This is a genomic window from Pseudomonas sp. C2B4, from assembly GCF_013359695.1.
Classification (GTDB): Bacteria; Pseudomonadota; Gammaproteobacteria; order Pseudomonadales; family Pseudomonadaceae; genus Aquipseudomonas.
The window spans coordinates 11,090-68,760 of sequence record NZ_JABFMU010000027.1 but is presented as its reverse complement, the minus strand read 5'-3'; the positions used below and the strand labels follow the sequence as shown (position 1 = coordinate 68,760).

General features: G+C 58.1%; 53 protein-coding genes and 2 pseudogenes (1 of these 55 cut by a window edge). 28 read left to right on the top strand and 27 right to left on the bottom strand.

From position 1 onward, the window contains the following. From HNQ83_RS17845 to HNQ83_RS17810, 8 genes are all read right to left on the bottom strand, one after another. Positions 1–776, bottom strand: the 5' portion of a protein-coding gene (locus HNQ83_RS17845; RefSeq protein WP_096512036.1) for a transketolase family protein. Its footprint begins 205 nt before the window's first position; the window shows 776 of its 981 coding nt (coding positions 1–776); the start codon lies at positions 774–776; the stop codon falls past the left edge of the window. A gap of 3 nt (positions 777–779) precedes the next feature. Beyond that, positions 780–1,664, bottom strand: coding sequence for a transketolase (locus HNQ83_RS17840; protein WP_175390150.1), 885 nt, complete (start codon positions 1,662–1,664; stop codon positions 780–782). Positions 1,665–1,743: 79 nt separating this feature from the next. Further along, complete coding sequence (locus HNQ83_RS17835; protein ID WP_175390149.1) at positions 1,744–2,847, bottom strand: LLM class flavin-dependent oxidoreductase; 1,104 nt, start codon at positions 2,845–2,847, stop codon at positions 1,744–1,746. A 202-nt stretch (positions 2,848–3,049) separates the two neighbouring features. Beyond that, positions 3,050–3,847 (bottom strand): SDR family NAD(P)-dependent oxidoreductase, encoded by a 798-nt coding sequence (locus tag HNQ83_RS17830; RefSeq protein ID WP_175390148.1) that lies wholly within the window; start codon positions 3,845–3,847, stop codon positions 3,050–3,052. 29 nt (positions 3,848–3,876) lie between these two features. Further along, positions 3,877–5,376: a sugar ABC transporter ATP-binding protein gene (locus HNQ83_RS17825; protein WP_175390147.1), complete on the bottom strand. Its 1,500-nt coding sequence runs from the start codon at positions 5,374–5,376 to the stop codon at positions 3,877–3,879. Between the two features lie 23 nt (positions 5,377–5,399). Next, on the bottom strand, positions 5,400–6,350 hold the full coding sequence (locus tag HNQ83_RS17820) for a sugar ABC transporter substrate-binding protein (RefSeq protein ID WP_175390146.1): 951 nt from the start codon (positions 6,348–6,350) through the stop codon (positions 5,400–5,402). Between the two features lie 59 nt (positions 6,351–6,409). Further along, on the bottom strand, positions 6,410–7,396 hold the full coding sequence (locus HNQ83_RS17815; protein ID WP_175390145.1) for an ABC transporter permease: 987 nt from the start codon (positions 7,394–7,396) through the stop codon (positions 6,410–6,412). 59 nt (positions 7,397–7,455) lie between these two features. Then, on the bottom strand, positions 7,456–7,971 hold the full coding sequence (locus HNQ83_RS17810; RefSeq protein ID WP_175390144.1) for a flavin reductase family protein: 516 nt from the start codon (positions 7,969–7,971) through the stop codon (positions 7,456–7,458). Between the two features lie 289 nt (positions 7,972–8,260). Between HNQ83_RS17810 and HNQ83_RS17805 the strand changes: the two genes are divergently transcribed. Then, a complete protein-coding gene (locus HNQ83_RS17805; RefSeq protein ID WP_175390143.1) occupies positions 8,261–9,196 on the top strand; it encodes a LysR family transcriptional regulator in 936 nt (311 codons plus the stop codon). 37 nt (positions 9,197–9,233) lie between these two features. Here HNQ83_RS17805 and HNQ83_RS17800 read toward each other — a convergent pair whose 3' ends face one another. Further along, a complete protein-coding gene (locus tag HNQ83_RS17800; RefSeq protein ID WP_175390142.1) occupies positions 9,234–9,698 on the bottom strand; it encodes a hypothetical protein in 465 nt (154 codons plus the stop codon). Between the two features lie 74 nt (positions 9,699–9,772). Next, the gene (locus HNQ83_RS17795; protein WP_175390141.1) at positions 9,773–10,663 is read right to left on the bottom strand and encodes a universal stress protein; all 891 of its coding nucleotides are present in this window, start codon (positions 10,661–10,663) and stop codon (positions 9,773–9,775) included. 146 nt (positions 10,664–10,809) lie between these two features. On the opposite strand from HNQ83_RS17795, the pseudogene HNQ83_RS31245 reads away from it, so the two are divergent. Both HNQ83_RS31245 and HNQ83_RS17790 read left to right on the top strand, forming a co-directional pair. Next, positions 10,810–10,916, top strand: a pseudogene (locus tag HNQ83_RS31245) (phosphoribosyltransferase); the annotation flags it as partial. Between the two features lie 37 nt (positions 10,917–10,953). Next, entirely contained in the window at positions 10,954–11,919 is a 966-nt protein-coding gene (locus HNQ83_RS17790) for a ribose-phosphate pyrophosphokinase (protein ID WP_175390140.1), read from the top strand. Between the two features lie 133 nt (positions 11,920–12,052). Here the strand turns inward: HNQ83_RS17790 and HNQ83_RS17785 are convergent, their stop codons facing one another. Further along, positions 12,053–12,973 carry a universal stress protein gene (locus HNQ83_RS17785; protein ID WP_175390163.1) on the bottom strand — a complete coding sequence of 307 codons (921 nt, stop codon included), beginning with the start codon at positions 12,971–12,973 and terminating at the stop codon, positions 12,053–12,055. 306 nt (positions 12,974–13,279) lie between these two features. Between HNQ83_RS17785 and fnr the strand changes: the two genes are divergently transcribed. After that, positions 13,280–14,023, top strand: coding sequence for a fumarate/nitrate reduction transcriptional regulator Fnr (gene fnr / locus HNQ83_RS17780; RefSeq protein WP_175390139.1), 744 nt, complete (start codon positions 13,280–13,282; stop codon positions 14,021–14,023). Positions 14,024–14,104: 81 nt separating this feature from the next. Here fnr and HNQ83_RS17775 read toward each other — a convergent pair whose 3' ends face one another. After that, positions 14,105–15,004 (bottom strand): universal stress protein, encoded by a 900-nt coding sequence (locus tag HNQ83_RS17775; protein ID WP_175390138.1) that lies wholly within the window; start codon positions 15,002–15,004, stop codon positions 14,105–14,107. 223 nt (positions 15,005–15,227) lie between these two features. Here HNQ83_RS17775 and HNQ83_RS17770 point away from each other — a divergent pair, with 223 nt between their 5' ends. Continuing rightward, entirely contained in the window at positions 15,228–15,791 is a 564-nt protein-coding gene (locus tag HNQ83_RS17770; RefSeq protein WP_175390137.1) for a GNAT family N-acetyltransferase, read from the top strand. A gap of 53 nt (positions 15,792–15,844) precedes the next feature. Here the strand turns inward: HNQ83_RS17770 and HNQ83_RS17765 are convergent, their stop codons facing one another. Together HNQ83_RS17765 and HNQ83_RS17760 are read right to left on the bottom strand one after the other, a co-directional pair. Continuing rightward, complete coding sequence (locus HNQ83_RS17765; RefSeq protein WP_175390136.1) at positions 15,845–16,768, bottom strand: universal stress protein; 924 nt, start codon at positions 16,766–16,768, stop codon at positions 15,845–15,847. A gap of 193 nt (positions 16,769–16,961) precedes the next feature. Next, positions 16,962–17,447, bottom strand: a pseudogene (locus HNQ83_RS17760) (zinc-binding dehydrogenase); the annotation flags it as partial. Between the two features lie 130 nt (positions 17,448–17,577). Here HNQ83_RS17760 and HNQ83_RS17755 point away from each other — a divergent pair. The 3 genes from HNQ83_RS17755 (at position 17,578) to HNQ83_RS17745 (ending at position 20,202) form a co-directional block, all read left to right on the top strand. Continuing rightward, complete coding sequence (locus tag HNQ83_RS17755; RefSeq protein ID WP_175390162.1) at positions 17,578–18,498, top strand: universal stress protein; 921 nt, start codon at positions 17,578–17,580, stop codon at positions 18,496–18,498. 208 nt (positions 18,499–18,706) lie between these two features. After that, the gene (locus tag HNQ83_RS17750) at positions 18,707–19,228 is read left to right on the top strand and encodes a cupin (RefSeq protein WP_175390135.1); all 522 of its coding nucleotides are present in this window, start codon (positions 18,707–18,709) and stop codon (positions 19,226–19,228) included. Between the two features lie 107 nt (positions 19,229–19,335). Further along, positions 19,336–20,202, top strand: coding sequence for a patatin-like phospholipase family protein (locus HNQ83_RS17745; RefSeq protein ID WP_175390134.1), 867 nt, complete (start codon positions 19,336–19,338; stop codon positions 20,200–20,202). Positions 20,203–20,324: 122 nt separating this feature from the next. On the opposite strand, the gene HNQ83_RS17740 is transcribed toward HNQ83_RS17745, so the two are convergent. Then, positions 20,325–24,704, bottom strand: a complete 4,380-nt coding sequence (locus tag HNQ83_RS17740; RefSeq protein WP_175390133.1) for a hypothetical protein — start codon at positions 24,702–24,704, stop codon at positions 20,325–20,327. A gap of 519 nt (positions 24,705–25,223) precedes the next feature. Between HNQ83_RS17740 and HNQ83_RS17735 the strand changes: the two genes are divergently transcribed. Continuing rightward, entirely contained in the window at positions 25,224–25,844 is a 621-nt protein-coding gene (locus tag HNQ83_RS17735; RefSeq protein ID WP_175390132.1) for a LysE family translocator, read from the top strand. Between the two features lie 183 nt (positions 25,845–26,027). Here HNQ83_RS17735 and HNQ83_RS17730 read toward each other — a convergent pair whose 3' ends face one another. Next, positions 26,028–26,774 carry a tetratricopeptide repeat protein gene (locus HNQ83_RS17730; RefSeq protein ID WP_175390131.1) on the bottom strand — a complete coding sequence of 249 codons (747 nt, stop codon included), beginning with the start codon at positions 26,772–26,774 and terminating at the stop codon, positions 26,028–26,030. Next, a complete protein-coding gene (locus tag HNQ83_RS17725; RefSeq protein WP_175390130.1) occupies positions 26,774–27,031 on the bottom strand; it encodes a hypothetical protein in 258 nt (85 codons plus the stop codon). The genes HNQ83_RS17730 and HNQ83_RS17725 overlap by 1 nt, the downstream gene beginning before the upstream one ends. Before the next feature lie 74 nt (positions 27,032–27,105). On the opposite strand from HNQ83_RS17725, the gene gfa reads away from it, so the two are divergent. The 10 genes from gfa (at position 27,106) to HNQ83_RS17675 (ending at position 34,988) form a co-directional block, all read left to right on the top strand. Continuing rightward, positions 27,106–27,684 (top strand): S-(hydroxymethyl)glutathione synthase, encoded by a 579-nt coding sequence (gene gfa / locus HNQ83_RS17720; protein ID WP_175390129.1) that lies wholly within the window; start codon positions 27,106–27,108, stop codon positions 27,682–27,684. A 235-nt stretch (positions 27,685–27,919) separates the two neighbouring features. Next, on the top strand, positions 27,920–28,600 hold the full coding sequence (locus tag HNQ83_RS17715; protein ID WP_175390161.1) for a DUF3313 domain-containing protein: 681 nt from the start codon (positions 27,920–27,922) through the stop codon (positions 28,598–28,600). A gap of 195 nt (positions 28,601–28,795) precedes the next feature. Beyond that, positions 28,796–29,137: a hypothetical protein gene (locus HNQ83_RS17710; RefSeq protein WP_175390128.1), complete on the top strand. Its 342-nt coding sequence runs from the start codon at positions 28,796–28,798 to the stop codon at positions 29,135–29,137. A 339-nt stretch (positions 29,138–29,476) separates the two neighbouring features. After that, a complete protein-coding gene (locus HNQ83_RS17705; RefSeq protein WP_175390127.1) occupies positions 29,477–30,298 on the top strand; it encodes a winged helix-turn-helix domain-containing protein in 822 nt (273 codons plus the stop codon). After that, on the top strand, positions 30,295–30,777 hold the full coding sequence (locus tag HNQ83_RS17700; RefSeq protein ID WP_175390126.1) for a hypothetical protein: 483 nt from the start codon (positions 30,295–30,297) through the stop codon (positions 30,775–30,777). Before HNQ83_RS17705 ends, HNQ83_RS17700 begins: the two co-directional genes overlap by 4 nt. 378 nt (positions 30,778–31,155) lie before the next feature. Next, the gene (locus HNQ83_RS17695) at positions 31,156–31,488 is read left to right on the top strand and encodes a hypothetical protein (protein WP_175390125.1); all 333 of its coding nucleotides are present in this window, start codon (positions 31,156–31,158) and stop codon (positions 31,486–31,488) included. Positions 31,489–31,539: 51 nt separating this feature from the next. Further along, positions 31,540–32,541 carry a helix-turn-helix domain-containing protein gene (locus HNQ83_RS17690; protein WP_175390124.1) on the top strand — a complete coding sequence of 334 codons (1,002 nt, stop codon included), beginning with the start codon at positions 31,540–31,542 and terminating at the stop codon, positions 32,539–32,541. A gap of 202 nt (positions 32,542–32,743) precedes the next feature. Further along, on the top strand, positions 32,744–33,385 hold the full coding sequence (locus tag HNQ83_RS17685) for an EAL domain-containing protein (protein WP_256669045.1): 642 nt from the start codon (positions 32,744–32,746) through the stop codon (positions 33,383–33,385). A gap of 106 nt (positions 33,386–33,491) precedes the next feature. Then, positions 33,492–33,992, top strand: a complete 501-nt coding sequence (locus HNQ83_RS17680) for an outer membrane beta-barrel protein (protein WP_175390122.1) — start codon at positions 33,492–33,494, stop codon at positions 33,990–33,992. 174 nt (positions 33,993–34,166) lie between these two features. Continuing rightward, positions 34,167–34,988: a DeoR/GlpR family DNA-binding transcription regulator gene (locus HNQ83_RS17675; protein WP_175390121.1), complete on the top strand. Its 822-nt coding sequence runs from the start codon at positions 34,167–34,169 to the stop codon at positions 34,986–34,988. 45 nt (positions 34,989–35,033) lie between these two features. On the opposite strand, the gene otnI is transcribed toward HNQ83_RS17675, so the two are convergent. The 6 genes from otnI to HNQ83_RS17645 form a co-directional block, all read right to left on the bottom strand. Next, complete coding sequence (gene otnI / locus HNQ83_RS17670; protein ID WP_175390120.1) at positions 35,034–35,822, bottom strand: 2-oxo-tetronate isomerase; 789 nt, start codon at positions 35,820–35,822, stop codon at positions 35,034–35,036. Between the two features lie 21 nt (positions 35,823–35,843). Then, positions 35,844–37,304, bottom strand: a complete 1,461-nt coding sequence (locus HNQ83_RS17665; protein WP_175390119.1) for an SLC13 family permease — start codon at positions 37,302–37,304, stop codon at positions 35,844–35,846. A gap of 190 nt (positions 37,305–37,494) precedes the next feature. After that, entirely contained in the window at positions 37,495–38,133 is a 639-nt protein-coding gene (locus tag HNQ83_RS17660) for an aldolase (protein WP_175390118.1), read from the bottom strand. After that, positions 38,130–39,422, bottom strand: a complete 1,293-nt coding sequence (otnK, locus tag HNQ83_RS17655; protein ID WP_175390117.1) for a 3-oxo-tetronate kinase — start codon at positions 39,420–39,422, stop codon at positions 38,130–38,132. The genes HNQ83_RS17660 and otnK overlap by 4 nt, the downstream gene beginning before the upstream one ends. 10 nt (positions 39,423–39,432) lie before the next feature. Further along, positions 39,433–40,338 carry an L-threonate dehydrogenase gene (ltnD, locus tag HNQ83_RS17650; protein ID WP_175390116.1) on the bottom strand — a complete coding sequence of 302 codons (906 nt, stop codon included), beginning with the start codon at positions 40,336–40,338 and terminating at the stop codon, positions 39,433–39,435. Beyond that, a complete protein-coding gene (locus tag HNQ83_RS17645) occupies positions 40,331–40,498 on the bottom strand; it encodes a hypothetical protein (protein WP_175390115.1) in 168 nt (55 codons plus the stop codon). Before HNQ83_RS17645 ends, ltnD begins: the two co-directional genes overlap by 8 nt. A 439-nt stretch (positions 40,499–40,937) precedes the next feature. On the opposite strand from HNQ83_RS17645, the gene HNQ83_RS17640 reads away from it, so the two are divergent. The 3 genes from HNQ83_RS17640 to HNQ83_RS17630 are packed head-to-tail and all read left to right on the top strand — an operon-like array spanning position 40,938 to position 44,898. Continuing rightward, positions 40,938–42,236: an exo-alpha-sialidase gene (locus HNQ83_RS17640; RefSeq protein WP_175390114.1), complete on the top strand. Its 1,299-nt coding sequence runs from the start codon at positions 40,938–40,940 to the stop codon at positions 42,234–42,236. Further along, complete coding sequence (locus tag HNQ83_RS17635; protein WP_175390113.1) at positions 42,233–42,829, top strand: hypothetical protein; 597 nt, start codon at positions 42,233–42,235, stop codon at positions 42,827–42,829. The genes HNQ83_RS17640 and HNQ83_RS17635 overlap by 4 nt, the downstream gene beginning before the upstream one ends. Positions 42,830–42,861: 32 nt before the next feature. After that, complete coding sequence (locus HNQ83_RS17630; protein WP_175390112.1) at positions 42,862–44,898, top strand: LTA synthase family protein; 2,037 nt, start codon at positions 42,862–42,864, stop codon at positions 44,896–44,898. Positions 44,899–44,902: 4 nt separating this feature from the next. Here the strand turns inward: HNQ83_RS17630 and HNQ83_RS17625 are convergent, their stop codons facing one another. Together HNQ83_RS17625 and HNQ83_RS17620 are read right to left on the bottom strand one after the other, a co-directional pair. Continuing rightward, a complete protein-coding gene (locus HNQ83_RS17625) occupies positions 44,903–45,841 on the bottom strand; it encodes a LysR family transcriptional regulator (protein ID WP_175390111.1) in 939 nt (312 codons plus the stop codon). 187 nt (positions 45,842–46,028) lie between these two features. Next, entirely contained in the window at positions 46,029–47,552 is a 1,524-nt protein-coding gene (locus HNQ83_RS17620) for a CoA-acylating methylmalonate-semialdehyde dehydrogenase (protein ID WP_175390110.1), read from the bottom strand. Positions 47,553–47,931: 379 nt separating this feature from the next. Between HNQ83_RS17620 and pcaQ the strand changes: the two genes are divergently transcribed. The 6 genes from pcaQ (at position 47,932) to HNQ83_RS17590 (ending at position 54,273) form a co-directional block, all read left to right on the top strand. Next, positions 47,932–48,861, top strand: coding sequence for a pca operon transcription factor PcaQ (pcaQ, locus tag HNQ83_RS17615; protein WP_175390109.1), 930 nt, complete (start codon positions 47,932–47,934; stop codon positions 48,859–48,861). Positions 48,862–48,988: 127 nt separating this feature from the next. Beyond that, a complete protein-coding gene (pcaH, locus tag HNQ83_RS17610; protein ID WP_175390108.1) occupies positions 48,989–49,708 on the top strand; it encodes a protocatechuate 3,4-dioxygenase subunit beta in 720 nt (239 codons plus the stop codon). Between the two features lie 12 nt (positions 49,709–49,720). Continuing rightward, positions 49,721–50,323, top strand: a complete 603-nt coding sequence (gene pcaG, locus HNQ83_RS17605) for a protocatechuate 3,4-dioxygenase subunit alpha (protein WP_175390107.1) — start codon at positions 49,721–49,723, stop codon at positions 50,321–50,323. A 402-nt stretch (positions 50,324–50,725) separates the two neighbouring features. Beyond that, a complete protein-coding gene (locus HNQ83_RS17600) occupies positions 50,726–51,508 on the top strand; it encodes a creatininase (RefSeq protein WP_175390106.1) in 783 nt (260 codons plus the stop codon). A gap of 80 nt (positions 51,509–51,588) precedes the next feature. Continuing rightward, positions 51,589–52,983: a GABA permease gene (gabP, locus tag HNQ83_RS17595; protein ID WP_175390105.1), complete on the top strand. Its 1,395-nt coding sequence runs from the start codon at positions 51,589–51,591 to the stop codon at positions 52,981–52,983. Positions 52,984–53,256: 273 nt separating this feature from the next. Beyond that, positions 53,257–54,273 (top strand): GlxA family transcriptional regulator, encoded by a 1,017-nt coding sequence (locus tag HNQ83_RS17590; RefSeq protein ID WP_175390104.1) that lies wholly within the window; start codon positions 53,257–53,259, stop codon positions 54,271–54,273. A gap of 123 nt (positions 54,274–54,396) precedes the next feature. On the opposite strand, the gene HNQ83_RS17585 is transcribed toward HNQ83_RS17590, so the two are convergent. Together HNQ83_RS17585 and HNQ83_RS17580 are read right to left on the bottom strand one after the other, a co-directional pair. Further along, entirely contained in the window at positions 54,397–55,737 is a 1,341-nt protein-coding gene (locus tag HNQ83_RS17585; protein ID WP_175390103.1) for an MFS transporter, read from the bottom strand. A 226-nt stretch (positions 55,738–55,963) separates the two neighbouring features. After that, entirely contained in the window at positions 55,964–57,175 is a 1,212-nt protein-coding gene (locus HNQ83_RS17580; RefSeq protein WP_175390102.1) for a M24 family metallopeptidase, read from the bottom strand. Between the last annotated feature and the right edge of the window lie 496 nt (positions 57,176–57,671).

Below are 57,671 nucleotides of genomic sequence, written 5' to 3'. Positions count from 1 at the left end.
ATCGACCGACTGTTGCGCGCCGCGGTCAGTACCGCCTCACGGTCCAGCGGTTTGATGGTGGTCATATCGATCACGCCCACCGAACGCCCGGCGGCATTCAAGGCTCGCGCCGCTTCAAGGGCGGGATGAACCGTGGAGCCGGTCGCGATGATGGTCAGTTCATCGCCGGTCAGGTGTACGGTTGCCTTGCCGAAGACAAAATCGGGAACGGTTTCATACACCACCGGATCACGGCCGCGCTGAATGCGGAAGTAGATCGGTTGCGGGTAGTTGGCTGATGCGAGTATCGCCGCCTTGAGTTGATTCCCGTCGGCGGGAGCAACCACCGTGATATCGGCAATCGAACGCATGATCGCCAGGTCTTCGGTGGCGTGGTGCGAGGTGCCATAGAAGCCCAGGGAAATCCCGGCATGGTGGCCGATCAGGCGCACCGGCAAGGCTGAGTACGCCACGTCCATACGGATCTGCTCGCAGCACAGCAATGGCAGGAAGGACGCAAAGGTTGCCACGAACGGCTTCATCCCCACTGCCGCCATGCCGGCGGCGGCAGACACCATGTTCTGTTCGGAAATGCCGAACTGCACGAATTTTTCCGGATGCAGTTCGGCGAATTTTGACAGGCCGTTGGAGTATTGAAGGTCAGCAGTACCGGCAACGATCGGCTCGCCTCTTTCAACCAGTTCGATCAAGGCGTCCGACAGGGCATTCAAGCTTGGTGTCTGGCTATTCAGTTCCCGGTACTGCCAGGAGTTGTTCGACAGCGGTGCGGTATTCATGAGTTAGATCACCTTGCTTTTGATTTCGTCGATAGCACGTTGCGCATCCTCGGGATCGAGATACCCCAGGTGCCAACCCGGCTCGGTTTCCATGTAGGAAACCCCTTTGCCCTTGACCGTATTGGCGATGATGCACACCGGCTGCGTGCGCGTCGTGTCGGCCTTGAGGCGTCGCAACAGGCGGGTGACTGCCGCGAGATCATGGCCATCGACCACATGGGTTTCCCAACCGAATGCAATCCACTTGTCCGCCAACGGCTCGATACCGATGACGTCGTCGACATTACCGTCGAGCTGATAACCATTGCGGTCGATGATCGCCACCAGGTTTGCGGTTTTATGGTGGGACGCCGACAGCGCCGCTTCCCACACTTGCCCTTCCTGCATTTCCCCGTCACCGAGCATCACGTAAGTGGTGAACGACTTGCCCTGCATCCGCCCGGCCAGGGCCATGCCCAGGCCGCCGGACAGCGCGTGACCGATGGAACCTGAGGAGAAATCCACGCCAGGGACTTTGCGCATATCAGGGTGGTCGCCCAGCGGATTGCCGAGACGCGTGTAGTTGTCGAGGATTTCCTTGGCGAAGAAGCCCCATTCCACCAACACCGGAAACAAACCGACGGCCGCATGCCCCTTACCCATCATGAAACGATCGCGGTCGGGCCATTTGGGCTCGGCGAATCGCAAGTCCATCACGTCGTAATACAGCGCGGCGAACAACTCGGCGGCGGAGAACACCGACGTGTAGTGGCCGACCTTGGCGATCTCGATCAGCCGGATGGTTTCCAGGCGAATGAACTGGGCTTTTTCCCGCAGGCGAGCCAACTCTTTCGCTGTCAGTTCAAAGGCGTGATCCGCGTTGTCGCGGAAATCTGTCAAATCAGTCATTTGTCGTGTCCAGGCGCATTACTAAAGTTTCGGCCGCATCCGCGATGCGGCCGCACACAAGCCCAGCGCAATCGGGTGATTACTGCGCTTTCAAGCGGGGTGTCATGTAGTCGTTGAGGCGCGGCATGACCTGCTGCGCGGTCAGTTGCATCGAGCGCCGCCACAGCGCTTCGTCGTCCCACTCGTGGAACGTGGTCATCAATGTGCCGAACGGCCCGGTCTGCTCACTGAACGCGACCAGTTGCTCGGTGACGGAATTGACGTCGCCGTAAATCACCATTTCCTTGATGCAGTGGTCGACCGTCACTTCCTCGTCGGTCATGTCGGGGCGGGTCTTGAAGATCTTGGTGTAATGGTTGGTGGCCAGGTTATCGATCATGTAGTCGAAGTAGCGCCGCAGCGTGCAACTCTCTTGCGCCAGGTAGTCCTCCGCCTGGGCCTGGGAGTCGGCAACGAACACCGAACGGGCCACGCGCCAATTGTTGGCATCGGCCTTGATCCCCGCACTTTCCGCGCCCTGACAGTAAGCCTGCCAATGGGACGCCACCGTTGCCGTCGGGTTGAAGTTGGCGGACATCAGGTCCCAATCCTTGGCGCCCGCCAGTTTGGCGGTGCCGGAAAACGGACTCATGGCCGTGGTTGCCACCCGTGGAAACGGCTTCTGGAATGGCGTCGGCATGTAGCCGATCTCCAGTTCGTGGTGCACCGAGTCCTTGAGGCTGACCTGGTAATGCTCCGAGGAAAAATCATAGGGTGCGCCCGAGTTCCAGATCGCACGGATCATCTCGTAGCACTCCACCATCATCTGCCCACGGTCCTTGCCGTTGCTGCCGTACACCTCGAAGTCGGAAGCCAGCCCACCCGGGCCGATGCCCATGATGAAACGCCCCTTGGACATGTGGTCGAACATCGCGGCATCGGCGGCGATTCGCGCCGGCAAATGGTGCGGCAGATTCAGCACGCCGGTGCACAGTTTCATGCGTTGGGTGAGCGGAATCAGGGTGGACAGAAATTGCAGCGCATTGGTAATCGGCTCGGTGCGTTGTGACGTGTGCTCACCGACCCAAAGCTCATCAAAGCCGACGCTGTCGGCATGGACGGCACAAGCGATGTCCTGATCGTACATCTCGTGATAGTCCCAGCCCTTGTGATGAAGTGGCTGCATGAACATGGCGAGTTTCATGTCGTTCTCCTGCTGTTTTCAGTGACCGGTGCGCAGCGAAACTGTTTTCGCTGCACACCGTTTTCATGACGTGCGCTCGTTTCGCAGGCGTGCCAGTGCCGGCGCTGCAAGTCGCAACGTTCAAGGAATGGGTTAAATATCCGGGGCAAGTGACGCGTGACATCAGCGCGTGTAACTCACCCTCAAATGCTTTGTTTGCGCTTCAACTTCCGTGCAGCAACCAGCCGCCGTCCACCAGCAAATCGATGCCTGTCACATAGGACGACAGCGGTGAAACCAGGTACAGCACCGCATCGGCGATCTCCCAGGGCTCTGCCGCCCGGCCCAGGGCGATGTTGCCCAGCACGTTGTTCTGCCGGTGCTGCTCGAGCAGTTCCGGCTCCAGGTTGCCCGGTGTCGCGGTCAAGCCTGGCGAGATCGAATTGACCCGGATGTTGAAGGTACTCAAGTCCTTCGCCAGGCTTCGGGTCATGGCCAGTACCGCCCCCTTGGAAGCGTCATAGGCGCAGTGATTGGCCATGGGCCGGTGACCGCAAATCGACGACAGATTGACGATTGCCCCGGCGCGTTTCTGCCGGCGCATCTGCCGTTGCGCGGCCTGAGCCCCCAGGAACACCGCACGCGTATTGATCGCGTGAAGTCCGTCCCAGAACCCCGCATCGACATCATCAATCGCCTTGAGCGGGTAGACACCAGCGTTATTGATCCAGATATCCAGGCCACCGAAACGCTCGATTGCCGTGTCCGCCAGCCCTTGGATGTCACTCGGACGACGGACATCGGTGGCGTGAAAGGCCACAGGAAATCCAGCCTCGATCAACTCACCGCTGCGCTCCGGCGCCAGACTCCCAATCAGCACATTGGCCCCTGCTTCGGCCAGGCGCCGACTGATGGCGAAACCGATGCCGCTACTGCCGCCGGTGACGACGGCGGTTTTACCGGACAAATCCAGCAATTGGGCAAAGGGGCGATACGGCAGCGCCTGGTACGGATCCGACATGTTTGATCCTCCTCGGTTAATGTCCGTCATCACGCGGTGGCCAGGGTCATGATGCTGTCGGGAGCAATCTGCGGCCGATGCAGAATGCCTTGGGAACAACCGCGCGCCATGACCATGACCCGATGGGACAGACCGATGACTTCCTCCAGGTCGGAACTCACGACAATCACTGACACCCCCGTTTTTGCGAGATTGATGATCAGCTCGTAAATCGCCGCACGAGCGCCCATGTCGATGCCTCGGGTCGGCTCATCGAGAATGATGACCTTGGGGTTACGCGCAATCCATTTGGCGATCACCACTTTCTGCTGGTTGCCGCCGGACAACTTGTCGAGCATCTGCCCCGCCACGCCCTTGATCCCCAGCGCCGCAATGCGTTCACGAGCGAATGCCGCTACCCGGTGATTGGCCATGACGCCGCAGGAGCTGAGGCTATCCAGGTTGCAGTAGGCCAGGTTCTCGGCAATCGTCTGGCTCAGCACCACGCCTTCGGATTTGCGGTCCTCCGGGATCAGCACGACACCGGCGTGGATCGCCGCCAGCACGTTGTTGGCCGGTAGCGGTCGATCCCCCATCATCACCCTGCCCTGGCTCAACCCGCTCAACCCGGCGATCGCCTGGACCAGCTCCGTTCGACCGGCGCCGACGATGCCGGCAATGCCGAAAATTTCCCCGGCCTTCACTGAAAACGACACATCGTGAAAGCGCCCGGCCTTGTCCGACAGCTGCTCGACGCTCAATACCACCGCATCCCCCGGGGCCGGCAACTCCGGAAACAATCGGTCGATCGGGCGCCCCACCATCTGCGACACCAGGACGCCGACATCAGTCGCGCCGCTGTCGTGACGTGCGATCAGGTGACCATCGCGCATGACCACGACCTTGTCGGCGATCCGGGCGATCTCGTCCATGCGATGACTGATGTAGATGAAGGACACGCCCTCGCTCTTCAGTTCTTCGATCTGTTTGAACAACAGGTCGGTTTCATCCTTGCCCAGCGCAGCGGTCGGCTCGTCGAGAATCAGCAGACGCGAGTTGAGGGTCAGGGCCCGGGCGATTTCCACCAGTTGCTGGGCGGCGATCTTCAGTTGCCGCACCGGTGTGTCCGGCGAGATATCCAGGCCCAGGCGCCGCAGTTGCTTCTCTGTTTCACGGAACATCTTCTTGCGGTCGATGATGCCGTCGCGGGTCGGCAGATGACCGAGGAAAACGTTCTCCGCCACGCTCAAGTCAGGCAGCAGGTGGACTTCCTGATGGATCATGTTGATCCCCAGCGCCATCGCAGCCCCCGGTCCACTCGGCGCATAGGGCTCACCGGCCAGGAACATCGTGCCTTTGGACGGCGCCAGTGCGCCGGCGACGATCGAGGAAAAGGTCGATTTACCCGCACCGTTTTCCCCCAGCAACGCCACCACTTCTCCATAGCCGATATCTAGGCTGATATCTTCCAGCACCCTGACCGAGTTGAATGACTTGCCGATGTTGCTTGTACGGAACAACGGCTCCCGGGCGGAATTGATCGCACTCATGACTTGCCCTCCCTTCACCGGTCTCAAGGATGTTGCTCAAGGAAGGTGGCTGCGTTTTCCCGGGTGGTGACGAAGGCCGGCAACAGCTGCGTCTTGGTCACCGGTTTACCTTGCTGCAGATCGACGGCGGTACGCAACGCGGTACGTCCCATTTCCACGGCTTGCTGTGTGATGGTCATGTCCAGTTTTCCATCGCGAATCGCTTCCAGGGCCGATGGCAACCCGTCATAACCGAACACCCAGACCTTGTGATCGATGTTGGCCACCTTGACCGCCTGAACCGCACCGAGCGCCGGCGCATCGGAGCGACCGATGAACACGTTGATCTTCGGGTTCTTCTGCAGCATGTCCTGGGCGACCTTGAAGCCGTTGTCCTGCAGCCAGTCGGTTGGTTTGCGGTCGATGATCTTCATCTCCGGCGCCTCGGACAGCACCGCATCCAGGCCTTTGGCCCGAGCGACTTCAGTGGAGTCGCCAAGCGTCCCTTGCAGCAGGCCGATTTCAGCCTTGCCCCCCGTCAATTTGATCATTTGCCGGGCCAGTTCGCCCGCGGCGGCCAGGTTGTCGGTGGAGATATAGGCATCGCATTCGACGTTTTTCGGAAAGTTGTCGATGCAGATCACCGGCACACCCTGCTGTCGCGCCAAACGCACAGGGACGGCCGAAGCAGCACTGCCCGTGGCGGTGTACAGCAGCACATCGATGCCTTTGCTCAACATGTCCTGAATCTGGCTGACCTGGCGTGCGGGATCGGCCTGTGCATCGGCCACCAGTACATTCTTGATGCCGAGGGTCTTGGCTTGCTCCATGACGCCGTCCCGGACCATCAGGTAGAACACCCATTGCAGGCTGGGAATCGACATCCCCACGGTGATTTCGTCCGCAGGTTTGCCTTGAGCGTAAGCGCCGGCCGACATCAGGCAGCCCAGCAAGGGCAACCACAGGAAACGAAGCGAAATAGCAGACAGGTTCATGGTTATTACCTTTTTATTGTGTGTGTGGAACGAGGCCGGTTCTGGTCAACGGCCCGGGATCAGTCAGCCTTGCGCTTGAGCAAGTCGAGCATCACCGCAAACGCGATCACCGCGCCGATGACCACTTGCTGGACGAAGGGGGAAATGCCGGCCAGGTTCAGGCCATTGCGCAGGACGCCGATGATCAACACGCCGATGATCGTGCCGACCACACTCCCCGCGCCGCCCTTGAGGCTGCCACCGCCGATCACCACGGCAGCGATCACATCCAGCTCGTAGCCGACACCCGCGCCGGCGCCGGCGGTGTCCAGGCGGGAGGTCATGATGATGCCGCCCAGGGCCGCACAAATGCCGGAGATGATGTACACCGCGCTGGTGTAGCCCTTGACCCGGATGCCGGCGAGTTTGGCGACCTTGCTGCTACCGCCGATGGCATACAGGCTCCGACCGGGCACCGAGAACTTGAGAACGAACCAGAACACCAGCGCCAATACCACGAAACAACTGACGGTGAGCGACAGCACGCCGCCGTAGCGAATCACCGAGAGGTTGCTGAACCATTCCGGGAATCCGCTGACTTGCGCACCGTCCGTGACCATGTAGGCCAGGCCGCGGGCAATGGACATCATTGCCAGCGTCGCAATGAATGACGGGAGGCCAGCCCGAACCACCAGCAGGGCCGTGGTCGAGCCACACGCTGCACCAACGGCTATCGCGCCGAGCATGGCCATCCACATCGGCAGGCCGAGCACCTGTTCGAGCCAGCTCATGACCATGATCGCTACCGCCAGCACTGCACCCACTGACAGGTCGATGCCACCGATGAGAATCACCAGCGTCATACCCAGCGCCATGATGCCCAGCACCGTTACTTGATCCAGCACATTGAGCAGGTTACTCAAGGTCAGGAAACTATCGGTAAAGAAGGTTAATACGGCACATAGCAATAAAAGTCCGACCATCGGACCTGCCACGCTGTTGTCCAGGCCGACCCACTTTGGAATCGACCCGGACAGTCTTGTTTTTGCCAACAACTGATTGTTCATACCCACATCCACTTCTTATGTAATTGTTATAAGATCGAGCAGTGCGCGACAGCGATGAATTAACGACCTAACTCCCGATAACGCCCCTCCATATAGAGAAGTGGCTCGCTTAGTGATTGCGTGATCACGTCAATGACATTACCGATAATCACGGTATGTGTACCGTGTTCAATCTCCTGCACCACTTCGCAAAAGATCGCGGCCTGGGCGTCCGCCAAGTAACGAATACCGTGAACCCCGGTACGCCAATCACCCTCGACAAAGCGCCGTTCGCGCAGATCGGGCTGGCTGAAGATTTTGCAGATCGGCTCGTGCCGGCTTTGCAGCATGTTCACGCAGAACAGCCCGGAACGCTTGATGATCGGAGAGGCGCTGGCGCTGCGGTTGACACAGACAAGCGCCGACGCTGGGTCCATCGATACTGAGGAAAAGGCGGTCGCGGCCAGGCCGTGGTGCTGACCATCGTCATCACGTGTAGTGATCAGGGTTATGGAAGAGGCAAAGCGGCCCATTGCCATTTTGAACTGACCGGCCAGGTCTATCGAAGGGGCGGCCTCTTGATATTGAACACGCATAGCATAAACCCTCTTTTTATTGTGACTCACAGGCACTGACTTGCATTATTAACAATCAACCGAACTTTTCTATTCGATTTTAGGGAATTGGCTTTTCACTAAAGCTGAAAGATGAACCCAACAACAAACATATTTGAATTCGCTTCACAGATGCCCTGGAATCCCTATCCCAAAGCGCTTGCGCATTTATTCGCACTAACTGTGGCTTCTTTGATTAGATGGTTTTTGCTGAATAATTGGCTGATACTTTTCGAACAATAAAATGCAACTTTCACGAGGCTCAATCCCCATGGTCGATCGATTGCAGGACATGCGGCTGTTTCGTCTCGTCGTTCAGACAGGTTCGCTTTCAACGGCGGGTCGGCAGATGGGCCTGTCGCCAGCCGCCATGAGCGGTCGACTCAAGGCGATGGAGGACTTCTATGGATTGCGCTTGCTCAAGCGCAACACCCGAAGCTTGAGCCCCACCGCTGAAGGACAGCTGCTGTTTGAAAATGCGCAGAAAATTCTCGAGGAGGTCGACAACCTCGACAGCATCATCAAAAACGGCCACAGCGATCTGCTGGGCACTATCGGCCTGACGTGCCCTACGGATCTGGGTCGGCAGTGGATCAGCCAGTTGGTCGACAGCTTCATCAGGGAAAATCCCCATATCCGCATTCGCCTGTTTCTCACCGACCGCGTACTGGACTTTGTCGAGTCAGGCTCGGACATTGCGATCAGGTTCGGCGACCTTCCGGACAGCACGCTCATCGCCCGCTCCCTTGGCGCGGACCGGCATATCGTGTGCTGTTCTCCGCAGTATCTTGAAGAGCACGGCGCACCGCTCAGCCCTGAAGACCTGCAGCATCACAACTGCCTGGTACACCTGAGTGCGGATTTCACACTTGATCGGTGGAGATTCATGGACAAAGGCGTGCCGACCACCGTTCAGGTCAAGGGCAATCGGCTGGCCAATGACGGATTCACCCTGCGCCAATGGGGCGTTCAGGGCTTGGGGATCATCTGGAAGTCGGTCTGGGAAGTGGCGGACGACATACAGGCCAAACGGTTGATCCCGTTGCTTGAAGACTATCAATGCCCCAGCACCGGGTTTCACCTGCTGACCGAGGGTGGGAAAAAGCTACCGTTACGCGTCAAGACTTTCGTCGATTTTGCCGTGCAGTACTTCAAAAAGCTCGATACGCCATCGCGACCTTATGTGGAGGGAGCAAGCAACCTTTAAGGCCCTCCGTCCATGATTTCATTCCCGCCTGCGATCTTTACAACAACCGGTCATCCACCTGATACCGCGAGGCGTCAGACTCCCACAGGGCGTTGATACAGGCGTCCCCGTCCTCCTCCGTTACAGGTTCAAGCGCTAGCGGGTCCAGCAAGCGGCTGTCGACCAACGCGAGTCGCACAACTCCGTTTTTATCGAGGAACGTTTGTGCCAAGCATTCGCATAAAGATTGCGGTAAGGCTGCCATGGGAGGCTCTATGTCGGCATTCTCAAGCTCGATCTCGAAACGCGCGGAACACGTATTTACCAATTCCTTCAACGCATGAGAGGCAATGTGATACGCCGCGAAATAAAACGTCGTCAACGCCAGCAAGATCAGCAGCAGGAAAATCGCTTCACGTTTCCACTGCCCTTTGCCCGGCCGACGCAGTTTTCCAAGTGTTGCACCTCTGCCCCTCCACCAACCTTGCACCACGTGTATCCCAATCAGCTTGTTGATGCTCATGACAAGCCCCTCACCCACGTGTGACAAGAGCATGGAACCAACAACAAGATGCCGTAATACCTGGTCCTGTCGCTCTAGATCGCCAGAATGCTGCAAGGCACCTGATACAGGATGTGTTCGGTCGTGCTGCCCAAAAGCTTGTCCAGGCCACGAGACTGGATTCTGCCCATCACGATCACATCCACACCGTGCGCATTGGCAAACTCACTCAGTACCGAAACAGGGTGCCCCTCAATGAAATGCCAACGGTCAGGGGGCACACCATATTGATCAGCCAGGTCGAGGAACGATTTTTCCAGTTCCCCGCGCAACTGACTGCCAAGGTCCGAAAGCGTCAAGCCACCGCCGCCCATGTCGCCCAGATAGGCGGTCGATATGTCGCAGGCGAACAGCAGGTGCAATTCGGCCTCACACTGCAAGGCGAGACCGGAAGCCTGCTTGATGATCCGCTCATTGAGCTCGCTGCCCTGAGGCTCGGTATTCGAAACGTCAACCGCTGCCACCACCTTGCGCGGCAAGGCAAGCCCTCCTTCACCGGCCAGATACACCGGGACCGGGCAATGGCGCAGCAAGCGCCAGTCCAGCGGAGTGAAAAACGCACGCTTGAGCGCGGGTTCATGCTGCACTTGCTTGATTAACAAGTCCGGCTGCATTTCCGCGACGTGATCAAGAATGTCCTGCTGCAGGTCATCGGCCCAATTCGCCTCCGTTGTCACGTCGATTCCCCTGCCGCGCAGGTTTTTCGCCTGGTCCTTCAACCAATCGCGATGGTCTTGCAGGTAACACTCGCGAGCCATCTCCCGGTCGCCCTCTTCGAGCAGCGACAGCAGTTTCCAGGAAGGGATCAAGGCGGCAATGTGCAAACTCGCACCGCTGGCCTTGGCCAGGGCCGCTGCGTGGCTTATCGCCTGGGAATGGCGCAGGGCCGGGTTGATGATCAGTAATAACCGTTGATATTGGCTCATGATCCGACTCCAGACTGAGGGGACTCCGCGCTTACAATCGCCCTCTACGCGGGCAGCTGGTTTGTCCTCGCACAACAGACACCAGCGTTTCCCGTTCAGAGTCCTCTGTTCATGCCGTCCAGGCGTTGATTTATATCAAGTGTCCGCGCAAGTGCGCGTATCGGGCACAACTCGGGTGCGTCGGGTCTACACTGCGGTATTGGTCGACCGCCATGTTTGCCAACAGCCGATTCATGCCGACATTGTTGGGGTGAGGCGCATTTGATATCCGGCCTCCCAGGAGCTTATGCATGCTTGTTCAGCCCCCGCTTCTTTTTGCCCTGCAAGGCACTGAACGCTATGCAAGCCGCGTCGCCCAGCGGCTTGGCTGCCCATTGGCGCGCCACGAGGAGCGTGATTACGAAGACGGCGAACATAAGTGCCGGCCACTGGATTCGGTGAACGGACGCGAAGTCGTGGTGTTCCATTCCTTGTATGGGGATGGCCAGCAGAGCGCAAACGATAAGCTGTGCCGCCTGCTGTTCTTCTGCGGTGCACTCAAGGATGCCGGCGCTCGTCACGTGCAGGTGGTGACACCCTACCTCTGCTACGGGCGCAAGGATCGTCGCAGCCAGCCTCAAGACCCCACCATCACGCGTTATGTGGCCACTTTTTTTGAAGCCAGTGGCGTGGATCGCCTGATCGCCCTGGACGTGCATAATCCGGCAGCGTTCGACAACGCCTTTCGCATTCCAACCTGGAATTTGCAGTGCACCGAACTGTTCGCCGAGCATTTCGCCGGGCTTGTCGGCGACGCCGAAGTGGTTGCGGTTTCCCCGGACTCAGGGGGTACCAAGCGCGCCGAGCAGTTTCGTCAAGCCCTGGAGCGGCAACTGGGCCGTTCGGTCGGCAGTGCCCTGATGGAAAAGCACCGCAATCAGGCCACGCTGACAGGCACCCTTTTGATCGGCGAAGTCTCAGGCAAGACAGCCATTGTTTTCGACGACCTGATCAGCACGGGTGAAACGCTGAAACATGCCGGCCTTGCCTGCCAAAAGGCGGGTGCTGTCCGAATGTTCGCAGCCGCCACCCATGGTTTGTTTACCGCAGGCAGTCGGCTGTTCGACCCACCTCTTTTTGAACACATTGCAATCACTGATTCCGTGCCCCCGTTTCGCTTGCCGCCTGACGGTGTCACGCGCCACGTGCGGGTACTCGACAGCACGGCCCTTACCGCGACCTTGCTGGCGGAGAATGGAGCCTTTGATCAGGTCTGAGCATTTGGGAAATCGATTGGGGTGAGCTCAACACCATGGCCGTTTCCCAGAGCATTCGGGGGAGCGTTATTGATTGCGCCTTTTGGCTCAAGGCGAGTTGATTTTTATCAACTCCAGGTTCGACAGTGCCCCTTCAGTCAGACGAGGGTAAGGGTTTGACGATCATCAAACTGCACGGTGCCCGGTTCAACACGCTCTCGGCGGTACTACCGATAAACCAGTCACTCCCGTGGGGATAAATCGTACCCATCACCACGATGTCAAAGGCATTCTGCCGAGCAAAAAGTCCGATTACCTTGTGGGGGGTGCCTGTCAGCGAATGTCGGCATGTCATCTTGATGCAATAGCGTTCAGCAAGGACCTCGAAGGCTTCTTGCTGGGCATCCTCAATCGCGTCTCTCAAACTGTTGTCCAGACTGCCTGTCGGTACACTCATCAACGTATCGTTCAACACCGACCAACGACTGACATTGAGCACGTGCAGCGCGGCACCGCAACTGGCCGCCAGCGTCGAAGCAAGGTCGAGTATTCGGTCATTCAAACCCTGAGTCAGTTCTTCCAGGTGGGACAGATCGATCGCCGCGAGAATTTTCAGCGGTTGGGGGTGCGCGGCACTGGTCACCAGGTGCAAGTGCGCCGGACACTCGCGCAGCAAGTGCCAGTCCAAAGGTCGATGAAAGGCCCGGTCGAGAGCCGGCACGTAATGAGTATCCTTGATCACCATATCCGGATGAAAGTCATTCACGTACTCAAGCACGTGCGTCAGGTTCGATCTGGCCCAGACCACTTCTGTGGTCACCTGCATGCCGACGCATCGGTGAAACCGGGCTTGCTGCTCCAGCCAATGACGATGCACTTGCAGATAACCCTCCCGAGCACGGGCCATCGCATCGTGGTCAAGCAAACCCGCCACCGCCAGTGCCGGGACATAGTCGAACGCGACAATATGCAAAAACGCACCGGTTGCACGGGCCAGCGCATAGGCACGTTCAAATGCCGGGGTAAGGGTCATTTCGCCAGGGGCTATCAATAGAATGCGTTTGAGTTTGAGCATCATGTGCCTCTCCCTGAAACGTTTACCTGGAAGATTGCAAATCTGATGTCGCTCATTGCAATTCTCCACCCGCCTCTACGTCACCGATCAATATGAGTTGATTGTGTGAGTCTGGAGGCGTTGGAACTTGATTTACCTCAAGTTTCAACGCAGCGACTACCGGGCTATTCAAATCCGTTCAACTGCTGATCCGGAACGCAGCAAGATGAGGATCCACTCGTCGAATCCCTCAATTTATGACGTGTTCACCCCCGTCGATGGCGATCGAGAAACTATGCTTGATTAGCTGATATAGAAGGCTTCCATGTGAATGAAACTCGATCCTATCGCGACCAACATCTCAAAGCTGCCTGTTCCAGTTGCAGCGTGTTGGAGTTGTGCTTGCCGCTTGGCTTGACCGGTGTGGAAATCGAGCGTCTGGACACACTGATCACGCAACGACTTAAGGTCAAAAAAGGCGCAGCGCTCTACCGCGCAGGCGATCCATTGCGCTCGCTGTATGCCGTCCGAATCGGTTCGTTCAAAACCAGCGTGCTTTCGGTCGATGGCCGCGAGCAAGTCACGGGGTTCCAGATTCCAGGTGAAATGCTCGGTCTGGACGCCATCAGCACGGATCTGCATACCTGCGATGCGGTTGCCCTGGAGGACAGCGAGGTCTGCCCCATCCATTTTGCTCATCTGGAAAAACTTGCCCGAGAGCTGCCTTCACTGCAGCACAACCTGAACAAAATCCTCAGCCGGGAAATCGTTCGCGATCACGACATGCTGATGATGCTGGGCAACATGAACTCGGATGAACGCCTGGCCGCTTTCCTGCTGAATATGTCGCAACGCTTGAGCTCTCGCGGTTATTCCTCCCGCCACTTTGTGCTGAAAATGCGTCGGGAGGAAATAGGCTCTTACCTGGGTCTGCGCCTCGAAACCATCTGTCGGGGCATCGCGCACCTGCGAGACCAAGGTTTAGTGGAAATAACCGGCCGCGACGTGAATATCATGGACCTGGACGGGCTCAAGCAACTGATCGTGGGCTGCCATCGTCACCTGGGATGACACCTGCCGTCCGCAGAATCTTCAGGCGTGCCATGGTTCTGCATCGCCCCGGCCAGCCGTTACAACTGCAAGCGCGTCCCGCTACCTGACCGCCAGTATACTCCCCGGCACCGAGTACAGCGCTCGCTCGGTATTGCTGCCGATCAGCCGGTCGATTCCCACCCGATGCACAGCACCCATTACCACCACATCCGCCAAGTATTCCTCGACGAATCCACTGATCACGGGGACCGGCAACCCCATAACGAAATGACGTCGTTCAGGTGGCACGCCGTAGCGTTCCGCCAGTGTAATAAACGCCTCGTGCAAGGATTGACGCAGCGCCTCGATAAAGTCCATGCCCCAACCGCCCCCAGCCAGTGGCGCGTCGCTGTTGAAGACCGGCGACAAGTCATAGGCGTACAGCAGGTGTAACGGCGCATCGCATTGCAACGCCAAGGCGTTGGCCGTCTGGATGATGGTGTCGTTCAAACCACTGATCTGTGTCGACGGATCGAACGGGTCCACTGCCGCGACGATCCGGTGTGGCAAGCTGTAACGGACCTGGTTGACCAAGTGCATGGGAATTGGGCATTCACGCAACAAGTGACAATCGAGCGGGGTTATGAACACCCGCTTCAGCACGGGTTCAAGGGTTACATCCTTGATCAGCAGGTCGGGCTGCAGATCTTCGACAGTTTTCAGAATATCCAGCAGCGCATGGGTGGTGAAGACGGCTTTGACCGTCACCTCCAGCCCCAACTCGCTGAGGCGATCGAACTCTTCCGCCTCCCAGCGGCGGTAGCGACGCAAATAGCGCTGCTGTTCTGCATCGTCAACTTTTTCATCCCACAAATGCACCACCGGCGTCGGTTCGACAAAGGCCCGTACATCAAGAAATGCCCCGGCGGTCCTGGCCAGCGCGACGGCACGCTGCACGGCGGGAGACTGATGCAGGCTTTGATCGACAATCAGCAGCAACCGTTGATATTGACGACTCATCACACACCTCCGTTCGACCCCGGTCATCACGTACCGGCATGCGTCAACACTGCGCCCTGATACCTCGTGCGGGTTGATTTACATCAAACACGCGCGAATTGACGCCCCTGTCACCAGTCTCTGATCCAGATCAAATTCCAGCGTGCACGGCGGCGTAGAAAGGACTCAAACGCGTTTTTTTGCCGCTCGCCAACCTTCAAGAAACGCACTGGAGGAATACCCCATGCTCACCGTCAAAGACCACAATGATCGGGCCGCGGCCACCTACGCCGCAGTCGACGGCCAATACTGGATCGAAGCGGTCAGGGACGGCCGCCACGTGCTGATCCGGCCGCTGGTGGAAAAGGATCGCGACCGTGAATATGCCTTCATCAAACGGCTATCTCCGGAGTCCCGGCACATGCGTTTTCTTGCGCAGATCAATGAGCCCGGCGCTGCGATGCTCGATCAGTTGATGGACACCGACAACAGACAGCGCGTGGCCTACATCGCCCTGGTCCACGACAACGGTCAACTGGTCGAGATCGGCATCAGTCGCTACGCGGCCACCGGCGAACATGCATGTGAATGCGCCGTCACGGTCGCCGATGAATGGACCCATCTGGGCCTGGGTACGTTGCTGCTGGAGCATTTGATCAAGGCCGCCCGCCACAACGGTTATCGCCAGATGTATTCGGTGGACGCCGCCAGCAATGCGCACATGCGCGACCTGGCCAAGGCATTGGGTTTCGAGACGTACAATGATCCCGAAGATACCCGTCAGGTCATCCATCGCCTTTACCTGTAAAAAATCGCTCCGTGATGTTCCGGCCAACGGTCCATCGCGGGGCGATCCAATCCTCAGGATTGCAGCACTCGTCCTGGCTTGATCGCCAGCACACTGCACGGCGCCCGATGTAAAAGCTGTTCGGCCGTGGTGCCTAACAGTTTACTCAAGCCTTTGTGTTGTACTGTACCCATGACGATGACATCAGTGCCGTGGTCGGCGACGAATTTACAAATGCTCGCCACGGGTGCACCTTCCTTGAAGTGGCGGCGTTCCGCAGGTACGCCGTGGCGTTCAGCGGTGGCCGCAAACGCCTCCTGCTGAGCCGTTCCCGACATTTCATAAATCCCGGTGGCCAGCGGCAATGCGGCAAAGCCCATGTCCTTGACGTATTCAGCCGTCCAGTCATAGACGTGCAGCAATTCAAGACCGGCCTCACAGACGGCCGCCAGTTTCGCCGCCGCGTCGATAATCCGGTCGTTGAACACAGGGTCCTGATCTTCATCGCGCAATACATCAATGATGGCCAGTACGTTACGCGGCCGGGGATTTAAAGGTGTGGTCACCAGATGCACCGGTACCGGACAATCACGCAGCAGCTGCCAATCCAGCGGTGTGAAAAACACCCGTTTCAACGCCGATTCTTCCTGGGCGTCCTTGATGATCAGCGCCAGCGGCATCTCGTTGATGAAGTGCAGGATCACTTCGAACGGATGCTGTACCCACACCACCTCACTGGTGACCTCGACGCCATGTTTGTTCATCAACCCTGCCTGATTGGCAAGCCATTGCCGATGGGTTTGCAGATAGCCGTCCCGGGCCCGGTCGAACTGTTCCGGGGCGAACAGTCCGGCTATCGCCAGGGTCTGTGAATAGTCAAACGCCATGATGTGCAATGGTAAATGCATCGCCAGCGCCAAGGCCGCGGCACGGTCGAACGCCGGGGTACGGGTCATGGCGGAGGGAGCGATCAAGAGTAAGCGTTGAGTCTGCGACATGCGGCACCTCGGCACGCGGCCATTTCAATCCAGTATTAGAGCTACAGATTGATTGCCCACTGTTCTGACCACTTGATTTTTGTCAGTTACCCGCGCGATGTCCGTCAGGACACCCCCATGCCCGCCCGCATCGCCAGCGTCAGCTTGCACCAGGCCTACCTCCGTTCGACATCGAGATTCGCCCCGCCTACCTTCACGGCGTAATGGCGACCTTCATCACACCGTCCCGTTGGTGAGCAAACAACTCATAAGCCGCCTCGATATCATCAAGTTTGAAACGGTGAGTCACCAGCGGCGACAGGTCCACGCCGCCGCCCTGCACCACCGCCATCAAGCGGCGCATGCGCTCTTTTCCGCCGGGGCACAGTGTGCTGACAATGCTGTAGTCGCCCAACCCTGCGGCAAAGGCGTCGAGGGGAATACGCAGATCGCTGGAGTAAACGCCGAGGCTGGACAGTCGACCACCCGGACGCAGTACCCGCAGTGCGGATTCGAATGTCCCCTGGGTTCCCAGTGCCTCGATGGACACATCGACACCCCGGCCATCGGTCAGGGCCATGATCTGCTCGACCACACTGCCGTCCTTGAAATTGACGACATGGGTCGCGCCCAACCGTCGCGCGACGTCCATCCGCTCAGTCACGGCATCGACGCCAATGATCGTCGTCGCGCCTTTAAGGCTCCCCATCTCAATTGACAAAGATCAAACCCTCCGTCCCGGTCAGCAGCAGGATACGTGCAAGGCTTTACTGCCCAACATCTCAGCCATTGGTGCAGCCCATTGCGTGAGTACCTACCGGAGGTCTGTCATGTCTGATCAATCACGTTTCATGCTGATCGTTTCACCGTTGATGGAAAACAGCCCTGCCTTCGACCGGGCCGCCGCTCTGGCCAAGGCTTCGGACGCGGCACTGCACATCGTGGCGTTCGATTACCTCGAAGGGCTGGCGACGGCTGGGATGGTCAACGAACAAGCGCTGGAACAGATGCGGCTGGGCTATGTCGAGCGCCATCGCCAATGGCTTGAAGACCAGGCTAGACCGTTGCGCAAAATCGGGGTTCACGTCACCACTGAAGTGGTGTGGGTGGAGCGGCCATTGCAAGAAATCCTCATTCATCTGAAAGAACAGCAGATGGCTGTAGTGATCAAGGCGCTGGAACACGAATCCCTGCTGTCACGCCTGATGTTTACTCCACTGGATATCCATCTGCTGCGCGAATGCCCGGTTCCTCTGCATTTTGTCAGCCATATGCACCATGCTTTGCCGCGCAAAATCGTCGCCGCCGTCGACCCTTTCCATCGTGATGACCAATATGAAGGTTTCAACGACAGGATTTTGCGCGAGGCGTCAAAACTGGCCACGACCTGCAACGCCGAGCTCGACGTGATCTACGCCCACGACCTCTCATCGATCAGCGCAGATGAATTCGGATTCAGTAACGGCTCGGCATTTTTTTCTTCGAGCAAAGCCAAAACCCTGTTTGAGGCGCAGGCTGATGCGTTCCGCGAGCTTTCTGAACGCAACGGTATTCCACCGGAGCACCAGCACATGATCATGGGTAACCCGGCCAAGGTGCTTACCAGCTATGCAGGGGCCTATGACACTGATGTCATTGTCATGGGTCGCGTAGGCCACCGCGCCATGGAGCGATTAGTCGGCAGTACCGTGGAACATCTGCTGTACAAGATGCCCTGCAGCGTGTGGGTGCTTTCGCCAGAAAAAATTTGAACGATGGATAATGGCCTATCAAGAGAACTACGTGACGGGAGAGTGAGACACGGCCGCAGTCAACATACGGTACGTGTCGCTTCACCTCGCAAACTGTTCGGTTTTTTAAGTCGACAGGAGGAAATGTTTAAAAGAATTTCAGGAACAGCCTGGGGTCTATCCTTTCAACAGGTTCGTGTTCATGACGTTCGTCAACGGGGGACTTTTCATGATTAGGTCGCAGGCTGTGGATGCTCCCGTTCAAACCCTGCTGCTCGAACGCAATGGCTGGGTACCGAATAATCCCCGCCTACCGGTACTCATTTACATCAAGGCCATTGCCGTTGAAGGAAGCGATCCCGCCGCCCTGATCGAGAGAACTTTCAGCGCCCATGGTTGGCCGCCGCAATGGCGCTACGGGGTCTACGACTATCACCACTACCACACCCAAGGTCATGAAGTGCTGGGCGTCGCCAGCGGCTTCGCTCGCTTGATGCTCGGCGGTCCGGAGGGTCGGGTACTGGAAGTCAGTGCGGGCGATGTCTTGTTGTTACCCGCAGGTACGGGTCATTGCAATCTAGAGGCCAGCGACGACTTTCTGGTGGTGGGTGCCTATCCGCCCGGCCAACACGCCGACATCTGTCGCGAAGCACCGAGTCCGGAACAACTGGCGAGCATTATCGCGTTGCCGTTTCCCAACCTGGACCCGGTTCAGGGCTTGCACGGCGCGGTCAGCCGCCATTGGGTTTGAACCTGCCGCGCCGGTGACACAACCATGGAGGAACGGCGATCGCTGAGAGGCAACGTAGAACCGTCAGCTAGACTGATCCGAAACATGTGTGCCCAGAGGTCTCGACCATGGCGACCAAAACCGCAATCGTATTCGCTGGCGGCGGCAGTCTGGGTGCGGTGCAGGTGGGTATGTTGCGGGCCCTGGTCGAGGCCAACGTTCGATTCGACCTGGTGGTTGGCGCTTCGGTAGGCGCTATCAACGGTGCCTACTTTGCCGCAAGACCCGATGCCGATGGCGTCGAGGCCCTCGCCGGATTCTGGCGCGGCCTGTGTAAAACCGACATCTTTCCCCTCTCCTGGCTCGATACCTGTCGAGGTTTGATCAAGCGGCGTGGTTTTCTGTTGCAACCGGCCGCCTTGCACCGACTGCTGGGGCGGGCACTGCCCATTCATCGCATCGAGGATGCGGCGCTACCCTTGCATATTGTCACCACCGATCTGCTCAGTGGTGCCGAGACGGTGCTGTCCAGTGGCGACCTTGAACAGGCGTTGCTGGCAAGCGCTGCCATCCCCCTGGTGTTCCCTTGCGTACAAATCGCCGATCAGTTCCTGGTGGACGGCGGCGTGGCAAGCAATACGCCTATTTCGACTGCCGTAGCCCTGGGAGCCACCAAGGTCGTGGTCATCCCCACCGGCGTGAGTTGCGACCTGACACAACCGCCCCGAGGCCTGGTCGCCTTGGCCCTGCACACCGTCAATCTGATGAGCATGCGCCAACTGGTAAGCGACATCGAACACTTCCGCACGCTCACCAGCCTGCACATCGTCCCGCCGTTGTGCCCTGTGGATGTCTCGGTGTTCAACTTTGACCAGACCGAATCCTTGCTGCAGCGTGCCTACGAGCAGACGCTCCGGTGGCTGGATCGTGGGGGGCTCGAACGCACCAAGGTACCGGGTGCCCTGACCATCCATTCACATGCCCATGAGCATTGAGTGCCCGCTGAACCAAGGTGTTCAACGGTGTTAGTCACGGGTTTACTGACGGTGAAGCTCAATAGCAATCCACCAGGCATGGCCAAAAGGTGTACGAGCGCTTGAATAGTTCACCACTACGCTCACTCCTGAGCGGCATCGTCATCAAGACTTCCGTCACGCATTTTCCGCCAGCGCTTCACTGAACTACGTACGCGCTCGCGTTCTGCCCGGATTCGCCCACTGACAGGCTGCCCCCTCCAGACCATCTCCCCATCGCGTTCGTGGCACAGGTCATCAAGTTTTTTCAGGGCTAGAGCTACGCGACCTTCATCGTTGAACTCGATAGCCGAGTAGACCAGTACCCCCCAAGCCTGGGTACTTATGTGCTGAACATCCTCGTACTCGGGGAATCTCGATGCAATCTCCGCCACACGCTCGACGGCCGCCTCGGTGGCGTCGATGTTGCTGTCTTTATGCGCCCAGGCCAGATACCACCAAGCTTGGGAGCTCTCGTACTGAAAACCGTCGTCTGACGGAAATTCCGATGCAATCGCTGCCACTCGCTTGGTGGCCTCCTCTGTAGCTGCGGCATTGTGATTCTTCTGCGCCCAGGCGAGAAGCCGATAGGCCACCGCGCACTCGTGCTGAATTTTTTTGTGCTTGAGGAATTTCGATGCGATCGCCGCTACCCGTTCGGTCGCCGCTTCGGTGGCCGAGGCGTTGCTGTCCTTGTTTACCCACGCCAAACACCGCCAAGCCTCAGCACTTGCACACTGAATACCCTCACTTGCTGGAAATTCAGAGGCGATCGCCGCTACACGTCTGGCCGCCGCCTCGGTGGCCGCGAGGTTATTATCCTGATGCGCCCAGGCCAGACACTGCCAGGCTTCGGCACTTGCACACTGAATGCCTTCATTCGCAAGAAATGCCGAAGCGATTGACGCTGCACGCCCGGCCGCCGCTTCGGTAGCCGCGGCATTGCTGTTCCTATATGCCAAGGCCACATTCCGCCAAGCCTCAGCACTATTGGATTGAATGCTCGCGCTCGCGGGAAATGCCGATGCGATCGCCGCCACACGCTGGGCCGCTGCTTCAGTGGATGCGGCGTCACTGTTCCTATGCGCCCACCCCAGATACCGCCAGGCTTCAGCATTCTCTGTCTGGATAGACTCACACGCGGGAAACGCTGATGCGATCTCCGCGACGCGCCTGGCCGCTTCCTCGGTGGCGACGGCATTGCTGTTCTTATGCGCCCAAGCCAGATGCCGCCACGCGCGGGCGCTTTTTAACTGAATGCCCTCGTGCGCGGGAAATGCCGATGCGATCGCCGCCACACGCTGGGCCGCCGCCTCGGTGCCCGCGACGTCATCACGCTGGAGCGCCCAGGCCAGACATTGCCAGGCTCCGGCACTCGCGTACTGAATGCCTTCGTGCGCGGGAAATGCCGACGCGATCGCCGCCACACGCTGGGCCGCCGCCTCGGTGCCCGCGACGTCATCACGCTGGTGCGCCCAGGCCAGACATTGCCAGGCTCCGGCACTCGCGTACTGAATGCCTTCGTGCGCGGGAAATGCTGATGCGATCGCCGCTACACGCATGGCCGCCGCCTCAGTACCCGTGACGTCGCCATGCTGATGCGCCCAGGCCAGACATTGCCAAACTTGCGCACTCGCGCACTGAATACCCACGTGCAGGGGAAATGCTGATGCGATCGCCGCTACACACTCAGCCGCAGCCTCAGTGGCCACAGCTTCTCTTTCCATATACGTCGAGGTTAATCTCCGCCAAACCTCAGCACTCTCCCACTGAAGACCTTCGTCCCCGGGAGATGCCGATACAGCTTCCATTAAACACTTGATTGCCGCCACAGTGACATCGTCGTTATTACCCGCGTTAGCAAAGGCCACCACCGCGAGTGCCCGTGCCCGCCCCCATGCAAAGGAAAGCGCTTCTTTGGCATCTTGCACCTCAGCGAGCCAGCCTGTAGACGGCATTGTGTCCGCGTCGAGACGGGTGGTTGCGGCAATGGCTTCCATCACGGCATAGAGCCACGAAGTGGGCTCACCCATGTCGCGTCTGCTTCCTGATGACAGTTGCACCGCGACGCTTGTTATCAGTTGCATACTCAACTGCGGCACCGCATCCGTCGCGTCTTTGTCATGGAGATTGCTTCGATTGGTTTCCCAGAATGCATTAGCTGCAGCCTGAAAGGTCGGATCCCCCGCACAAGGCATCGCTAGCTCTCCGAACAGCGGCAGCACGGCCAAAACAGCGTCCTCTAGCAGTTGCCGTAGCGACGATGTCATTGGCACCGTACATATGACACTCTGCCGTACCAAGTGCTGGGTACGCTGAATCAGAGTACAGCCAAAGGCGACGGTTTCGCCGGATGGCATAGTGTGCAAATTGGGCCACTGTCGATGTAGCAGGCGTAGCCACAGCACTAGGGCAGGCAGCCCACGAGCATCAGAACGCATCACCAGCGCCAATAGCTCTGGCGCCACAGAAGACAGTTCCTGCTCATCGAGCAACGACAATGCCTCATCAGCCTGCTGCAAGTTACTTTGATACACCACGGCCAGTTCGAAGTAGGCGCGTACAATCTCGACCCGCTCATCCAGACTGAGCTTTTGTGCACGCTCAAGCTCGGCAAGCGTGGGTAGTTGCAGTATGGCGAGTACAAATGCATCCCGTCGGCGCCTCTGTTGCCACCGACCCGCTGTTCGCAAGGTGCCCGCCGGATTCAGCAGCCACGCTTTGCGCATCATCAAAACAACGCGTTGGCGCGTGCCTTCACTCATTTCGGCGTCTCGTGGGACCTCAAAGTGCCGACGCAACATTTCGTCTACGATGACCGCAGGGCTAAGTGCTGGAACCCAGTCTCTAATGCACGGAACCCCAAATAGCTCAGACATACGACTTGCCAAGTGGTGTTGTACTTTCCAGCCAAGAAGGCGAGCCAACCGAGCTTCACTTCCACCATTAGCAACGCCGGCAATCAGGATTGCTTCAAACATCTCGTCTACATTCCCGACTACCTCGCCCAGATCATTGCGCAACACCTTCTCGCGATGCTCGGCACGAGCGCTCAGCACTCGCTCGCGCAACAGTTCGCGCTGCTTGCCCAGCATATCGACAGGAAGCAAAGGGGGATCGGTACGCAGCTCTTGGCGCTTGACCGTCTGACCGAATAGATCTTCGGCGCTCAGCAGGCTCTCGAAGCTCAGCTTTTGCTCACGCACCATACGGATGGATTCCGTCAGCAAAATCGGCTCCCCTTCCAATCCGTCGACGAGCGGCGCCCACCGGCTGTCCACACCGTAAAGTTCCAGATCCCTGGTGCTGGGGTCAGTCATTTGCGCGTTTACAAGTGCACGGAAATCCGGCACATGGAATCGCACCGCAGACAAATTCATGACAGGCACTTCGCCAAGGTCCAGCACGCCTGTTTGCCACAACCTTGAGCAAGCATCCCATTTCAAGCCCAGCACGGTGGGTAGTGTTACGTCGATGACCAGCAGGCGCACGGGGTGTCGGAACTCCGCGCGCTGGGCGTTCAACCTTTCGATGCAATCCTCCAGGGAGGCAGGCAGCAACTGGTCAGCAATCAATAACGTGGCTCGGCGTGGCAGGAACTGCGACAACCGTGTTCGCGGGGCGGAATCTTCGACGATGTAGCCGCAGTCCCAGGGATCGCTCTGCTTACGGGTCCGCCACCACACCCAGCTCTGGAGCCTTGTGCGCAAGCGCAAACGTAACCGAGCCCACTCCCCGGGAAGGGCGCAAAGCCGATCATTGCCGTCGAGGTGGCGCGAGAAGGCTTCGGCCAAATGGGACTTTCCCGTGCCATTTGCACCCACCAGCATCGCAATGGAAAACGGTTGATCTACGTTCGGCATCACCCACGGTTGCAGCCATGGTGAACGACCGCTGCCGGCTCCGCCAAAACACCACTGCTGCAACCATGACCATGTAGCCTTTTGATGATCGCCCAGTGGTCCAGCCCACCGCATACCGAAGTTGGCTCCCGGCGCTGCGCGCAGTGTTTCGTCATCATAGCTCGCTATCAATGCGGGGCCTGCCCGCTTTGCCGGGTAAAGGGCGAGCACAAATAGCGATATTATCAAGGTGACAAGCTCACGCTTCATGCCGTCAGGAGGCAAAAGCGCCAGGATGACCGGGATGACATCTTCAAGCCCGGGCAAGGCCGTCAGCCACTCCTGCAGTTTGGAGAACTTGAAATCAATCCAGCTTCGGAGCCACGCGACATTGCCGCCTAAGGCGCCAATAAGCAGCAAAATACCTTCGACGAGCAGGGCCGTTACCACAGCCATCAGAGCGGCCACCACGATTGTGGCTACCCAGTTGGCCACGAGATCCAGCCTGCGCTTGCGTTGGATATGCTCGCTCCTGAGTCCTTCCTTACCCATCGCTAGAATCCCCATCGCAAATTCAACCGCTGGAAATGGTGAATGGATCGGCCACTGATCTTGAGCGGACAGGTTTTCACGCCAAAGCATGATCAGAGTGCGGCGTTACCTGGATCCTCTCAAGCAGCATAGTTTCTGTTTAGACATACTCGGGATGAAGTGCTGGCCGTTTGGCGTAAACAATATTCAAGCGAACTCGCTGACTGGGGTCGGTTAACTACAGTGTTAGGGTACGACTGGAGTGTTTCCTGTGCGCATCGTCACGCTACTTAAATTGGGACAAGCTTGCGACTGAACGGCGTGTCGTTGTGATCATCCACAAGGCCACGATTGGAACCTCTGAGCTTGATCCCGGCTACGCCAAACGCAAAGATGAGGCGTTGAAGCGTGGCTACCTGTGGGGGGCCTGCCATTGGGGGGCGCGTCTTCAATGGCACCATGGAGCAACTAAAAGCAGCTTGGCCGCTCACAAAAGTGGAGCCTTAGCCCCATTCGGCAGCGGCGGCAGAACGCCTTCGTTACAGTGGCAAATGTTTTCTCACAACACCGTACGGAAACTTGATCTCCGCATACCTTTCAAATCTTCTTTATCTTTAGAGTCATACGCCGATGTCCATTGCAGACAACCTCCTCGCTTTTACCTTCGCAGCCACTTTGCTGACGCTGACGCCAGGCCTCGATACCGCCCTGGTGTTGAGAACCGCAACGGTGGAAGGCAAGCAACAAGCGTTTCGCGCTGCACTGGGAATCAATGCGGGTTGCTTGTTGTGGGGTGCTGCGGTTGCGTTTGGTTTGGGCGCTCTGATTGCGGTATCGGAGCTGGCGTACAACCTTTTGAAGTATTGCGGTGCTGCCTACCTGGCCTGGCTAGGATTGAACATGTTATGGCGCCCACGAAGCTCGCTGTCGCCCGTCGAAACGGACGCCAGGACACCTTCAAACTGGTTCCTCAAGGGCATGATGGGGAATGTGCTTAATCCCAAGGTCGGGATTTTCTACGTCTCTTTTCTCCCTCAGTTTATTCCCCAGGGACACAACCTGATTGCCTGGACATTTGGTCTGGTCAGCATCCACGTGGTGCTGGGTTTGCTGTGGGCATCGATACTGATCGGCGCGACTCAACCCCTCGCCGGCGTGCTGCGGCGAGGAAAAGTGATCGCATGGATGGATCGTGCAACAGGCATGGTCTTCATACTGTTCGCAGCGCGGCTGGCGTTCAGCAAGCGTTGAGAATGGCGTTTCCATTTACGTAATGCTGTTTGCTATCCAACTGTGGGAGCGAGCCTGCTCGCGAAGGGGCCCAGCCAGTCAACATTTATGCTGAATGAAACACCGCGTTCGCGAGCAGGCCCGCTCCCCAAAGGGATCGGGGACATATCTGTGAGAGAGTAGTCGCCTGTGACGATCAGCCCCTCACCCATGCACCAAATAGGCCCCGGCCGGCACCCGATGTCGCAGCTTCTTGCATTTGCCGGGTTTGGGCTGATGCCCGGGCGGGCGATCGGGAAACCAGATCCGGCACTTGCCGGGCGGCGGTAAATGGCCGCGGGGAATCTCAACCTCATCGTACGCAGACGCTGGCTGGACGGTAGCCAATTGCAATTTTCCTTCCGACGCAGGCTGGCCAATCGCTGGGGAATCCGATACCCGGTCTGCCTTCACGGGAGCCAAACTACCAGCGTCGGAGGGTTCAACAACGTCGCTTTCTGCCGTGTTGCGCTGCTGGGCCTCCAAACCCAGCCTCTTCTGCACCGCGACCAGATCCGCTTGGGCGCTGGACGGTGTGCCCGTAGCCTGGGCCTGCTGCGCCGCCTGGATCAATTGGAAGTTGCGGTTGCGTAACTCGACGTTGCGACCCACCCGTATGTTCGAGCGCGCCGCCAGGGTTTCAGCCTGCTGGTATTGCCCCTGTTGAAGTCGCAGCACACCGAGGTAATGCAGCGTCGCGGGGTTGTTCGGCTGAATGTGCAGGGCACGCTCCAGTGTGGCGGCAGCCTGGTCCAACTGGCCATTTTCATATTGCCGCGAGGCGGTTTCGATCAGGGTGGTTGATGCGCTGTTACTGTGCGTGGCTGCTTTTCGCTCAGCAGCCAGCGAGCAAAGCGACGCGCCGGCGCAGAACAGCAGGATGAGACCTGGCAAAACACTTTTGATGGGCATCAGGGGCGGACTCGACTGATCTTCGACGGCACGGCTGTAAAACAGACCGCAACGCAGCTCGGCATTGGCGATACGGGGCCTTCATTGACCTGACCGGTAGCCTGAAGTTCCCCCTCACCCCGCGGCGTCGCGACGCCCGGCGCACTGCTCCACATGCCTTTCAAACCGCGGGTGCAGCCGGCAATGCCTGGCGGTACTAATATGGTGATCAGGCGCATTTCCATTCCCTGAGGATGGACGCCTGATGCGTAGTGCATGGCTCGTCTTTAACGGTAATGCCCGGGTACAACCCCAGGCACTGTGTCTGCCCCCCTGAAAAGGAGACGCCAACGTGAGCACCCTGAAACTACACCCTGCACTGGACAACGGTATCCAGCCCGCCGCCGCGAATTTCGCCGGCGGCACCCTGCAATGCCTGTGTGCAACCGACAAGGTCGAAGTCAAGATCGACGCACAAACCGTCTATAACCACGCCTGTGGTTGCAGCAAATGCTGGAAGCCGAAAAACGCGCTATTCGCCGTGATTGCGGTGGTACCTCGGGATAAGGTCAGCATTACCGCACACGGCGAAAAACTGGAAATTGTCGACAAAACCGCTACCGTGCAGCGCCACGCCTGCAAGCAATGCCATGCCCATCTTTTCGGGCGCATAGAGAACAAGGACCATGCGTTTTATGGCCTGGACTTCATTCACACCGAGCTTTCTCCCCAGAGCGGATGGTGTGCACCAGGCTTCGCGGCATTCGTGTCCTCTCTCATCGAAACCGGCACGCCGCCAGAGCAAATGAAAGCCATCCGCGAGCGCCTGCGCTCGATCGGCCTGGAACCCTATGACTGCCTGTCCCCGGATTTGATGGATGCACTGGCGACCCATGTCGCCAAACAGAAAGGCCTGCTCCCCGCCGCCTGATTGATCGCCCGCCGCGGTTTCTTCGCCGGACCGCGGCCCCCGACTCTCCGCCAGCAACGATTGACGTGACGTTTAATAGTTTTTGAAGGTTATTGATTCGGATTTTCCAGCCCCGCCGGGCAGCATCCGCCCCACATTGACCGACGTGCAGCCGCAAGCTTTGCGTAGCTCAGGTCGGTATTGGGGGTCAGGTCGGAACCTGAATGACAACTTTCATTACTTGAGAACAGAACACATGAGTGTGTCGAATAAATGGATGGCGGTTATTGCCTTGAGCTGCGTGTTTCAGGTCGGTTGCGTCTCGAAGGTGCCGCAACAAGAAGAATACTCGGGCTACCTGCCCAATTATCAGGGACTGGAAGAGCAAACCACCCAGAGTGAGCAGAAGGTGATGCGCTGGGTCGCGCCGGGGTTTGATCCTCATGCCTATTCCACTGTGGTGTTCAACGGGGTTGAGTTGTACCCGGCCCCCATACCGACCGCACGCGTGAATCTGAAAACCCTGGAAGACGTACAGATCATGGCCAGTGACAGTGTCCGCAACGCCCTGGTCCCCGCCTTCAAGATCGTCCCGAATGCACAGCAGGCGCCAGTCGATTCACGGACATTGATCCTGCAGGCGGCGATTACCGATATCAGCGCGAGTAACGAAGGCATGCATTGGTATGAAGCAGTCCCGGTCGCAGCGATCGTCGGGGCAACACAAGCAGCCACAGGCCATCGCGATCAGACGGCCGAGTTGTATCTCGAGGCCGACCTGATCGATGCCAAAACCGGTTTGCCGGTCGTCAAGGTGGTTCGCAAGGTGTTCGGCGAGACATTGAACAATGCCAGTCAGCCAATCGTCGCCAATGATTTCAAGGATGCATTCAAAACCTTGACGAGCGACATGCTGGCCTTGCTTTCCAAGCAATAACCCGCCCGCAAAACCCCATGGCAACGTTGCTTTGCCTGCTATCCAATGCCACGGGATCGCATCGCGAGTGAACGGGCATGGGGCTGCAACGCTTGCCTTGACCCCACAGTTCCATGTCAGAGCGCCGGCATTCTTGATGCAGATTGCGAAATCGATCGGGCCTGGCTAAAAGAACCGAATCTGAGGACTCTACCGATGCGCCTCTTTTTTGTGCCCATGGTGACATTGGCCTCCTTGCTATTGGTCGGTTGTTCTTTCTCAGCGAACAACCCGACCTCTACCCTGCAAACGGACAAGTCGCCGGAACAATATGTCGATTGCGTCGAACCGAAGTTGAAGGACAATAAACTCAATCCAACCGTGTCTCACAGCAACCGCAGCTACAGAATCGTGGTGTCGAGCAAAGTCGCCGTAGACAATGTGCTTGAGACTTACAAGACAGATAATGGTGCCAAGGTGTATTTATATGAGCGCCAACTGCCAGCCTCCACCTTGATGACGTCCCGTCTTGAGCGTGCGGCATTGGAATGTTTGTAGGCTCGCCCTCCTCTGAAGCCTTTCCACTACCCCTCCTTTCCATCCTGCCGCGCCTTCGTCGTGGGGCGCATGGGGTTCTGCCTTGCACTTTTCGGATAGCGCAGAATACTCGTACCAAGCATCATGCCCTCCCCCGATTGAAACCCCGTGGATGACCCTTGCTTGACTCCTGTGACATTTCCGATAGGCCATTCCAGCATTGTCTGGAAGCCCTGATTGCACCTGCCACGCTTGCCGGCTCATAGCCGCTCATCTCCACAACAAGCACGTATATCGTCAAAAACAGCCCTTCAAAACCGTCTCTATACTCAGCCAGAACCAACCGAATGGAGGACCCTCATGCCCTATGCCTTCAAGCTGAAAAACGGTGCCATGGCCCTTTTCGACCCTGATACCGCCAAACTTTCCATCACAACACCCTATGGAGATGTTCAAACCTCCACACTGGGTAGAGCTGAATCGCGTCTGCTGGAGCTGCTGCTCAAGGAGCCCGGCCAGACCAAAAGCCGCGAGGAGATCACCGACTACGCCTGGAATGACCGCGTCGTCGCCTCCGGCAGTTTGAACCAGGCTGTTTTCTCACTCAGAAATATCCTTAACGACGGTCGAGATCACGAAGTTTTAATGACGGTTCCTCGAAGAGGATATTGCTTCAATCGTCAATATGTAGTGGATGCCCAGGCTGAGTTGCCGATGCCCTCCGATGAAGTGGCGCAACCTTGTGTGCCCGTCATTGAAGAAATGACGCCGAGTCGTAGTGATGATCCCCCGCAACTTTCAGGGAAAACCATAAAATCAAATCCTATATCAAAAGCCCATTTAATCGGATACGTCCTGACCTTGGGCGTGTGTGCCTATACGGGCTTTCATTCTGGCTTCGATACACCAAAAATAGAAATTTCCAGCGTAAAACAAAACGAGCTATTCATCCATGCAGTCGCTCATTCCGTCGCTGAGGCTCAATCATTGAGGGATCTTTCGGCCCGACAGGTTCAACAACTGACGCCCAATTTAAAAGGTCAAGTCTGGCTGAATCTCTATAAAACAAACTATTCGGTTTCGTGCATCCGCCCGGATTCAAGCACAGCAAACCTACAACTAAACAGCGATCAAAAAGACCTCGCACTGATGATTCGGCAATGTTTGGAAGCAACCATATGAAGTTGATAAAATCTTCAATGACGCACTGGGTAGTGCTTGGAGTCATCAACGCCGCCTGTATTTTTTCCTTGTTCTATTCGCCCTCCTACTACATGGAAAACACCAGCTATCAAACAACGACCCGACAATGGCTCGAGGATTTGAATCAGCTCAACACTGAGGAGTATCTGACCATCGGGCACGGGCGACTGACACAAACGACCCTGGAAAACCTGAACGGAAAAATTCGTAACGCCACCATCACCGCCAATGTTATTCGGGAAAGCAATCATCACGTCCAAATCAGAATCGACAACGTCAAGCTTAGCCAGGATAACGAGTTATTCGCCATTGAAAAGACGCCCGATCTTTTTTTCAGGCGCCAGTACGTTTTGCAAGAGGGTGCCGTTCTGAACTATGAACTCATACCCACCACCGATAAAAACTCCGTATGTTTTTATGTGCACGAACTCGGCCGTTTGCGCTGCATGAATCACTAAGCCATCACCGGGCAATTAGCCCAGGCAACTTTAATCAGGCATCAAGGATTGATACTGCTTGCTCGCCAGAACCGAATAAAAACAAAAATAACAATTTTTGATTTGAATCAAATCCCCTCCCTCTTCAAAAATTAATTTTTATAACGCTCAAGGGCGTGCCTGCTGCTAACCGGCACAAAGCCGACTCCACACCATTCCAAAAAGTTGCATGGCACCCGACAAAGTTATGTCATCAGCGGGTCGCTTGATCATTGAAAATATGAGTTTTTGACTTTAACAAGCACTTTGGTAGCGAGACTATTCACGGGCCCCGCCGACACAGTGAGGCGACTGACACCCTGTTCAGACTGAAAAGCCACTCACAAGGAAAACTCGCCCATGCTGCTTAAAAAATTTGCAACCGTATCGATTGGTGTATTGCTTTCTCTCAAGGCCATGGCTGGATACAAAGAACTTTACAGCGTCGATCTGGCGCAGATTGAAAGCAACAAGAAGAAGCTGAGCGATGAACATTACAGCTATAAAATTTGCACAAATTATCGCACCAATGAATATTTTGCCTTTGATGCTACGGCCATCGGCAATCAAAAAACCGCAATTTTCGGTTCGAAAATAGCGCCGTGCAAACTTCAAAGTCTGCTGGATCTTCCACAGAGCGATGCGTACCTTTTTTCAGCGATGCTGGAGCTCCCTCCCAAGTCATTAACATAAAGTCTAAGACATTGTCTGGCACTACCCATTAGTTGAAGAGCGTTCAATTCCATGAGCACCATAACCCCTGACGAAGTCTTTCATTTAACGTCCACCCCCATGGGCCCAGCCGATCAAACCATTGGCCAGTGGAAAGTAAACCTCATCCCGGAAGAGCATGAGGCAAGCATTCGACAGTATAAAATTATTCATAGCCCCACCCTCCAATGTAGCCGACTGGATTTCGACTCAGCGGTTACCCTGGTCAGCACTGTCCCTCATGGTTTTGTAACCTTGGCCATTTCACAGGCTCCCATTGGCCGACCTTCGGTTAATAATCGTGAGTTGCGACCCAATGAAGTCATCGTGCTGTACAGCAACGAACCTCTGCATTACACCTGCGAACCCAATGAAACTCTTTTTACGTTAACGACGACTTTAGAACACTATGCACAGTGCTTCGAACGCCATTCAACTATAGATGTGCTGACCCACCGAAAGAACCACAGCTTTCAGGTTGCAAATTTCAAGCAAATGGAATCTGCCGTTCAGGCCATCAACGCTTACTTTATAGATACCCATGGCGCCGCCGCAAGACAGCGCAGCGACATTGAAACTCTAGATCTTGAGAGTGACTTATTGATTTCACTTCTACAGTCGCTGACACCAGCTGGTCGTTCTACGCTTAAAGTTCCGACAAGAAAAATGATCGCTTTAGAAGCAATGGACTATATCCATGAGAATACAAAAAAAACGCTGAGCATGAAGTCACTGGTAAAACAGCTTGAAACCACAACTCGCAGTTTGCACCTCGGCTTCATGGACGCTTTCGGAATTTCACCCATCGCCTACATTCGAAACTTAAGACTCGCCAATGTCCGCCGGGATTTGATTCGTAACACCTGGCCCACGGTTACCGAAACCGCAATGTATTGGAACTTTCATCATTTAGGACGATTTTCCAAGGCTTACCAGAATGCTTATGGGGAAACACCCTCGGAAACCGCGAAGCGCAACAAATCTGGCGACCTGCATCGCTTACTTCACAGTCAAGGGGACAAACATGCGCTATAGGTTGAACTCACTACCACTCAAGCAGAAAGTCTTTTTTTGCATTCTCGCCTATTTGTGTGGTGTCGCGTTAGCCTGGTTGATTAATAGTTAAAAATGCAAACCAGGCCAGGCATCACCGGGTCAAATCATATTTTCCGGATTCACATAGCAGTATTTCAATAAAATTCATGAGCCGAGTGACCAAATGGCTCTAAGGTTGAAGATGTTCATTACCCTGGCTTTCATGTTGGCAGCACTGCTTTACCTTTCATGGAGAGCTCTAAGGCGTCACACCGCTACCGTCGTTCGGCTTCGCAACGCTATCAGAACGAACAAACTGGACGTTCACTATCAACCTATTGTTGATTTGAGGAAGGGATCTCTGGTCGGCGCCGAATCACATTCTCGCTGGCGTTCCAAAGGCGTCGCCACTCCGGCAGATGTATCCATCGCGGCGACACAGAAGCCCGAACTGGCCTGCGAACTAACGCGCTCGGTGATACGTCGTGTTGCCGAGGATTACAGCACCTATCTCTGGGCTTGCAAGGATTTCTACATCACCATCGATCTTACCGCCCAGGACCTTCTCGACCCGACCTTTGCCAACTTTGTGGCCAGCATCATCGCGACGTACAACATACCTGCTTCCGCCATCGTCTTTGAAATGACTGAAAGTGCCTTGTTGGATCACAAAGGAGCAGCGACTCAATTACATAGGCTTCGAGCGGTCGGACATCGTATTGCGATTGGTCAATTTGGAACTGGTTACTCCAGACGTTCTCTCATCGAACCGGCACTCCCTATTCATGCCTTGGCCAGGCGATATTTTCAACGCCCGGTGAATATCAACAATTACATTGATTGAGTCATCTGCATAAATATCAATCAATGACTTTCATCAATCTTCGCGATTGCTCAAATATTCGGTGTACACCTCACAACCGACAACCTGTAGAAGGACTCCACCTCACATGCTATTTCGTAACCTTGGCTTCGTTTCTCTGCTCTCGTTGCTGTCTGTTCAGGCGCTGGCGGATGACAAAGGTTTATATCTAGGCGCCGGTGTAAGCAACATTGAAACCGACAAGTCCCATCTGAGCGATGAGGACTCCAGTTACAAGGCCTATGCAGGCTATCGTCTCAACGGCTATCTGGCCTTTGAGGGGGCTTTCGTTGATCTCGGCCAGTTCAAGGACAAGGGTCTCGATTTCGATGGCAAATCAGTTCAGGCCAGTGCCCATCTCGGCTTTCCATTGGGAGAGCGGGTGCGAGTTTTCGGCAGTTTGGGTGCCCATGCCTGGGACGCTGACGGTAATGCCAGCGATGATGACACCGGCGTAGACCTGACCTACGGGGCCGGTGTAGAAGTTGATGTGTTTCGCAACATCGGTGTCCGCGCTGAATATGAAGTATTGGAGGTTGGCAACATCAACCTGAATCAAACAACGGCATCCGCTTACATTCTCTTCTAACGCCAGCTTCAATTGAGCGGCCATACCGGTCGCTCAACGCGCCGTCTGAAACCGAAACAGCACGGCCTTTCTCCCCGGACTCCGTCACATCGGCGCGCTACTGATCCAGCCGCAGATTCGCTACTATGTTCAAGCGTTTTCTCTACCGTCAGTTTCCCTCACCCTGGAGCCCGAATGCCTAGCCAAAAGGACATCGCCGCCGACAGCGGCGCCCCGATGATTCCTGAACAGCGCCGTGAATTGATGCTGCGTCAGTTGCGCAAGCATCAGGTGCTGAGCGTTCATCAATTGATGGAAATGTTCGACTGTTCGCACATGACCATTCGCCGAGACATCGCGCTGCTGGAGCAGGAAGGTCGTGCGTATTCGGTGACGGGTGGGGTGCGGATCGCCAGCCAGCTCCACAGTGAACCCAGCCATCAGCTCAAGGCGGTGGTCGAATTGCCGCAGAAGCAGGCCATGGCCAAGCTCGCCGCCCGGCTGTTGCATGCCGATATGACGATTTACCTGGATGCGGGAACCAGCACCCTGGAAATCGTCCCCTACATCAAGGCGCTGTCCGGCATGACCGTGGTGACGAACGACTTCGGTATTGTCCAGGCACTGATTGACGCCCCCCATGTCACGGTGATTCATACCGGTGGGCAGCTGGATCACTCCAATCAATCGTGCGTGGGTGGCCTGGCGGTTGCCACCTTGCGTCAGGTCGTCACCGATATCGCCTTCATATCGACCAGTTCCTGGGATTTGCGTCGCGGCCTCACCACGCCTTCGGCACTGAAGGTGGAGGTCAAACAAGCCGCGATGCAATCGGCCTCGCAAGTGGTGCTGGTGGCCAGCAGTTCGAAATACGGCACATTTAGTATGTACAGGATCGCCGGGCTCGAGCAGTTCGACATCATCCTCAGCGACGACGCGTTGACCGCTGCCGCTGCCGATGGCATCCGCAAGCAGGGTGTCGAGCTGTTGCTGCCGTCTGACGCTGTTTCGGCTTGAAGCAACGGGCTCTTGCATCCCGCAGAGCCCGCGTCCCCTCCCGTATTACGCCTGGCGCGCTTTCCAGTCGCGCAACCACTGCAAACCGGCCGAGGTGTTGCCACGTGGCCGGTACTCGCATCCTACCCAGCCGTCATAGCCCAACTGATCGATCAGTTCGAACAGATAGGGATAGTTGAGCTCTCCCAGGTCCGGTTCATGCCGGTCCGGCACGCCGGCGATCTGGATATGACCGATACCGTCGAAGTCCCGGCGCAGTTTAGTGGCCAGGTCACCCTCGACAATCTGGCAGTGGTAGCAGTCGAACTGAACCTTCAGGTTACTGGCGCCGACCTCCTTGCAGATGGCCTGGGCCTGATCCTGCCGGTTGAGGAAAAAGCCCGGCATGTCCCGGGTATTGATCGGTTCGAGCAAGACGGTGATGCCTGCTTTGGCCGCTTGGGCGGTGGCGTAGGCGAGGTTCTCCAGGTAAATGCCGTGATGCCGTGTACGGTCGCGCTCTGAGGGCAGCAGGCCAGCCATGACATGGATGCGTGAGTTGCCCAGCACGCCGGCGTATTCCAGGGCGCGATCAAAACCGCTACGAAATTCACTCTCGCGCCCTGGTAACGACACGATGCCCCGCTCGCCCGCCGCCCAATCACCGGGTGGCGCGTTGAACAGTGCCTGCACCAGGCCGTTGTCGCTCAAGCGTTGCCTGAGTTCTTCAGCGCTGTAGTCATAGGGAAACAGGTACTCCACCGCTTCGAAACCATCGGCGGCCGCGGCGGCGAAACGATCCAGAAACTCATGTTCCGGGTAGAGCATGCTGAGGTTGGCAGCAAAACGAGGCATGGTAGCTCCTAGGATAAAAGGTCAGACGAAGGGCCAGATCAACAGGGTAATACAGAACCCCAAAGTGCCAAGCAACGTGGTCAGTACCGTCCATGTGCGCAAGCCGTCGGCCACGTTCAGGCCGGACAGCTTGGTGAAGATCCAGTAACCGGCGTCATTGATGTGGGACATGGCCAACCCCCCGCCGCCCATGGCCAGGCAAAGCAGGGCCATGTGGTTCGGGGTCAGATTGAGGGTCACGATCAGCGGGCTGATGATACCGGCAGTGGTCACCAGCGCCACCGTGGTCGAACCCTGCACCGCGCGCAACAGCATGGTCAGCAGAAAGCCCAGTGCCAGAACCGGCAGACCGGTGGTGCGCAGCATGTCGGAGACCACCGCACCGATTCCGGTATCCACCAGCACCTTGCCGAACACTCCGCCGGCACCGGCGATCAGGATCACCATGGCCACACCGGGCAAGGCCGAACCGATCACGTCGGATACCTGGCTGCGGCTCCAGCCCCGACGCGAACCCAGCAGCCAGGCACACAGCAAGGTGTCGATCAGCAAGGCCACCAGCGGCGCGCCCAGCACCGTCATGATGCCGCGCAGAGTCGATTCGGCAGGCAGCATCGAGGTGGACAGCGTCCCCAGCAGAATCAGAATAATGGGCAGCAGGATCAAGCTGACGATCAGACCAAAACCCGGTGCAGGTGCCGGCGGCAGTTTGGACACGATGCTGCTGGTGGACTCCTCCAGGCCCATGTGCGATACGGCTTCTGCCGCGCGCTCGGGGTTCGTGTCGTTGCCGTTGGTCCAGGCGGCCAGGTCTTCGTTGGTGACATGCGGGCCATAGACCTCGGCACGAATATCGTCGGTCATCGGGTACACCCGACGGGTCATGCGCCCCGCCACACGGTAGCCGACATAGCAAAGAAACGCGGTGATCGGCAGCCCGAACATCAGCACGCGCCCCAGGTCCGCGCCCAATTGGCTGGCAGCGGCCACGGCGCCCGGGTGTGGCGGCAGGAAGGCGTGTACGGTCAACAAAGCCGCGCACATCGGTAACGCGAACACCAACAGCGGCTTGCGGGCGCTCCGGGCAATCCCATAAGCCAGTGGCATGAGGATGATCACGCCCACCTCGAAGAACACCGGCACCCCGACGATGAAGCCGGCAATCGTCAACGCCAGGGGCGTACGCCGGTTGCCGAAACGGGTAATCAGGGTCTTGGCCAGCGCCTCGGCACCGCCAGAGAGTTCGATGATCCGCCCGATCATCGCGCCCAAAGCAATGATGATCGCAATGTGGCCCAAGGTCTTGCCCATGCCGCCTTCGATGGTAGCGACCAGGTCAGCCGGTTTCACCCCGGCCACCAGCGCCACCAGAATGCTCACCAGCATCAAGGCTACAAAGGGTTGGAACTTGTACTTGAGCACCAAAAACAACAACAGCGCAATGCCCGCCCCTGCGGTCATCATCAGGATTAACGGGCTCATTTCAGAAACCCTCCACGCCGGGTAAAGGAAACGATGCTGCCTCTGGGTCTGAAAGTGCCGCCGTAAAGGTGAGTCATGCTTGGACTTCCTGTTGTTATTGTTTTTTGCAGGCAAGCCGCGTCCGTCGAGAGTCGTCATGCGCCTCCCGGGCAGGGCTTGCGGTATCGATTTGTCGCGTTAAGTCGACGCTTTACCAGTGCGCACCGAAGGTGTCCCGCAGCTCGTCCAGTGCCGCCTGTGCCAGCGGTTCGGGCTTGGGATTGCTCATCAGCCAGAGCCGCGCGGTTTCTTCAAGCTCTTCCAGGGCGTAGCTGGCCCTGGATACCGAACTCTCCCAGACCACCGGGCCAAGCCGTTCAAGCATCACGCCGCGAACGCTGTTGGCCAGTTGGGCGACCTGTTCGGCAACCTTCGGTGAACCGGGCCGCTGGTAGCCAATCAACGGGATATGCCCGACTTTCATGACTTGATACGGCGTCAATGGCGGCAGAATGTCGTCCGCCTGCCAGACACCCGCCAGCGTCAACGCCACCAGATGGGTGGAGTGGGTATGCACCACCCCACCGACACTCGGGTTGCGGTCGTAGACCTGGCGATGCAGTGCCAGGGTCTTTGAAGGCTTGTCACCTGACACCCATTCACCGGCCAGGTTGACCTTGGCGATGGTCGCCGGATCGAGACGCCCGAGGCAGACGTCAGTCGGGGTGATCAACCAACCGTCGTCCAGGCGCGCGCTGATATTGCCGGCGCTGCCGACGGTGTAACCGCGCTGGTAAAGGCTGAGGCCTGTCTCACAGATTTCTTCGCGCAGGGCGTTTTCGTGACTCACTGCACACCTCCAGCGAGTTGGCTCAAGGCTTTGCTGAAGAAATCCCGGCCACCGAAGTTGCCCGACTTGAGTGCCAGCGCCAAAGGTTCGTCAGTGCTGCTGACGGTCGCCGGTACACCCGGGTCGATCTGCGCGCCGATCTGCAGCAGTTGTACGCCCAGCGCCTGAACCACGGCGCCCGAGGTTTCTCCGCCGGCGACCACGAACCGGCGCACGCCGCTCTGGCGCAGACCCTGTGCAATCTCCCCAAAGGCGTTTTCCACCAGGCTGCCGGCCTGCTCCACTCCCAGTTGCTGTTGCACCGACTTGACCTCTTCCGGTGAACTGGTGGCGTAGATCAAGACGGTTTGTTCGTTATCGCGAGCAAAGGCCAAGGCTTGTGCCACCACGGGTTCGCCAGCCGCCAGGGCCAGTGGATCAATCCGCAAGGCTGGCCGGCCGGCTTCGATCCAGGCGGCCACTTGTCCATTGGTGGCGATCGAAGCACTACCGGCCAAGACCACTTCCCCGCCGGACACCGCCGGGAGTTTCGAGGCATCGAGGTCGCGCAGCTTGCCGGCACGACGGAAGTTTTCCGGCAAACCCAATGCCAGCCCCGAACCACCGGTCAACAACGGCAGGTCGGCGCAGGCGGTACCCAGGGTGTAGAGATCGCTGTCCGACAAGGCGTCAGCGATTGCCATGCCGACACCTTGAGCCCTCAGCTCTGCGATTCGCGCACTCACCTGCTCAGTGCCGCGAGCAATGGTGTCGTAGCGCAACAAACCGACATTCAGGCGGGTCTGCGATTGCAGAACCCGCACCAGATTGGCATCGGTCATCGGCGTCAGCGGGTGATGTTGCATGCCCGACTCGCTGAGCAGTTGATCCTGCACGAACAAGTGGCCACGAAAGATCGTCCGGCCATTCTCCGGGAACGCCGGGCAGGCCAGGGTGAAGTCGCTATCCAGTGCGGCCAGCAGCGCTTCGCTGACCTGGCCGATATTGCCGGACGCGGTGGAGTCGAACGTCGAGCAATACTTGAAAAAGATCTGCTCGCAGCCTTGGTCGCGCAGCCAGGCCAGCGCGGCGAGGGACTGCTCGATCGCTTCGGCGACCGGCGTGGTACGCGACTTCAGGGCAATGACGATCGCATCGGCATCTAGCCCGGCGGCAACTTCCGCGCTCGGGATCCCGATGCTTTGCACGGTGCGCATACCGCCGCGCACCAGCATGTTGGCCAGGTCCGTGGCACCGGTGAAGTCATCGGCGATGCAGCCCAGCAGCGGGCGTGCGGTAGATGTAGTCATGGGGTGTTCCTCAAACGGGCTCGGGCTTGGCAGTCGGCAAATCGATGCCCGGGAAAATTTTGATCACCGCCGAATCGTCTTCACGACCGAAGCCGGCGCTGGAAGCCTGCATGAACATCTGGTGAGCAGTGGCCGACAGCGGCAGCGGGAATTTGCTGGCCCGGGCGGTATCCAGCACCAGTCCCAGGTCCTTGACGAAAATGTCCACTGCGGACAACGGCGTGTAGTCAGCTTTGAGAATGTGCGGCACGCGGTTTTCGAACATCCAGGAATTGCCGGCGCTATGGGTGATCACCTCGTACAGGGCATCGGCGTCGACCCCTTCACGCAGGCCCAGGGCCATGGCTTCGGCAGAGGCGGCAATATGCACCCCGGCGAGAAGCTGGTTGATGATTTTGACCTTCGAACCCAGGCCATGGACGTCACCCAGGCGATAAACCTTGCCGGCCATGCCGGCCAGGATCGACTCGGCCTTGGCATAGGCGTCGGCCGGGCCCGAAGTCATCATGGTCATCTCGCCAGCGGCAGCCTTGGCGGCACCACCGGAAATCGGTGCATCCAGATACAGCAGGCCCAGCGCGGCCAGGCGTTGACCCAGGTCCACGGCGTAAGTCGGAGCGACTGTTGCGCAACCGATCACAAGGCTGCCCGGCCGTAGTGCAGCTGCGGCACCGCCTTCACCGAACAATACCGTCTCGGTCTGCTCGGCGTTGACCACCACGGTAATGATCACGTCACACTCAGCGGCCATGTGCGATGGCGAAGGACAAGCCACACCACCCTCCCCGGCGAACTGTTCTGTTACGGCAGCTCGCACATCACAGGCATGCACATTGAAACCGCTGCGCAATAACGAGCGGGCAATGCCCAGCCCCATCGCGCCCAGACCGACGACACCGACATTCTTGTTATTCATGGGGTACTCCAGAGGAAAGCAGCGACTGCGCCTGAGCCTGCAAGGTGCAGACGACGGCCGCATTGAAGATAGAAACGCGGCAGGCAGGACCGGCACCGAGCGGATAAACCCGCTGAGGGGCTCTGTCGTTCAGCACGTGAGTCGGGATCTCATCGACCATCAAGGCAGTCCTGCTTTGTCTTGTTATCAGGGTTCTTACCGGCTGGACAGATCATCCACCAATGATCAGATTATGTGAAGTATTTTTTCGATATAACATTTTTTAACACGACTATCGGTCGCAGAAACCGAAAAATGAGTTATTCGCCGTTGTTGCTGTGATGACGAGGGTCGCGGCATTCGTGCCTTCCCTGATCGAATCCGGCACACCGCCCACCCCGAAATTTCCGCCTGGCCATCCGCCGTTTGCGATTAACGGTCTGACGTCATAAAAAACTGCAAGCTATTGATCAGCAATAGATTTCAACGAAACTTAAGGGTCGAATGACGCACTACAAATATTTGCTTACAAAGCAATAGCTCGCTAAAAGTCGAGTTTGTAACTACAAGTGATAGGTTACGCGGCCTGACCTGGCCACGAGATGCACAGTCCTCACATCATGCGCATCCACCTACCCTGCCTTCCTGCCGTCTGGGCTTACGTTGCCCTTGCTTGCCTTTTTGCGACCGCATGGTTCACCCACCCTGCTCCCGTGCATTCTTCATTTGCCTTGATGAATCCGGTGAGGGCGGTGGCCGATCAAGTCGCCAAACCCATCTATACCAGCCGTTTTGCCTCATCCGGGCTGGTGGACTTCGTGCATTCCTCGGCGGTCACCGCCTTGCCTGACGGTAGCCTGATGACCGTCTGGTTCGCCGGCACTCGCGAAGGCGCGGCCGACGTACAGGTGCGCTCTGCCCGCTTCGATGTGAAAACCGGCGAATGGGGTCCGGAGCAGGTATTGGCGACGCGGGATTCGACCCAACAGGGCACCCGCAAATACATTCGCAAACTGGGCAACCCGGTCGTAGCGCTGGCACCGGACAACCGCCTCTGGCTGTTCTACGTGTCCGTGTCCATGGGCGGCTGGGCGGGGAGCGCGGTCAACGTGATGGTGTCTGACGACTATGGCCAGCAATGGTCCGAGCCACGCCAACTGATCACCTCACCCTTCCTGAACATCAGTACCCTTGTTCGTTCTGCACCTGTATTTCATGCCGACGGTTCCATCGGCCTGCCGGTCTACCACGAATTCCTGGGCAAGTTTGCCGAGTACCTGTACCTGAGCGCAGACGGTGATGTAATCGATAAATTCCGCATCAGCCACGGCAATAACTCATTGCAACCCACGGTCGTTCCGCTGGATGGGCAGCGCGGCATCGCCTTGCTGAGATATGCCGGCAACACCCACCACCGCGTGCTGGCGAGCCGCACTGATGACGCCGGGCAAACCTGGAGCGAACCCTATCCGCTCGACCCTTCCAATCCGAACTCCTCGCTGGCGGCCGTCGCGACGCCCGAACATGGGTTGCTGGTGGCACTCAATGACTTGCAGGACGGGCGCTTCAAACTGAGCCTCTACGGCACCGACGCCAAAATGGACGACTGGCGCTCGCTGCGTGACCTCGACAAATCACCCGATCCAGAGGGCGATACGTTTTCACCCCAGGCTTACAAGGAAATCATCGGCAGAGAGTTTCGCGGCTCCAGCGGCGCACTTCGCCAACCGCTGGAAGCTCAGTTCCTCAACAACCTCGACGACCGGGTCTGTGAGGCACAAGGCTGCAGCTTCGAATACGAATATCCGTACTTCATCCGCAGTCCCGACGGCATGTATCACCTGGTTTATTCCTGGAACAACACCTTCATCAAGCACGTCACCTTCAACGATGCATGGCTGTCTGAGCGTTCCAAATGATCAACCTGTGGCAAGCCCATCTCAGCTTCACCCTGATCATTTTCCTGTTGCTGCCGTCCTTTGGCTTGAAGCGCTCCGCGCGGATCGTGCTGTGGTTCGCATTGCTGGCAGCCAGCTTTATTCCGGTGGATGGCTTGTCGTTGGCGGCGTACTTGCGCAGCCACATCGATGACCTGGCGATCACCACAATGGTGTTCATGGGGTGGGGATGTTTGCGCCGACTCGGTTTCCTGCCGCCTGCGCAGTCTGCCAAGACCGGCGTATTGCTGGTCTTCGCCACGATGTCGCTGGTGCTCTATCCCGCAACACTGGGGTTGAGTGATCTGGACCCTTACCGCCTGGGATTCAGTCCTCGCCCGCTGCTGATCTTCGTCGCCCTGCTGACGATTGGCCTGTTTTACCTGCGCAACTACCTGGCCGTCGTGATGCTGGCGAGTGCGACCCTGGCCTTCATCGCCGGGGCAAAACCTTCGCATAACTACTGGGATTACCTGGTTGATCCACTGCTGGGGCTGTATTGCTGCGCGGCACTGCTGATGCTGACGGTCCGCCGGTTGTATGGCTGGCTGAACAAAGACTCCCGATCCGTTTGAGATCCAACGACATTTTTAACAAGGGAACAGGTATGGGCTGGCTGCAATCGAGACGTTTGCATTATTGGCTAGGGGCAACCGCGATTGCGTTCGTGTTGTTTGCACTGCTGCGGGTGGTGTTTTTTTTCGGGTTTTCCGGTTTCGACGCCAGCGCGCTGAGCCGCGAGGATGCAATCCCGGAAACCCTGGGCATCGGCTTTCGTTTCGATCTGCGCCTGGCGATCCTGGTCATGCTGCCATTGGCGCTGCTGGCCTGGATTCCGCGCTGGAATCTTGTCAGCAGCCGTCTGCTTCGCCACTTGTCACGGGTGTATGTGGCCGCCGCCATGGGCGCCCTGCTGCTGATCTACATCGTTGATTTTGGTCATTACGCCTACCTGGGCGTGAGGATCAATGCCACTGTGCTGCGCTTCATCGAGGACGCGCAGATATCCCGTGACATGGTCTGGCAAACCTATCCGGTGATCTGGATTTCCCTGGGTTGGCTGGCAACGGTCGCACTGGTGACGCTGGCCGTTGTGCGCCTGGAACGCGTGACGCTGGACCGCGCCCGCAAAACCATTCACCCGCTCTCCGTCACATGGGGTAGCGCGTTGATGGTCGTGCTGGTGCTGTTGGGGATTTTGGGCCGTGTCGAAAACATGAACCTGGAAAACCCCGTGCCATTGCGCTGGAGCGATGCCTTCTTCTCCGGCAACAACCAGATCGCTGCGTTGGGCCTGAACCCGGTGATTTTCTTCTATGACACGGTCAAGGTCGGTCAATCGCGCTATGACGAAGGGCAAGTGCGTGAACACTACGCCGTGATGGCCAGGTACCTGGGGGTCGACCAGCCCGATCCGAACACCCTGAATTTTGTCCGCCACCAGGCGCCACAACCCTACAAAGTATCGGGCTCGCGGCCGCCGAACGTGATGTTTGTCATGCTTGAGTCCCTGGGCACCAGTGCGGTCGGGGCCTATGGCAACCCGCTCAACCCAACGCCCAATATCGATCGCCTGGCCACGCAGAGCTGGTTTTTCGAGCACTTCTATGTGCCGGTCACCGGCACCGCAAAAACCGTTTGGGCCAGCATCAGCGGAGTGCCAGACGTCACGCGCCAGGAAACCGCGACGCGTAATCCGCTGATCACCCGGCAACACACACTGATCAATGCCTTTACCGGCTACGAGAAGATCTACACCATTGGCGGCAACTCCGGTTGGGCCAACATGAACGCCTTGATTCGGCAGAGCATCGACGGTGTTCGTTTGTACGAAGAGCGCGACTGGCAATCCCCGGTCGTGGATGTCTGGGGGATTTCCGACCTGGACCTGTTCAAGGAAACCGACAGAATCCTGCAAGCACTGCCCAAGGACAAACCGTTCTTTGCCTATGTGCAGACGGCCGGCAACCATCGTCCGTTCACGATTCCCAAGACCAATGATGGATTCGAGGTCAAGCACCCGACCCTGGCCGAAGTACAGGCCGCGGGATCGCGCAGTGTCGAGCAGTACAACGCCGTGCGCTTGCTGGACTTCAACATCGGACGCCTGATGGACATCGCCAAGGCCGGCGGTTACTACGACAACACCATTTTCGTGCTGTTTGGCGACCATAACACCCGTATCGCCCAGATCCCGTTCCTGGCACCGGCCTATGAACAACTGGGCCTGGAAAGCAACGCGGTGCCCATGATCATCCACGCACCGGGCCTGCTCGGCACGCGGACCGTCAAGGAAGCCGTCGGCCTGGTGGACCTGCTGCCAACTGTGGCGGGCATGGCCGGCCTGGAGTTCCGCAATAGTGGCCTGGGGCGTGATATCCAGCAGCCCGCGCCGGAGGGTGAACGGGTGGTGCCGCTGGTGCTGCGCGAAGGCACGTTCCCGTTGATCGCGGGCGTCACTCAACACTACATGGTGCAGATGGAGCATGACGGCAGCTCACCGACGCTGCACGACCTGGCCTCCCCAACGCCGCTGGAAAACGTGGCGCAGCAGAACCCTGAAGAGTTCAAGCGCCTGGTGCAACTGACCCGCGGCCTGCATGAAACCTCAAGGCTGATGCTGTACCAGAACGTGCGCAAGTGAAGGATCAGATAAAACCGGCCGCAAACCGGCCTCGCAGGTAGTCGACAAAAGCGCTGACGGCCCTGGGCACATGGGCGGAGTAAGGTCGCACCAGATAAATGTGCTCAGGGAAGGCGCCTACCGATCGCCACATGGGTAGCACCCGGACCAATGCGCCGCTCTTGAGTCCGGCCTGAGCGCTGAAATCGGGCAACAGCGCAATGCCCAGGTCAGCCAGGGCGGCATCGCGCAACGCTTCGCTGTTGTTGGTGGCGAAGGTGCCTTTGATAGGCACCGTCAGCCGTTTTTCCACTACGTGCGAGGGGTCGAGGGCTTCGAAGGCCCAGGCCGGCGTGTCGCTGCCTCGCGGGTAATAGAGGCAGTTGTGGTCGACCAGATCCTCCGGACGTTGCGGATCGCCGAATCTCTGCAGATAGCTGCGGCTGGCAACCAGCACGGAATGCGTCGCGCAGAGTTTCCAGGCGACATGGGTATCCGGGATCTGATTGCTGTGCCGGACAGCGAGATCAAAACCTTCAGAAGCAATGGAGGAAATCTGATCGGAGACGTCCAGCTGCACCCTGACTTCAGGGTATTCATTGAGGAATCCGGCAAGTACCGGAATCAAATGCTGGCGGGCAAAGGCTACCGGAGCGGTCAGCCGCAAAAGCCCTCGTGCGACACCTGCCGAATCCCGGACATCGGCAAAACTGTGGGCGATTTGCTCATACGCACTGCGCACGTCACGTACCAGCGCATTTCCCGCATCGGTCAACCGCACACTGCGCGTGGTGCGCAATACCAGGCTCAGCCCCGTGGCCTTTTCCAGCTCGACAATGCGCTGGCTCACCGCAGACTTGCTCACCCCCAATCTGATCGCTGCCGCCGTATAGGTACCCTGCTCCGCCAGGATCGCCAGCCAGTGCACATGGGTCCAGAGCCTTTCGACTTCCACTTTAGGCATGATTTGACTGTTCTCGAATGGAAACAATAAATCCGATTTTCCCGCCTGGGCATGAACAAAGCAAAAGCTGAATACGCCCGTCGCAGGAAAGCAGCATCCCCCCTGCTCTCCTGCGATCAGGCCCTCAATCAAACCCCGTCAACGATGCCGGAAAACCGGGGCCCGCTTGGACCCTCGTTCACAGGTGCTATTTCGCGGTCGGCATCGCGAATTCGGCACCTTTGCCGATACTTTCCGGCCAGCGTTGCATGATGGATTTTTGCTTGGTGTAGAACCGCACGCCCTCCTCGCCGTAGGCATGCATGTCGCCAAACAGGCTCTTTTTCCAACCGCCAAAGCCCTGCCAGGCCATCGGCACCGGAATCGGCACGTTGATGCCGACCATGCCGACCTGGATACGACGGCTGAACTCACGTGCGACGTTGCCATCGCGGGTGAAGCAGGCGACTCCGTTGCCGAATTCATGGTCGTTGACCAATTGCACCGCGGTGGCGAAATCGGCCACGCGCATGCAGGCCAGCACTGGACCAAAGATTTCCTCTTTGTAGATGGTCATCTCCGGGGTGACGTGATCGAACAGTGTGCCGCCCATCCAGAAGCCTTCCTCGCAACCTTCACCGGCGTCCGCGCTATTGAAATGGCGGCCGTCCACCAACAGTTGCGCGCCTTCCTGGATGCCCTTTTCGATGTAGCCAGTGATACGCGAATGCGCAGCCGGCGTGACGATCGGGCCCATTTCGGCGGCCAGGTTGCTGCCGTTCAGCACTTTGAGTGCCTTGGTTCGTTCCACCAGTTTCGGAATGACCTTGTCGGCCACATCACCGACCAGCACGGCAACCGAGATCGCCATGCAACGTTCACCTGCCGATCCGTAGCCTGCGCCGATCAGTGCGTCGACCACTTGATCGACGTCTGCGTCCGGCATGACCACCATGTGGTTCTTCGCGCCGCCCAGGGCCTGCACGCGTTTGCCATGGCGGGCACCGGTCTCGTAGATGTAGTTGGCGATGGGCGTGGAGCCGACGAAGGACACCGCTTTCACATCCGGGTGCACCAGCAGCGCATCCACAGCCTCTTTGTCGCCTTGCACCACGTTGAACACGCCATCGGGCAGACCTGCCTGTTTCAGCAAGTCAGCCATGAACAGACTGGCGCTCGGATCCGTCGGGCTCGGCTTGAGAATGAACGTGTTGCCCGCAGCGATCGCCACCGGGAACATCCACATCGGCACCATCACCGGGAAGTTGAACGGTGTGATACCGGCCACCACGCCCAGAGGCTGGCGCAGTGTCCAGTTATCCATGTTGGTGGAAACCTGGTCGGAGAAGTCGCCCTTGAGCAACTGCGGAATGCCACAGGAGAACTCGACGATATCGATACCGCGGGCCACTTCGCCCTGGGCATCGGTGAAGACCTTGCCATGTTCGGCCGTGATCAGATGCGCCAGTTCGTCTTTGTGCTGGTTCAACAGCTCCAGAAACTTGAACATGACCCGGGCGCGGCGAATGGGCGGCGTGTTCGACCAGGCGGGAAAGGCCGCTTCGGCGGACGCCACGGCGGCGTCTACGTCCCGGGTATTGCCCAGGCGCACATGGCGAGTGACGGCGCCGGTGGCCGGGTTGTAAACGGGTTGAGTGCGCGCACCACTGCCGGCGACGTGAACGCCGTGGATGTACTGGGCAATTTCTTTGTTGTCGTTAGCATCGGTCATGACAGGTCTCGCTGCGGTGGTGGATTGAACTTCACCTCCAGAGTAAGCAGCGGTCATGGTCGTGACTACGGCCAAAAACTGAATTGATTGTTCACAATAGCGAACAATCAATGCCTTCAATGTGGGAGCGAGCCTGCTCGCGAAGGTCGTCAACGATAACGCGCCCCGCCTGAATGCCCGGGTTGTCTGGACGTTTTTCGCGAGCAGGCTCGCTCCCACACTGGGATAGCAGAACGGCTGTCCTGGACTTCAAATCGAGTCCCGCTGCAATTTGATTGCTGTCAGGTTTCAGATTTACAGGCACTCGGTCTTAGACTAAGGCCTCAGCGCTCACTCATTCAGCGGACGAACACCCGCTCACCCAAGGTAGCGAACCCGATTGAACATCGATACCCGAATCAAATTCCGTCACCTGGTGTGCTTTCTTGAGGTGGCGCGCCAGGGCAGCCTGGCACGCGCCTCGGACAAGCTGGCGATCAGTCAGCCGGGCCTGTCCAAGACGCTAAAGGAATTGGAAACACTGCTTGAGACCACACTGTTCGAGCGCGGAAAAAAAGGCTCGACGCTGACAGAGGCCGGCGTGGCCTTTTTGCGGTATGCGGGGCCTTGCGTGCAATCGCTGCGCGAAGGGGTCAACAGCTTGCGCTCGGGGGTACATGAGCCCATTGCCGTGCGGCTTGGCGTGCTGTCCACCGTCGAAAGCCTGCTGATCCCTGAAGTGGTTCGCCGCTTGCACGAGCGACATCCCGCACTGGCGGTCAGTGTCGTGACCGGACCCAGTGCCTATCTGCTGTCCCAATTGCGTGTCGGTGAGTTGGACCTCGTGGTCGGCAGAATGACCGATAGCCCGCTGATCCAGGGGTTGTCGTTCGAGCATCTCTACAGCGAGTCCATGACCCTGGTCGTGCGCAAGGGCCATCCGGTGCTCACCGATCCCCTGGGGCACACCCACCTCGAAGACTATCCGGTGGTATTGCCGCTGGCGGGGACGACGATCCGAAAATTCGCCGATGGCTTGTTTGTGCAGCACGGCATCACGCCGTCACGCCAATGCCTGGAAACCCTGTCGATCGCCCTGAGCCGGCGCTACGTGCAATCGAGTCAGGCAGTCTGGGTCGCGCCTTTCGACGCCGTCCGACAGGACTTGAAGCAAGGCGAATTGGTCGAGTTGGAGCTGGGAATGCGTGAACCCGGCGGTTCTGTGGGGTTGTGCACCAATCCCGTATTGCCGGTGACACCGGCGGCGCAATGGTGTGTGGAGGCACTGCGCGAGATCGGGCAAGAGTATCGTGAAGGCCAGTATCCATAACCATTTGGGTATGTCTGCAACCTGTTTTTTTCAATTTTACGTCGGGCCGCATAAGAGGAAACTAAGCCACAAGCAGCTGCCCACGGGGCAATTGCCTTTGACCAACCATAAAAACAGGAAGAACGACATGTCTGATGCGCAAGACAGCCGCTTCGTCATCCGTGACCGTAATTGGCATCCAAAAGCCCTGACACCTGACTACAAGACGTCCATCCTGCGCTCCCCGCGCCAGGCACTGGTGAGCATTCCCCAGTCGGTATCGGAAACCAGCGGCCCGGATTTTTCCCACCTGAAGATGGGCCAGCACGACAACGACCTGCTGCTGAACTTCAATCACGGCGGCCTGCCCGTCGGCGAGCGCATCATCGTCGCGGGCCGGGTCTGCGACCAATACGGCAAGCCGATTCCCCACACCCTGGTGGAAATGTGGCAAGCCAACGCCGGTGGTCGCTACCGGCATAAAAAAGACAGCTACCTGGCCCCGCTAGACCCGAATTTCGGCGGCGTGGGCCGTGCGTTGACTGACCGCGACGGCAACTACAGTTTCCGCACGGTCAAACCGGGTCCTTACCCATGGCGCAATGGCCCGAACGACTGGCGCCCGGCCCATATTCATGTCTCCATCAGCGGCCCGTCCATTGCCACGCGTTTGATTACTCAGCTGTATTTCGAAGGTGATCCGCTCATCCCGATGTGCCCGATCGTCAAGTCGATCGCCAATCCGGACGCGGTGCAGAGCCTGATCGCCAGGCTGGACATGAGCATGGCCAATCCCATGGATTGCCTGGCTTATCGCTTTGATATCGTCCTGCGCGGCCAGCGCAAGACTCACTTCGAAAACCGCTGAGGAGGCTTGCGCATGCCCATTCAACTGCTGACTGAAACCCCCTCGCAAACGGCCGGCCCCTATGTGCATATCGGATTGGCACTCGAGGCGGCCGGAAACGCGCCACGCGAGCAGGAAATCTGGAATGTCATGGCCAAGCCTGGTGCGCCAGGCGAGCACATTTTATTGAAAGGTCACGTGTATGACGGCAACGGCCAGCTGATTCGCGATGCGTTCCTGGAGCTGTGGCAGGCCAATCACGAAGGCGTCTACGACACCGATTACAACCTGGACAAAGCCTTCAACGGCTTTGGCCGCACCGCCACGACAGACGTCGGGGAATGGACGGTTCAAACCGTGAAGCCTGGCGTGGTGAAAAACGCTGCGGGCGTGCCCATGGCGGCGCATATCAATGTGTCGCTGTTCGCCCGGGGCATCAACATTCACTTGCAGACGCGGTTGTATTTCGACGACGAGCCGGAGGCGAATGCGGTGGATCCGGTGCTGAACCTGATCGAACAACCCCACCGGCGTGAATCCCTGATCGCCCGGCGCTGCACGGTGGATGGCAAGCCGGCTTACCAGTTCGACATTCACCTGCAAGGCGAAGCGGAAACCGTGTTCTTCGATTTCTGACGCTCATCGCTAAAAGGAGCGGGCTCGCTCGGGAAAATCGCCAGGACAACGCGTCCATTCAGACAGCACGCGTTATCGTCAGCGACCTTCGCGAGCGAGCCCGCTCCCACCGTGGCTCCGTGTTGCAGGGAGATCCTGCAACGTTGCCAGATCCGACCCTTTGCCCCCTTCCCCGCCAAAACGCCAAAGACTCATCCGATAACCGGACAGAAACGCCAAAACATAAGGTGTTATGTCAATTACGGGTCGGATTTAGACAAGTTGCCCCCCTCCCCATCTGATCGAATTGCACTACGTCTCCCCTTCGACTCCAGCCCTCCAAAGGCTCGGTCAAACAAAGGCAAACGCTCCCAACCACCGGTTAAAACCAGCAAGCGGTCTATCCATTTCAGAGGGTGTGCGATGAACAACAGTGTCGTAATTGGAGAACTCACCTGGCCGGAGTACGCAGAGAAGGTCGCCACCGGCTGCCCGATCTTTCTGCCGGTCGGTGCACTGGAGCAGCACGGTCATCACATGTGCATGGAAGTCGATGTCCTGTTGCCAACCGCGATCTGCAAGGCAGTGGCCCAAAAGGTCAGCGGCCTGGTGTTGCCCGCCCTGGCTTACGGCTACAAGTCCCAGCAGAAATCAGGTGGCGGCAACCACTTTCCCGGCACCACCAGCCTCGATGGCGCCACGCTGACCAGCACCGTGCAGGACATCATCCGCGAACTGGCGCGCCACGGCGCGCGCAAACTGGTGATGATGAACGGTCACTTTGAAAACTCGATGTTCATTGTCGAGGGCATCGACCTGGCCCTGCGAGAGCTTCGCTACGGTGGTATCACCGACTTCAAGGTGGTCGTGCTGTCCTATTGGGACTTCGTCAACGACCCCGCCGTTATCGCAAAGCTGTACCCCGACGGCTTCCTCGGCTGGGATATCGAACATGGCGGTATTTTCGAAACGTCCCTGATGCTGGCCCTGCACCCCGATAAGGTCGACCTGAGCCGCGCGGTCGACCACCCGCCCGCCACGTTCCCGCCTTACGACGTCTTCCCGATCATCCCGGAGCGCACCCCCGCCTGCGGAACACTGTCATCGCCCAAAGGTTCGAGCCGCGAGAAAGGCGAGCTGATTCTCGAAGTGTGTGTCTCGGGCATCAGCGCCGCCGTGCGCGAGGCTTTTGATCTGGACACATAAAGAACACAGGGACGTGCCGAAACAAGCACCCACCGTTAGCGCTTCACCCTCCCCCAAATAGAATAAAAAGGGTAAGTCTCATGTCCAGCAGCTCAAATCTGGCCCCAGGCCTCAAGCAGCGTCACGTCACCATGCTCTCCATCGCCGGTGCCATTGGCGCCGGCCTGTTCATCGGTTCCGGCCACGCCATCGCCTCGGCGGGGCCCGCCGCAATCCTGGCCTATATTTTTTCCGGCACGCTGGTCGTCCTGGTCATGCGCATGCTGGGAGAGATGGCAGTCGCATCGCCTGATACCGGATCATTTTCGACCTACGCCGAGCGGGCGATGGGGCGCAGTGCCGGCTTCACCATCGGCTGGCTGTACTGGTGGTTCTGGGTGCTGGTCATTCCGATCGAAGCCATCGCCGCAGCCGCCATCCTGCACGCCTGGTTTCCTTCCATTCAAACCTGGGAGTTTGCGATAGCGGTCACGGGCCTGCTGACCTTGACCAACCTGTTCAGTGTCGCCCGGTACGGCGAGTTCGAGTTCTGGTTCGCCATGCTCAAAGTCATCGCGGTCCTGGGCTTTATCGCCCTTGGCGCGCTGGCCCTGGTGGGCGGACTGCCGGATACGACGGTCAGTGGTGTCGTGCAATTGAGCCATGAGTTCGGCGGCTTCATGCCCAATGGCATGACAGCGGTGATCGGCGCGATGCTCACCACCGTGTTCAGCTTCATGGGCACGGAAATCGTCACCATCGCCGCGGCCGAATCGAAAAACCCCTCCAAACAGATCACCCGCGCGACCAACTCCGTGGTCTGGCGCATGGGGATTTTCTACATCGTGTCAGTGTTCCTGATCATCTCCATCGTCCCCTGGAACGACCCCATGCTCGTGCAAGTCGGCTCCTATCAGCGAGCGCTTGAGTTGATGAACATCCCGTACGCGAAAATGATCGTGGATGTCGTGGTGTTGATTGCGGTCGCCAGCTGCCTGAACTCGGCCATCTATACCGCGTCGCGCATGGTCTACTCCCTGAGCAAACGCGGGGACGGCCCTCGGGTTCTGCAGAAGACCTCGTCTTCAGGGGTGCCCTTTGTCGCGGTACTGGCCAGCACGGCAGTGGGTTTTCTGACCACGGCGCTGAATTATTTTGCACCCAATGAGGTGTTCTCCTTCCTGCTGGCCAGCTCCGGGGCGGTTGCGCTGCTGGTCTATCTGGTCATTGCTGTTTCGCAACTGGTACTGCGCAAAAAGATGAATGCCTCGGGACAACCGATCGCCTTCAAGATGTGGCTCTTCCCCTGGCTCAGCTACCTGGTGATTGCCTGCATCCTGAGCATCCTGATGGTGATGCTGATTCTGCCGCAGCATCGCATGGAGGTGATTGCGACAGGTGCGCTGACACTGTCCATTGTCTGCATGGGTGCAATCTTCAATTCCAGGAAGAAAACAGCTCAAACCGTTGAAATGGCTCAAACCGAAAACGCGTAACTACTCGATCCCTGTAGGAGCGAGCTCGCTCGCGAAAAAACCAAGAACACCGTTGGTTATCTGGTTTTACGCGTCATCGTTCACGACCATCGCGAGCAAGCTCGCTCCTACAGGTTTTTTCCTACACGATCACCTCTTTCCGGCCACTCTCCACCACGGAGCTGGCCGGTTTTTTGCGTATGCCCTACGGACACAGGGTGTAAAATCCAGAGTCCCCCCTTTGCAGGGCTGACAATTACAAAACCAGAACGATGCAGTTGAGGAGCGGTAATAATGGCGAAACTCCAGGTGGCGAAACCCGCCGCAGGACGCTCGGCGAATGAACAACAGCCAGTGAAAACCGTGGGTTTCCTGGTCATCCCCAACTTCACCACCATCGGTTTCGCCTCCGCCGTGGAAACCCTGCGCATGGCCAATCTGGCCGCGCGAAAACCGATGTTCCGCACCGTCATCATCGCCGCCAGCCTGGACCCGGTGACGGCCAGCAACGGCATGCGCATCCTGCCCGACCACAGCATCAGCGATGCACCAAAACTGGACATGCTGTTCGTCGTCGGATCCAACCCGATCGTCTCCAACCACAGCAGCCGCCCACTGCTCAACTGGCTGCGCAAACTGGCCCATGATCAGGTGCCGCTGGGCGGAATTTGCACGGGCAGTCACTTGTTGGCCCGCGCCGATCTGCTCAAGGGCTATCGCTGCACGATTCACTGGGAAGACATCGAAGCGCTGAAGGAGCGGTTCCCGGGCATCATCATTTCCAACCAGCTGTTCGAGCTGGATCGCGATCGCTACACCTGCTCCGGTGGCGTGGCGTCCATGGACATGACCCTGCAATTGATTGCCCGCGAACCCGGCGGTCGGGATATCGCCGCCCATACGGCCGAGTTGCTGTTGTGTGATCGGATCCGGGGGGCGCAGGAGCAACAGCGTGTACCGTTGCGGCAAAAGCTGGGCACCTCGCAGCCCAAGCTCAGCCAGATGGTGGCAATCATGGAAGCCAATCTCGAGGAGCCGGTGGGTCTTGAGGAGCTTGCGCGGTTGAACGAGGTGTCGGTGCGCCAGCTCGAGCGCCTGTTTCACAAGCACCTGCAACGCACGCCGAGCCAGTACTACCTGGAATTGCGTCTGGCGCGGGCGCGCCAGTTATTGCTGCGCAGCGAATCGCAGGTGCGTGATATCGCCCTCGCCTGCGGCTTCGTTTCGCCGGCGCATTTTTCCAAGTGCTATAGCCGGTTTTTTGGTGTGTCGCCCATTGGTGAGCGCAAGCAGGTGGCTGCGCTGCATTGATTCAATATGGATGTTGGCCGGGCCGGCCTCTTCGCGAGCAGGCTCGCTCCCACAGTTGACCGAGTTGGTTCAATGTGGGAGCGAGCCTGCTCGCGAAGGCTTACTCAAGAACACTGAAAGATATCAGTCCTGCAACGCCTTGTGCGCCGTCTCCCGGCTCGCCAGCATGGCAACCAATGCCACCGCCGCAGCCGCCAACAGATACCAGGCCGGAGCCATTTTGTTGCCGGTCAGCTGGATCAGCCAGGTCGCGATAAACGGCGCGGTGCCACCAAACACCGCGTTGGCAATGTTGAAGCTGAAGGCAAAGCCGCTGAAGCGTACGCGGGTGGGGAAAATCTCGGCGAGGAAGCACGGCAAGGTGCCGTCGTTCATCGCCAGGATCGCGCCGAAGGCAATCTGGATCATCAGAATCACCATCAGCGGCTGATGGTCCAGCATCCCGAACAGCGGGAACGTCAGCAGCAGGAACAACACCGAAGCGGTCAGCAACATGGTCTTGCGCCCGAATCGGTCCGACAACTTGCCCATCAGGAAAATCAGCCCGATGTAGGTCGCCAGCGACACCGTCGACGCGAGGAACGAATCGCTTTCGCTCATGCCCATTTCGGTGGACAGGTAGGTCGGCATGTAGCTGAGCAACAGGTAAAACGCCACGGCATTCAGGCAGGTCGCGCCAATCCCGATCATCACGCTGCGCCGGTGCACGGTGAGCAATTCACGCACCGGCGCATGGGTGGCGCCCTCCTTCGCCTCAAGACGCTTTTCCATCTCCAGGAATTTGGGCGTGTCCTGCAGGCTCATGCGGATATAGCGCCCCACCAGCCCGAATGGCGCCGCCAGCAGAAACGGCAACCGCCAGCCCCAGCTGTGCAGGTCCTCGACACTCAGCCACGCGTGCAGCCCGGCGACAAACACTGCGCCGAACAGCAAGCCCGCGGCGGTACTCGCCGGCACAATGCTGGTGTACAACCCGCGTTTCCCTTCGGGCGCATACTCGGCGAGAAAGGCCGATGCCCCCGCATATTCCCCTGAAGCCGAGAAACCCTGGAACAGGCGAATCAGCAGCAACAAGGCCGGTGCCCACAGGCCGATATGGTTGTAGGTCGGCAGAATGCCGATACAGAAGGTCGAGACCGACATGATCAGGATCGACCAGGACAGCGCACTGCGTCGCCCGTATTTATCACCGAAGTGCCCCCAGACCAGGCCCCCCAGCGGACGGACGATAAACGACAGCGCGAACACGGCAAAAGTCGCCAGCAGCGCGGTGGCCTTGTCGGTTTGCGGGAAAAACGTCAGCGCGATGACGGTAGCCAGGTAACCGTAGGCCGCGTAGTCGAACCACTCGACGAAGTTGCCCATGAAACTGGCACTGGCGGCACGCCGCAGGGCCTTGCGTTCGGCGGTCTGTTCAAGTTTCTGCGCCAGGGTCGGCGTCAGGCTGGCGCTTGGGGTGCTCATTGCGCACCTCCGGTGTCAGCGGTGCGGTGATCGGGATGAAAAGACGAGACGTAGGACATGACAGAACCCTCTATTGTTTTACTTGGCAGGGTTAAGGCTCAGTAGATGCTGCGCGCTCTTGGGTGCGCATGCGTCGTTTTTTTTCGGTGCATCTCAGCCACCGGGAAGATTTTTTGCCACTGATCAAGGTAAAACGCCGCACAGGGTCACTGTGCGGCGCAAGGTCTTACTTTTTGATGATGTTGTGTTCCGGGCCATACGGGAACTTGGTGATGTTTTCCCCACCCTGTTCGTTGACGATCAGGATGTCGTGTTCACGATACCCACCAGCGCCCGGACGGCCTTCGGGCAGCATGATCATCGGTTCGATGGACACCACCATCCCCGGTTCCAGCACCGTGTCGATGTCTTCGCGCAGTTCCAGACCGGCTTCGCGGCCGTAGTAATGGCTCAGCGTACCGAAGGAGTGACCGTAGCCGAAGGTGCGGTACTGCAGCAGGTCGTGCTCCAGGAAGATCTCGTTCAATTGCAGCGCAATATCAGAGCAGCGCATGCCTGGCTTGATCAGTTTCAGACCGGCCTCGTGCACCTTGACGTTGACCTCCCACAGGCGCAGATGCTCGTCGGAGCAGTGGTCGAGGAACAGCGTACGCTCCAGTGCCGTGTAGTAGCCGGCGATCATCGGGAAGCAGTTGAGGCTGAGGATGTCGCCTTTGTTGACCTTGCGCGACGTCACCGGGTTATGGGCACCATCGGTGTTGATACCGGACTGGAACCAGGTCCAGGTGTCCATCAGCTCGGAGTCCGGGAACGTGCGGGCGATTTCACGCACCATCGCCTGGGTAGCATGCAGGGCGACCTCGTATTCCGGCACCTGGTCACGCAAGGCTTCGACGATGGCGGCACCGCCGATGTCCGCAATACGCGCGCCCTGACGAATGATCGCGTGTTCTTCGGCGGACTTGATCATGCGCATGCGCATGCACGGAGCGGCGATATCCACCAGCTCGGTCTGCGGGTAGCGATTGGCGAGTTTGTCGCGGTTGAGCAAGTTCAGGTGATCGAACTCGACGCCGATGCGCCCCGCCTTGGGCAAGGCCTGCTGGATCGCGGCGAAGTAGTTGTCGCGCTGCCAGTCGGTGTAGACGATGTTGTCCGTGCCGACGGTCCGGCGCCACGGTTGGCCGCCATCGATGTTGGCGCTGATGGTCACGGCGCTGTCCTGGGTCACGACCAGCGCATACGGACGCCCGAAGGAGCAGTACAGGAAATCGCTGTAGTAGTTGATGTTGTGGTAGGAGGTGAAGACAGCCGCATCGATATTGTTCTGCGCCAGGTGGGCCCGCAGTTTGGCCTGGCGGTTGGCATATTCCTGAGCGGAGAACGTCGGGGTCACTCGTTCGCCGTTCTTGATCTGGATGGTTTTCGGCATTTGCATGTCATTTATCCTTGTCATTGTTTGAGCTACAGAAGGCGCCAATCTGGGGGGCCGCTGGAGATCATTCGAACAGATGCAAAGTGAGGTTTTTTGCGCGAATCCGACCTGTAGTTGGTCAGATCCGCTGTTTTCGACAGCCACCCCTCGGGGCCATCCGGTACCCAAAAAAAAGCCCCCGGCTTGGCGGAGGCATGGGTGAAGGATAATGCGGTCAGTGTGGGAGCGGGCTTGCTCGCGAAGGCGGTGTGTCAGTCAGCCGGGTTGTTGGCAGTGATGGCCTCTTCGCGAGCAGGCTCGCTCCCACAGTTGATCGGGTTGTTCAGGAGGACGCGGTTCAATGTGGGAGCGGGCTTGCAATGGCGGTGTGTCAGTCAGCCGGGTTGTTGGCAGTGATGGCCTCTTCGCGAGCAGGCCCGCTCCCACAGTTGATCGGGTTGTTTCGGAGGACGCGGTTCAATGTGGGAGCGGGCTTGCTCGCGAAGGCGGTGTGTCAGTC

Excerpts from the sequence above, each read along its gene's own strand:
- HNQ83_RS17815 (WP_175390145.1), bottom strand. The coding sequence starts at position 7,396 with ATGAACAATCAGTTGTTGGCAAAAACAAGACTGTCCGGGTCGATTCCA.
- HNQ83_RS17765 (WP_175390136.1), bottom strand. The coding sequence starts at position 16,768 with ATGTCGCAGACTCAACGCTTACTCTTGATCGCTCCCTCCGCCATGACC.
- HNQ83_RS17625 (WP_175390111.1), bottom strand. The coding sequence starts at position 45,841 with ATGCCTAAAGTGGAAGTCGAAAGGCTCTGGACCCATGTGCACTGGCTG.
- HNQ83_RS17750 (WP_175390135.1), top strand. The coding sequence starts at position 18,707 with ATGATTAGGTCGCAGGCTGTGGATGCTCCCGTTCAAACCCTGCTGCTC.
- HNQ83_RS17690 (WP_175390124.1), top strand. The coding sequence starts at position 31,540 with ATGAGCACCATAACCCCTGACGAAGTCTTTCATTTAACGTCCACCCCC.
- HNQ83_RS17825 (WP_175390147.1), bottom strand. The coding sequence starts at position 5,376 with ATGAGTGCGATCAATTCCGCCCGGGAGCCGTTGTTCCGTACAAGCAAC.
- HNQ83_RS17700 (WP_175390126.1), top strand. The coding sequence starts at position 30,295 with ATGAAGTTGATAAAATCTTCAATGACGCACTGGGTAGTGCTTGGAGTC.
- HNQ83_RS17740 (WP_175390133.1), bottom strand. The coding sequence starts at position 24,704 with ATGCTTTGGCGTGAAAACCTGTCCGCTCAAGATCAGTGGCCGATCCAT.
- HNQ83_RS17635 (WP_175390113.1), top strand. The coding sequence starts at position 42,233 with ATGATCAACCTGTGGCAAGCCCATCTCAGCTTCACCCTGATCATTTTC.
- HNQ83_RS17590 (WP_175390104.1), top strand. The coding sequence starts at position 53,257 with ATGGCGAAACTCCAGGTGGCGAAACCCGCCGCAGGACGCTCGGCGAAT.
- HNQ83_RS17585 (WP_175390103.1), bottom strand. The coding sequence starts at position 55,737 with ATGAGCACCCCAAGCGCCAGCCTGACGCCGACCCTGGCGCAGAAACTT.
- HNQ83_RS17645 (WP_175390115.1), bottom strand. The coding sequence starts at position 40,498 with ATGGTCGATGAGATCCCGACTCACGTGCTGAACGACAGAGCCCCTCAG.
- HNQ83_RS17580 (WP_175390102.1), bottom strand. The coding sequence starts at position 57,175 with ATGCAAATGCCGAAAACCATCCAGATCAAGAACGGCGAACGAGTGACC.
- HNQ83_RS17735 (WP_175390132.1), top strand. The coding sequence starts at position 25,224 with ATGTCCATTGCAGACAACCTCCTCGCTTTTACCTTCGCAGCCACTTTG.
- HNQ83_RS17695 (WP_175390125.1), top strand. The coding sequence starts at position 31,156 with ATGCTGCTTAAAAAATTTGCAACCGTATCGATTGGTGTATTGCTTTCT.
- HNQ83_RS17685 (WP_256669045.1), top strand. The coding sequence starts at position 32,744 with ATGTTCATTACCCTGGCTTTCATGTTGGCAGCACTGCTTTACCTTTCA.
- otnK (WP_175390117.1), bottom strand. The coding sequence starts at position 39,422 with ATGACTACATCTACCGCACGCCCGCTGCTGGGCTGCATCGCCGATGAC.
- HNQ83_RS17725 (WP_175390130.1), bottom strand. The coding sequence starts at position 27,031 with ATGCACTACGCATCAGGCGTCCATCCTCAGGGAATGGAAATGCGCCTG.
- HNQ83_RS17785 (WP_175390163.1), bottom strand. The coding sequence starts at position 12,973 with ATGCTCAAACTCAAACGCATTCTATTGATAGCCCCTGGCGAAATGACC.
- HNQ83_RS17830 (WP_175390148.1), bottom strand. The coding sequence starts at position 3,847 with ATGTCGGATCCGTACCAGGCGCTGCCGTATCGCCCCTTTGCCCAATTG.
- HNQ83_RS17730 (WP_175390131.1), bottom strand. The coding sequence starts at position 26,774 with ATGCCCATCAAAAGTGTTTTGCCAGGTCTCATCCTGCTGTTCTGCGCC.
- HNQ83_RS17835 (WP_175390149.1), bottom strand. The coding sequence starts at position 2,847 with ATGAAACTCGCCATGTTCATGCAGCCACTTCATCACAAGGGCTGGGAC.
- otnI (WP_175390120.1), bottom strand. The coding sequence starts at position 35,822 with ATGCCTCGTTTTGCTGCCAACCTCAGCATGCTCTACCCGGAACATGAG.
- HNQ83_RS17810 (WP_175390144.1), bottom strand. The coding sequence starts at position 7,971 with ATGCGTGTTCAATATCAAGAGGCCGCCCCTTCGATAGACCTGGCCGGT.
- HNQ83_RS17675 (WP_175390121.1), top strand. The coding sequence starts at position 34,167 with ATGCCTAGCCAAAAGGACATCGCCGCCGACAGCGGCGCCCCGATGATT.
- HNQ83_RS17705 (WP_175390127.1), top strand. The coding sequence starts at position 29,477 with ATGCCCTATGCCTTCAAGCTGAAAAACGGTGCCATGGCCCTTTTCGAC.
- HNQ83_RS17795 (WP_175390141.1), bottom strand. The coding sequence starts at position 10,663 with ATGAGCCAATATCAACGGTTATTACTGATCATCAACCCGGCCCTGCGC.
- HNQ83_RS17755 (WP_175390162.1), top strand. The coding sequence starts at position 17,578 with ATGTCTGATCAATCACGTTTCATGCTGATCGTTTCACCGTTGATGGAA.
- HNQ83_RS17680 (WP_175390122.1), top strand. The coding sequence starts at position 33,492 with ATGCTATTTCGTAACCTTGGCTTCGTTTCTCTGCTCTCGTTGCTGTCT.
- HNQ83_RS17630 (WP_175390112.1), top strand. The coding sequence starts at position 42,862 with ATGGGCTGGCTGCAATCGAGACGTTTGCATTATTGGCTAGGGGCAACC.
- HNQ83_RS17790 (WP_175390140.1), top strand. The coding sequence starts at position 10,954 with ATGCTTGTTCAGCCCCCGCTTCTTTTTGCCCTGCAAGGCACTGAACGC.
- HNQ83_RS17640 (WP_175390114.1), top strand. The coding sequence starts at position 40,938 with ATGCGCATCCACCTACCCTGCCTTCCTGCCGTCTGGGCTTACGTTGCC.
- gabP (WP_175390105.1), top strand. The coding sequence starts at position 51,589 with ATGTCCAGCAGCTCAAATCTGGCCCCAGGCCTCAAGCAGCGTCACGTC.
- pcaH (WP_175390108.1), top strand. The coding sequence starts at position 48,989 with ATGTCTGATGCGCAAGACAGCCGCTTCGTCATCCGTGACCGTAATTGG.
- HNQ83_RS17600 (WP_175390106.1), top strand. The coding sequence starts at position 50,726 with ATGAACAACAGTGTCGTAATTGGAGAACTCACCTGGCCGGAGTACGCA.
- HNQ83_RS17715 (WP_175390161.1), top strand. The coding sequence starts at position 27,920 with ATGAGTGTGTCGAATAAATGGATGGCGGTTATTGCCTTGAGCTGCGTG.
- HNQ83_RS17745 (WP_175390134.1), top strand. The coding sequence starts at position 19,336 with ATGGCGACCAAAACCGCAATCGTATTCGCTGGCGGCGGCAGTCTGGGT.
- HNQ83_RS17620 (WP_175390110.1), bottom strand. The coding sequence starts at position 47,552 with ATGACCGATGCTAACGACAACAAAGAAATTGCCCAGTACATCCACGGC.
- HNQ83_RS17770 (WP_175390137.1), top strand. The coding sequence starts at position 15,228 with ATGCTCACCGTCAAAGACCACAATGATCGGGCCGCGGCCACCTACGCC.
- HNQ83_RS17710 (WP_175390128.1), top strand. The coding sequence starts at position 28,796 with ATGCGCCTCTTTTTTGTGCCCATGGTGACATTGGCCTCCTTGCTATTG.
- HNQ83_RS17800 (WP_175390142.1), bottom strand. The coding sequence starts at position 9,698 with ATGAGCATCAACAAGCTGATTGGGATACACGTGGTGCAAGGTTGGTGG.
- HNQ83_RS17775 (WP_175390138.1), bottom strand. The coding sequence starts at position 15,004 with ATGAGTCGTCAATATCAACGGTTGCTGCTGATTGTCGATCAAAGCCTG.
- ltnD (WP_175390116.1), bottom strand. The coding sequence starts at position 40,338 with ATGAATAACAAGAATGTCGGTGTCGTCGGTCTGGGCGCGATGGGGCTG.
- pcaG (WP_175390107.1), top strand. The coding sequence starts at position 49,721 with ATGCCCATTCAACTGCTGACTGAAACCCCCTCGCAAACGGCCGGCCCC.
- HNQ83_RS17840 (WP_175390150.1), bottom strand. The coding sequence starts at position 1,664 with ATGACTGATTTGACAGATTTCCGCGACAACGCGGATCACGCCTTTGAA.
- HNQ83_RS17665 (WP_175390119.1), bottom strand. The coding sequence starts at position 37,304 with ATGAGCCCGTTAATCCTGATGATGACCGCAGGGGCGGGCATTGCGCTG.
- HNQ83_RS17820 (WP_175390146.1), bottom strand. The coding sequence starts at position 6,350 with ATGAACCTGTCTGCTATTTCGCTTCGTTTCCTGTGGTTGCCCTTGCTG.
- HNQ83_RS17805 (WP_175390143.1), top strand. The coding sequence starts at position 8,261 with ATGGTCGATCGATTGCAGGACATGCGGCTGTTTCGTCTCGTCGTTCAG.